The following is a 52,331-nucleotide window of genomic DNA, read 5'->3' as shown; positions in this document are numbered from 1 at the left end:
TGAAGAGCGAGCTTGTCAGAAATGCGGTGATGATGAGCGAGATCGTGAATGCGACCGGCAGGAAAGCCTCCCAGTCAATCGGCTTCGGGATATGCATGAGAGATGAAAGCTATTTAGAGAAGGGACATGAGCTCTGGAGGAAGTTCACCGTGGAGATACACGAGGAGATCGAAAGGAGGAGGCATGAGGTCAAGGAAGGGGAATGCATAAGGTACCTGATCATGGAGGAGGGCTCATCAACCGGCCCCATCGCCTCGGTGTTTTCCCGCTACCTCTTCGCCGACAGGCCCTTTGTGGCGATAAACATAAAGAAGGACGGGAGGGTGAAGGTCTCCGCCCGCTCCAACCAGAAGCTTGCAGAGAGGGTCGATCTGGCGGAGGTTATGAGGATAGCCGCGGAGAAGGTCGGTGGAAGGGGTGGAGGGCACGTTGTGGCAGCTGGAGCGAACATAAGCGCGGACGTGGTCGATGAATTCGTGAAGGAGGTGGACAGACTTTGCTGTACACAGTTAGGCTGGAGATAGACGGAAAGGACTCGGAGATCATAGCAAGAGCCCTGAAGCCGGACGACCTCGACTGGGCGAGATCGAGAATCGAAAACGGAAAGCTGGTAGTTGAGGTGAGGACTCACAAAATAGGGGCGCTGATGAACGCAGTCGAGGACTTCTTCATGAACATCAAGTCCGCCTCATCTGCTTTAGACGCTCTGGAGCGAGGGTGAGTATCCTCTCAACTATCCTTGCTGAGCTGCAGAGCTCGCACTCCTCCTTGGTCTCAATTCTCACGACCTCCGCTTCAATTCCGCGCCTCCTAAGCTCACCCCTCAGCCACTCCTCGTCAAAGTGCTGGTCGTGGCCGAGAGCGATGACATCAGGCCTTATCCTCTCGATCGGTCTGAACATGTCCTCGTCATCGCCGAGAATCGCCTCGTCCACAGGCTTCAGCGCCCTCACAACCCTGAGCCTCTGCTCCTCCGGGATAACGGGTTTGGGCTTGTGCCTGACGTTTCTCTCCCTCGCCACTATCACGATCAGGTAGTCACCAAGCTTCTTCGCCTCCTCGAGATACCTGATGTGTCCCGGGTGGATTATGTCGAACGTGCCGGTGGCCACCACTTTTTTCATCACGGCTGGTGGAATGGGATGGATTATAACTGTTGTGGGGTTAAAAAATAGAGAATCAGTGCCCGGTCTCCATGGGCGTGCTGATTATCTGCTCGAACTCCTCCTTGCTCAGGTAGTGGGGCTCATACTCTTCCCCATACTTCTCGAGGTTGGATACGAACGCCCTCAGGTGGTTCCTCGAGCCCTTCATCAGATTCTCGTAGAGGAGCTTTACGTCCTCGTTGTCCGTCTGGGACAGCCTCTCCTTCAGGTCCACGATGTCTATCTCCTCAATGAGCGCTCCCACCTTCAGCGCATCCACCTCGGACTTCTCGCCGGTCCTCACAAGCTCGTCGTATAGCTTCTGAAATTCAGGGTTCGTGAACTCCCCGTATCCGTCCTTCGCGGGATCCTCGAGCCCGTACTTGTCAATGAGCGCCTTAACCGCGTCCATGTGCGTCTGCTCACTCCGGGCAATGTTCTCGAATATCCTCAGGCCCCACTTGTCGTACAGGGCCTGATACACGTCCCTCGCGAGCTTCTCCTCCTCCCTCATGTAGAGGATTCCGCTCCTCTCCTCCACGCTCAGCTGCTGCACCGGAAGCTGGTTAACCTGATCCACCAGCTGGGTGCTGACGTCACCACCTTTGTCCACATATCCCCCACTTGTCCCCGGCTGGGGAGTGAGAGTGGCAGGCTGCTCTTCCTGAGCGCATCCGGCAAATGCCGCGACCACGAGAAGCATGGCCGCAAGCAAGACTTTCCTCATACCATCACCCCCGTAACGTAAACGATCCCGCCGACCACATGAGCGCCACCGCAACGCTGATCTTTGCAAGATTTCTCTTAACACTTACGGTGTGTTTCAGCAGGTAGTACATTGCCCTATAGTTAAGGAAAAGATGTACCAGACCGACTGCCACCATGGAGAAGCCGAAGTACGTGTGCACCTCCTCGAGAGTTTCCTTGTCCATTCCCATCCACGTCCACCCGGTTTCTTTAGCAATCCTTCCTGACGGGGCGAAGTACAGCCCGATTCCGGTAACCAGTATCACCACGAATCCTATCACAAGCAGCACGTCCACTGCGGCCCGGAGGGATCTTCTCGACATTTTTCATCACCATCCTACACGTGTAATATTTCACTTACACGTGTATAAAAACGTTGCGTTGTGTTGACAAGAGAAGAACTGCCGCAAGTAGATAGACAAGCACACCAAACCAGGCCTCCAAGCACCTCAGAAATCTCCAGAAACAGAAGGCCTGCCAGACCTCTTTAGAGCTGAAAGAAGAAGAGACCCAATCTCCCAAAATCGGGAGTGGGTCCGCCCGGATTCGAACCGGGGACCTTCGCCTCGTCAAGGCGACGTCATAACCACTAGACCACGGACCCCTTAATCTCGCAGAATGCTTAGATTAATAAAAATTTTGGTAATCACATCTTAACCCTTCTAACCGCAAGGTACTCTGGCCTGCCATCCCGGAAGACGGGGTAGAGGACTGTTTTGTTGACCGCACTGCTCAGCCTGACATCGCATGCCAGCTCCATCATCGAAACGGCCTCTCTCAGCTTTACCAAGTACTTTGAGTGCCTGAGCTCGGAAACGCTCCTCACGTACTCGTAGACCCTGAAATCGCTGCCAAATTTGAAGCCTGTCTTCACCATGAACCTCCTCTCCCTTAGATCTTTGTATACCGCGTACCTCCTCTCGAAGTTTAGTACGTTCTGCCTTCCGAAGCTCAGGACTTTCTCCTCATCCACGCTGGAGGAGAGAAAGCCCTCTTCCATCAGGTAAAGCGCCTCGAAGATCGACAGAACTACTCGATTCCCCTTCTGAACCCCGTAAAAGTACTTTCTGTGCAGCTCGAGGTAGTCTGTCACAAAGAACCCGTTTGCAAACCTCGCCTCAAACTCCCTGAGCTCTTCGCTGTGGTTCCCCGTGCCGTCAAATCTTTCAAGCAGGAAGTACGTTACCTCTGCCTCGCTGTCGACAACGGCCAGCTTTTTTCCCGCGCGCCGAAGGAGGTCTGAGGTCTCGAAAACATCGTCCTCGCTTACAGGCAGGTACTCGCCCATATCCCCGAAGTCTGCCCTGACACCCCTGTCTCTCAAGTCAGCATAGACGAAGTACCTCACCGGGTCGCAGAGGGAGAAGAGGTCGTTGAAGTCAACGGCCTTCTTGCCGTCATAAACCTCGAGCGTGCCCTTGTGGACGAGGTATGCTGCCTCTTCCGGGAGGAGGACGACCCTGTCCCCTTCTCTCCTTCCGAACCTCCTTGTGATCAGCCTCTGTGAGAAGTCCACTGTTACCCTGTCTCCACTGAGCTGACCCTTCATCGCTCCCATGTCATCTGGAAAGAATTTAAATGTGCCGAGGATAAACTTTAAATTCAATACCTTGGTGTGTCCAATAGAGCCGCCGTAGCTTAGCTGGTAGAGCGCCGGACTGTTAATCCGGTGGTCGCAGGTTCGAATCCTGCCGGCGGCGCTCTCCGGACTTTCTCGGAAATGGGGATTCTAAAATTTGAAAGAGCCTATCAAGCAAAGTTTTTATAACAACAAATGTAAACCTTTTTATGGTCAAAACCGAGAGGGTTGAATTCGACGGGAGAATCTCTCCACTCTCCCCGCTTGAGGAGAAAATTATGAGCTTTCTTTGGGAGAAGGGGCCGTCTCACGTGTCCCTCATATCCGAGGACATAAATGCCTCGCTTTCGAGTGTCGCCGCAACTCTCGACAGGCTCGTCAAAAACGGACTGGTCGAAAGAAAGCAGGAAAGGGTGGACGGGCGCAGAAAGTTCGTCTACTACCCCAAGATGACGAGAGAGGAGGTCACGAGGAGGTTCGTCGAAAACGTTCTCGACAGGCTCGTTGAGAACTTCGGTGAGCTGGTGATAGAGTACTTCCACAAGAAGGGGGCAAAGAAGTGAACGCTTTTGAGTGCGCACTCGCATGCATCCGGGATTCTCCCCTATTTTTTCCATCTCTTCTCGTCTTCTCGGGCACACTCGTGTCTCTGGGTGGGTACCTCCTCGTCAGGAACAGTCTGGAGAAGCTCAGATTCTACTGGTTCGCGAACGTGCTCGCCCTGATCAACGCACCGATACTCGCACTCTCCATGTCCTGCAGCATGGGTCTCTTCATCAGAGCCTACCTCGCGTACGCGACAGTCGCGCTCCTAACGCTCGTAACCTTCCCCTATGCTTTCAAGAGGTACCTCAAGAGGAACTACGGGTTCGAGAGAGATGAGGAACTCGAAAGGCTCGCGGGGCTCGAGAGAGTGTACGTGCTCAATACATCCATACCCAAGGCGTTCACCCTCGGCAGAGAGGTTTTTGTCTCTGCAGGAATGCTGGACCTGCTCGAAGAAGATGAGCTGTTTGCCGTCCTGACACACGAGAAGTTTCACGTTCTCGAGAACAGAACCCCGCTCGTCAGCAGGCTGAAGTACCTCACATTCCTTCCACTCTCGCAGGACAGGATTGAGCTCATGGCCGACAGGTACGCGGAGCGCATCGCTGGAAAGAATGCCCTTGAGAGGGCAAAGAAAAAGATAGAGGAGTTCTACGGTTAGTGCTCCAGCTCGATGTCCTCCTCATTTATCACCTCATCCGGGTCGGCATACCAGCTGGCGTTCCTTCTTCTCAGGATCAGATACACCACAACCAGCCCGGCACCCATCACGACCACTGGGTAGTACCAGAGGCCAGCAAAGACCCCCTCCTTCGGAGGGTTCGCGAGTATCTCCTTCCCATACATCGACTGCAGCTCGGCCACGATCTGCTCCTTGCTCATGCCCTGCTCGATCATTCCCCTTATTTCCTCCCTCATCACCTCCGACGTCGCGCAGTCGCAGTTCTCCAGCACCTTTCCGCAACCACAGGAGCAAAGCACGTCCTTCTCCACATCGCTAACCTGCAGAGCGGATGTGATTCCTGCCTCTAAAAGCAGGAGGGCGATGAGGATGAGAAAGAGCCTCATGCCCTCACACCACCCTCTGCTTTAAAAACAAAGTCGCTGACGAGCCTCCTCGGAATGAGGGCGAACAGCCCTCCCGCGGTCAGAATCCAGCACCCGAGCCATATCAGGTTGACGGTTGGCTCAATCTTGACCTCGAACAGTGCCGAGTTCTCGCTTGCACCGTTGAATATCAGATAAAGATCCTCCGGAAACTCCGTGTAAATATCCACCCTCCTGATCTCCTCACCGCTGCCGGTCTTGTACTTCTCGATCGCTGGCCTGAGCACTCCCAAGAACTCGCCACCCTTCCAAATCTCCACGTTGGCATACCACACCACCTTCAGGTCGCTCTCCTCGAACTGCAGGCCCCTGTAGACGAGCGTGTAATCCCCAAACGTCTTCTGCTCCCCGACGCTCATGTGAACATTCTCAAACGTCTGGGTGTAGACACCGCCTGCAACCCCGATGAAGACAATCAGCAGGCCGAGATGTGCCGTGTAGCCGCCGTACCTCCTCCTTCTCCTCAGTATCACCTTGATGCTGCTCAGGTTACCGTACTCCTCCCTGAACCTTGATGTGTCCCACACATACTGCTGGATGTGGGTCGTGAGCGAGAAGAGGAAGATTGAAAGGGAGACCGCCATCTCTACTCTGAGCTGGAGAGCAAGCGACGTGATCAGTCCGATAGCGAATGCGGCGGCTGGGAATCTGAGCCTCCTGACCAGATCCTCACCTCTCGCCCTCCTCCACGGAAACGCTATGCAGAACCCGAGAAGCACCACGAGCAGCAGGTCGAGGGGAGTGATGACCTGATTGTAGAACGGCGGGCCTATCGTAACCTTGTACCCTGCAACTCCCTCGCTTATCAGAGGAAATATCGTTCCCCAGAAGACCGTGAGGGCTGAAGTGACGAGTATCAGGTTGTTGAACAGGAACGTCGCCTCCTTGGAGGCCACCGACTCGATGACATCCTCGCTTTTTATGTAGCCCCTCCTCTCGTAGATGATCCAGAGCGTCAGGGCTGGAACGCCAACCAGCATCGCCATAAACGGGAGCGTCAGATTGCTCTGTCCAAAGGCGTGAACGCTGCTTATTACGCCGCTCCTCGTTATGAACGTGCCGAGGATGACGAACTCGAACGTTATGAACGCCAGCAGTATGTTCCACAGCTTCATACCCCTCCTCGCCTCCTGAATCATCACGCTGTGCATGAGTGCCGAGAGAGTGAGCCACGGAAGGAGTGAGGAGTTCTCAACAGGATCCCACGCCCAGTAACCGCCCCATCCGAGAACCCTGTACGCCCATATCGCCCCCCAGAATATCCCCTGAGTCAGCCAGATCCACGTGAAGACTATCCACTTCCTCGCCCTGAAGACCCACCTGTCGTCGGCGAGCAGAACGCCCGATATCGCGAGGGCGAAGACGATGGCCGATCCGGCATACCCCAAGAAGAGGGTCGGAGGGTGAACGACCATCTCCGGGGTTTGGAGCAGGGGATTCAGCCCTATTCCGTCTGCAGGCACGAACCCGAGCTCCTCAAACGGGTTGGACACGGTGGAGAGCAGGAAGAGAAAGAAGGTCATAACGGACATCGCAGCCAGCAATGTGTACGCGGAGAGGAGGTCTTTCCTCTCGAGTTTAAGGTACGCGTAAATGTATCCCGCCAGTATCAGTGTCCAGAGGAGCAGGGAGCCGTCCGAACCTGCCCAGAAGGCCGTGAGCTTGTAGAAGTCCGGGAGGTTTCTGCTGGAGTAGGAGGCGACGTACTCCACCCAGAAGCTGTCGGTAAGGAAGTAGTAGGTCAGAATTGCGGACGCGAGGGTGACGAACAGGATCGTGGCGTAAATTGCCCTTTCACCGAACCTCAGCATCGCGGCATCCCGGTTCCTGACTCCCGAGTAGAGTCCCCACAGCGAGGCAAGAGATGCCGCGAGCGCGAGAAGAATTGACACATACCCAGCGTTCACGGGAGCTCACCTCACTTAAAGTCCCAACTCTCTCCGTCTCTCCCCTTTCCCCCTCGTCCGCTTCTGCCGAAGCCGTAGGCGACTGCGGCAGTAGCAGCGATTCCAAGGAGATACAGGGGGAGCATGCTGACCTGCCTGCTGTCCTCCTCCACTGACTCAACCTGTCTGACAACAGCAGAACTCCCGTACAGACGTGCGTACTCCTCGACGATCTCCTCCGGTGTCTTACTCTCAGCCATCATCCTGCTGATTTTTGCCCTCTCCTTGACAGCATCTTCACACTGGCAGTCTGCGAGGACTTCGCCACAGCCACAGGGGCAGTAGACCTTCTCCTCAACCTCTTTCGTGCTGAACTGCGCGTTTGCTGCACTAACAAGCGCGAAAACGATCAACACAAGCACCAGCAAACTCCTCATCCCATCACCTCCATGCAATTAGCAAGAAACACACTCAAGACCTCCTGACAAAAGCCACAGTCACCAGAACCACCGCAGAGAGAATCAGCACAAAGCCCGGTGCTTCTTTCCCGTCCACACGCTCCGGATTCCCGGGTAGGGAGCCAGAACTCAGTTCAGCACCGTTGCTGTACCCATCACCATCGCTGTCCATCTCAAGGAGTTTTTCCGTGAGCCCACCCTCAGCTGCAAAATCCCTTCCAAAGGGGTTCAACCCCCCATATCCGGAACTCTGAACGTGGCAGAGCGTGCACCTCTTGATTTCGTCCGGATATTCTTTAAACTCCTTCATGTACTCAGGTCTCGCAAGAGAAGGCTGGATGAGCAGTGAGATGGCAAGCATCGCGAAGACCGTGGCTTTCAGCAAGCTCTGCACCATATTTACAACAAATGTAAAATATGTTTATAAACCTTTTCAACGCTGTTAAATCATGGAGAATGCGAACAGCATGCTCAAAGGACAATCCTTATAAACACTTTGGGTTAGCCGTTAATCAGCGGGCCGGTAGCTCAGTCTGGGAGAGCGCCGCCTTGGCATGGCGGAGGCCTGGGGTTCAAATCCCCACCGGTCCATTTGATTTGAGCCGCTAAAGGGTGCTGGACGTAAGACAGGAACTCCAGAAACTTCCGCTCGACAAAATCTGACAGGTTGAGGATGTATTCTAATAAATATCTTGTTGAAACTCTGAATTTCGCATCAAAAACTTGACATATTTTAAGGAGACAACAGTATCATTTTAGTGGGTCAATCCTGACAATACCCTCAACTTCATCGAACAGTCTGTCGGTTGAAAGTATTCTCTCCTTTTCATGAATTACATGAGCCAGATGTATCGAATCGAAGATATTCAGCTTTGAGTATCTTTTAAGCAGGTTAGATGAAATCTCAAGAACCTCTTTGCTTAAGGGAAGAATTTTCACGCCAAGCTCCTCAATCCTCTCAGGAACCTTCACCGCCTCATCTCTTCCGAATTCTCTGATGAGCACAATCTGACACTCCACGATTGTAATTGCCGAGGTAACAAACTCCTCATTTATTGATTCCAGTTTCCTTTTCACGATATCTTTGAGCCAGTCCTTTTCCTTTATCTGAGACAGGATGACATCAGTGTCCAGATACATCCCTGACTCTCCTTTCAAGCCTCTCCTTGATCATCTCGTATGCGTAATCCTCAGCCTCAGCATGGACTCCCTTTTCAAGGAGAACCACGAGTCTTGCGCCGTATCTGAGAGCTTCAGATCTTGAAGAAAACACCTTCTTTCTTACGAGCTCATCAAGTTCCTTAACCAGACCTTCCGGAAGTGAGACTGGAATTACCAGCCTTCTTTTTTCAGCTGCCATATCTGTTACTGCTATACAATAGTATATTTAATTGTCGACCAAAACACCCTAACCCCTTGCAAGTAACACTTGAATTACACACCCATTAAAAACACCAATTAGGAGAACTTTTCTCCCACGCAACTGAACTTTTACCATTTAAGCAAATCTCCAAAAATAATCGCTTGAGCCTCTCAACTCAAACTTCAAACCATCATCCCAGCAATAACAACCGCAAAGACCGTTCCTATCAAATCTGCGATGGTCGTTATAGTCGGAATTGAGACGTTGTCCGGGTCGAGGCCGAACCTGTGGAAGATGTGGACGAACACCGCGGAGACGAGCATGACGAAGGACATTATCAGGATGTACATCGGGACAAAATAGGGATAAAAGACAACCTTTCTCGAGAGGACGAGCTCGGATATAAGGTACCCGCCGCTATAGATCACGCCAGACACAACAAACCCCGTGGTTATTAATGCGAGGATCTCCTTCACCACTGACTCGTCGAAGAAGCCCTCGAAGTACCCCAAGTGCAACCGCGTAGAGGTTTTTGCTGCCACAACCCCGCCGTAATTCCCGAGACTCCCGAGGAGTGCTGGATAGATGACGCTGACTATCGCGGACTCGTGAATGACCTCGCTGTAGCTCTGCAGAACTCCACCGGAAATTGAGCTTATGGCGGACAGGACGAGCAGGATTCCGGAGACCTCGAAGAACGTCCTCCTCTCTATCCTGTAGTGCATCGACATTGACAGTATGATTAAGAGAGAGAGCAGAAAGAGGGCGTAGAATGACATCTCGTGGTACTCGTACATTAGGATGAAGAAAATCAGTATCGGGATTGTCAGGAGGTCTGCCATCGACGTTATCAGGGGAGATGCTATTGAGTCCGGGTCGAGCCCCCTCCTGAACGGGACGATCGTTATTATCGCCGTCGAGTACCCGAGCAGCAGGCTCACGAAGACGGTCGAGGCGAAGAGGATTAGGAGGGCGAAGAACGCCATGTGTATGTGCCCGGTTTTCAGAGTTCCGACGATCCAGAGCAGGAATATGGGGAGAACCGAGAGGACGACGCTCAGGTATATGTTCTCTCCAACCCTCCTTTCCCTCAGGCTGGCCTGAATCTCACCGAGGTACAGTGCGGTGGTGAATCTGGAGGCGAGGGAGCCGAATATGTTTCCTCTAAGCCCCATGAGGCCGGGAAGGACGACGAGAAGGACGGGATAGGAGATCATGAGCTTGTCGAAGTACTTTCCAAGAAAAGTTCCGGAGACGAAGTTGAATCCGAGGCTAATCAGGAGGGCTGGGAGGGTAATCTTCCAAGCGTTCTTCAGTGCGCTCCTGAACGTACCCTCCCCGGCCTGATCCACACATATCCCCTCGGGAGGGGACTCTGGGGGAGGGAATAAATATAGTTTTCCAAAAACAGAAAAGGGTCAGTAGGGCGTTGCCCAGCTCTCCTCGTCCTTGTAGACGGCCTCGTTGATCACCATTCTGCCCTTCACAACAGGCTCAGGCTTCCTGACCGCCTCGATCCTGTAGAGCGTGGATGTGTAGAAGTTGTAGTCTATCTTCGCCCCGAACTTCTTGACCACCGGGAGCTTCTCTTGGAACCTGAAGAAGTTCTTCTCGTCCTCTGGATAGACGTTGAACTTCCTCCTCAGATCGGTTATCACGAAGCCCATGTCGAGGATCATCTTCTGGATCTCGTACCACTTCTTCCTTGAGGCTTCGAGGGTTGTTATGCCGAAGTAACCAGCGCAGCCCTCTCCCTTTAAAGCGGAGACGCCCCTGCTGAGGAAGAGCCTGAGTCCCGGCAGCGTCTCAACAGGGTCGGTTACGAAGAGGTCGAACTTCCCCTTAAACTTTTCCGGGAGCTCATCCTGAACGTCGCACACCTCAGCCGTCACTGGAAGGGAATACTCGTCTGCGACCCTGTTGATGAAGTCAATGAGTCTCTCGTCGGCATCAATCACGCTTATCCTCTTGGGCATCTCAGTGAGGGCCGACGCTATGCTCAGAAGATCGTCGTCACCAACCACAAACATCTCGGCGTTGAGCAGGTCTCCCCTCTCGTATATGAACTCAACCCTCTTGATCACTCCCTCCGGGCTTATGAACCCCTGATCGAAGACCTCAGACGTCTCGGGCCTGTCCTTGGCGATCTCCTTGTACTTCTGAAGGATCTCCTCGAAGTCCTTGGCTATCGAATAGCCCGTGCCGTCGCAGCTCTTGCACCTCACGTCTATGTTGACTGCACCGAGTTCGGAGATGTACTTCCTGCCCTCCTCCGTGAGGGAGACCTTTCCGTCCTCCACCTTGATGAGGCCTTCCCTTTCAAGCTCCTCAATCAGCTCGAAGAACTCGGGAAGGCTCGCATCCTGACTGTCTATGAGCCTGTAAACCGAAACCGGCCCGGAAGAAAGGGTCTGAAATATCTGGTTCCTGATTCTCCGCATCATGCTTCTAACCCCTGTCAAGGACGTAATGCCTGTACGACTCGGGCTTGAACTTCTCCAAAAACAGCTCAAAGGCTTTGTCGGTCTTCCTCGTATCTCCGCAGGTGAAGATGTCGAGGTTCACCAGCCCGTACTCTGGCCATGTGTGCAGGGAGATGTGGCTCTCGGCTATCAGAACAACCCCCGTCACGCCGTAAGGCTCAAACTGCTTGTAGTGAGAACTCACCTTCGTAAGCTCTGCCTCTCTGACCACGCTCTCTACAATCTCCCTCACATCCTTCTCATAGGAAATCAACTCCTTTGGAACTCCATACAGTTCCGCTATGATATGCTTTCCTACAATCATCTTCATCACCTGATCTGTTTTCTGGCATTTTTTCCACCTCTCAGGATTGAAATCGCAATATTAAATCAGCTTAATACCTGTTTTGGGACTGAATTTCTGGTAATACCTTGTGATTTTTAAAGTTTTCGCAGAACGTATTGAAATCGTCACTTTATTTCTGAAATGAAACGGAAATTATCGTTTTCTTTGAGTTTATTCCGGAAATCTCAGGCCATTTTCGAACAATTCCGCAAATTCTGTGTAGTTTTGCAGCAGACTTTATCAAATTTAATATTCCTGTAATGGTATAATTATGGAGACCCCGGCAGAAAAAATTTTAAATCCTCTTTTAAACTCAAGCTTCATACTCTGCAGGCTGCGCCCGTAGGAGGCGTTTGCCGTAGCACTACGGGGTGATGAAATGCTGGTAGAGAAGAGTGTACTGGAAGAGAAGATTGCAGAGGCGATTAACGGAGCCAAGCCGAGGAAGTTCAGGGAGAGCGTTGAGATAGCGGTCAACCTAAGGAATCTGGACATGAAGAAGCCGGAGAACAGAATTGATCAGGTCGTGCTTCTGCCGAAAGGTCTCGGAAAGCCAAGGAAGATCGGTGTGTTTGCGAGAGGAGAGACGGCTCTGAAGGCCAAGGAGGCAAATGCCGACGTGGTCATCTCTCCTGAGGAGATAGACGACCTCGCCAAGAACAAGAGGGAGGCGAGGAAGCTCGCCAACAGGATGGACTTCTTCATAGCCGAGGCACCTCTGATGCCGGAGATCGGTAAGAAGCTCGGTCCCGTTCTCGGACCGAGGGGCAAGATGCCCCAGCCGATTCCTCCCGGTGCCGATCCAACGCCGTTCATTCAGAGGCTCAGGAACTCTGTCAGAATAAGGACGAGGGACAAGCTCACGTTCCACGCGCCCATTGGTACGAGAGACATGGAGCCCTCAGACCTCGCGGACAACGCCATGGAGATTCTGAAGGTTGTTGAGAACAAGTACGATAACGCCCAGCAGGTTGTTAAGTCGGTGTATGTTAAAACCACCATGGGTCCTGCAGTGAGGGTGATCTGAAATGTCAGCGGTCAGGGGTAAGGTTCCACAGTGGAAGGTCGAAACCGTTGAGGAGATCAAGAGGATTTTCAGGGAGTATCCCGTGGTGGGCATCGTCGGATTCAGGGGCGTACCCTCCTCCCAGTTCCAGAGCATCAGGAGGGACATGAGGGGAGAGGTCCTCATCAGGGTCGTGAAGAACTCACTCCTAAGGCTCGCGCTCGAGTCGCTCGGCGGCGACTACAAGAGGCTCGAGGACTACATTGACGATCAGGTTGCGATTGTCGCGACCAAGCTCAACCCGTTCAAGCTCTACAAGAAGCTTGAGGAGACGAAGGTTCCGTCTCCGCTCAAGCCCAATCAGGTTTCACCTGTTGATGTTGTTGTTGAGGCGGGCCCGACGAACTTCCCGCCCGGCCCGATACTCGGTGAGATTCAGGCTGGTGGAATTCCGGCCGCAATTGAGAAGGGCAAGATCGTTGTAAAGAGCACCGTGACGGTGGTAAAGGCCGGAGAGGTTGTGAAGCCAGAGGTCGCGAGAGCACTTAACCTCCTCGAGATCAAGCCCATAAAGATAGGGCTCGAGACAAAGGCCGTCTTCGAGAACGGAATCATATTCACACCCTCGGATCTGGCAATTGACGAGGTCAAGGTCTTCGAGGACTTCGTTGAGGCTGCTAAGAAGGCACTCAACCTGGCGGTCAACGCCGCGTACGTTACTGAGGAGACGGCAGAGATACTCATCCAGAAGGCGTTCATGGACGCGAAGAACCTTGCAATCAACGCCGTCATTTACGAGCCAGAGGCCATGCCGGACATTCTCGCCAAGGCCCACTCGGAGATGCTCTCCCTTGCATCACTGCTCAGCGACGATGCCCTCGACGACGAGCTGAGGGAGTTGCTCAGCTCGAGGCCAGCCGCTCAGACTGCTGCGGCTGAGGAGAAGGTGGAAGAGAAGGCTGAAGAGGAGAAAGAGGAAGAGGAGGAAGAAGAGAAGGAGGAGTCCGCTCTCGAAGGATTGGGAGCGTTGTTTGGTTAGATTAACGGGGTGATGGAAAATGGAGTATGTGTATGCTGCGTTGTTGTTGCACTCAGCGGGAAAGGAGATAACCGAGGAGAACGTCAAGGCTGTGCTTGAGGCTGCTGGAATCGAGGTAAACGAGGCGAGGGTCAAGGCCCTCGTGGCTGCGCTTGAGGGCGTGGACATCGACGAGGCAATAAGCAAGGCCGCCTTCGCTCCAGCTGTTGCGGCTCCTGCTGCAGCTGCCGCTCCTGCAGAGGCTGGAGCTGCAGAGGAGAAGGCAGAGGAAGCCAAGGAAGAGGAAGAGGAGCAGAAGGAAGAAGAGGCACTCGAGGGACTTGGTGCCCTCTTCGGCTGAACTCCTTTTTTATTTTTATGAAAAAACAGCTTGCAATTCTCCTCGAGCAGCTTGAGGTTTTCAAGAGTCCAAAACTGTCGCTCGAGCAGTACCCCACACCCTCTGGGCTTGCGGGAGAGCTTGCCGTCACCGCATCCCTGCTCGACAAGGATGTGAAGGTTTTCGCAGACTTGGGCTGCGGAACGGGGATTCTGGCAATAGCCTTCAACCTCGCAGGCTTCAGAACGTTTGGGGTGGACGTGGATTTAGAGGCTCTCAAGATTGCCGTGAGAAATGCGGAGAGGGTTGGGACAAATGTTGATTTCGTGCTCGCCGACATCAGGCACTTCTCACTAAAGAGGAGGGTGGGTGTGGTGATGAACCCGCCCTTCGGCATAAAGAGGAGGCATGCGGATCGCCCCTTCCTCGAGAAGGCTCTGGAGGTTGGAGAGGTCGTATACTCCATACACTCCGCCGGCTCTCAGGAGTTCGTCGAGGGGATGGCCAGAAGCGAGGGGTTCAGGGTTACCCACCTCTGGAGGTATCAGATCCCGCTCAGGAGAACATACAAGTTCCATGAAAAACCATATAAATACATACCCGTAGAGGTATTTAGAATGGAGAGGATGTGAAGATGTTTGTGTTTCCGGGTGATTTTCTGGGTTATGCTGAGGAGTACGTTCCGGGGGAAGGCGTTTATGAGGAAGAAGGAAAGCTGTACGCCGCCACTGCGGGAGAGGTTGTTGTAGAGGACAAGGTCATAAAGGTGAGGACAGTAAAGGAGATTCCGGAAGTGGGGAAGAACGACATAGTTGTTGGGAGAGTTGTTGACACGAGGAATAGCTTTGCGATGGTTGAGATAGTGAGGAAGAAGGGCAGCGAGAGAGCACTGAGGCACTACGACAGGGCACTGCTGCACGTCTCGAACATAAGCGAGGGCTACATGAAGAACCTCGAGAATGGTGTAAGGTACTGGGACATAATAAGGGCGAGGGTCATTGACAACAACCTCAGGCTGTCAATCAAGGAGGAGGACATGGGAGTCATAAGGGCGATCTGCAGGGTCTGCGGCACCCCTTTGGTTAGGGAAAAGGATAAGCTTAAATGCCCGGAGTGTGGGAATGTGGAGAGGAGGAAGATATCCAGCTACTACGGAAGCGGAGAGTGGTGAGAGATGGAGGTTAAGGTTATAGAGCTGACGGACGATTACGCAAAGCTCCTGATAAAGGGTGAGGACCACACGTACCTGAACCTGCTCCAGTACGAGCTCGTAAACGATGAGAGCGTCCTTCTTGCCAAGTACAACGTCCTGCACCCGCTCAAGGACGAGGCGGAGTTCATGATAAGGACGTCCGGAAAGAGCCCGATAGATGCCCTGAGGGAAGCGAACGAGAGGATAATCTCGAAGGTCGAGGAGGTTCTCTCACAGCTTTAACCTCAATTTTAATGCGTAAAGCTCCTCGAAAAACAGCTTCTTTTTGCCCACGATCTCCCACTCGTACTTTGACCTGCTGAGGTAGTCTCTGAGAGAGTCGAAGGTTGTTGAGGACGAGATGATTATTATTCTGCCATTCTCTGATAGATTGTCCGCGATCTCCTCGAGAAACCTTACGGTGACCTCCACACCGTCCTTACCACCATCAATTGCCTTTTCGAGCCAGTCTCCCCTCCTCTCCCAGTCCTCGAGCCTCAGATAGGGTGGGTTGAAGAGGATCAGGTCGAACCTCTTCTTTATTCCCCTCGCAAGGTCAGTTATGACACATTCAATCCCGAAACTCCTTGCACACCTCGCAGCGTGGGGGTTTATGTCCGTTGCAAGAAGAAAGCTGCACCTCTCCTGCAGGAAGTAAGAGACGAAGCCACTTCCTGTCCCAACCTCCAAAACCGAGTCGCTTTTCCTGACCTCTTTCAGAGCACACTCTAAAAGAAGCTCGGAGTCCTCTGCTGGCTCATAGACATTCTGACAGTCTCGCGTAAACCTCCGGAGGAATGTTTTCCGGTCTCTCATCTTCATAGCCCTCCACATCGCAGTCAACTCCAAGGCTCCTGAGCACCTTCCCGAACTTCTTCCTCCTGCTGCTGAACGCGGCCCTCAGCAGGAGGTCGAGCTTCTCCACATCCCTGACAGCAATCTCCGGCTCGGGGTAAAGCCTGACTATGGCCGACTCCACCTTGGGCCTCGGCCTGAAGGCGGATGGTCTAACAATCTCGAGAATCTCCGCCCTGCAGAACGCCTTTACCATGACGCTCAGCCTTCCGTAGCTCTTGCTCCCTTCCCTCGCAACCAGCCTCTCGGCGAACTCCTTCTGGTACATCACGACCGCAAGGTCGAATTTGTGCTCAAGCAGCCTGAATGTGAGCTCTGATGAGATGTTGTAGGGGATGTTCGAGACGAACTTGTTGAACTCCGGCCACTCAACCCTGAGCGCATCACCCTCAATTAGGACGAACCTGTTCTCCGAGATTTCATGCGAAAACTTCTTTTTCAGCAGATCCACGAATCTCCTGTCCTTCTCTATGCCGTAAACAACTCCTGAGCTCTTGAGCAGGTAGGAGGTCAGGTTGCCGGTTCCGCACCCCACCTCGAGTACGGCATCACTCTTGCTGAGCTCTGCATATCTAACAATCCTCGACAGAACCCTCCTGTCAACAAGGATGTGCTGCCCTTCTCTCCTGTAAAATTTCATAAAAAGAGCTAAGAGGTGAACAGCCTGTACTTGACGCTCGGATCCTTCAGCTCCTCTATGATCCTGTTCACTATCGCCTTCTCAGGATGAGCCAGCCCCTTGACCCTCTCGGAGATGTCCTGAAAGCTCTTGAACGGGCCCTTTTTCCTCTCCTCAAGTATCGCCCACATGAGCTTCTTGCCTATGCCGGGCAGCAGCTCGAGCTGGTGGAGCCTCGTGGTTATCGGCCCGGCGTTGTTGAAGAAGTCAACAAACCTCTGCTCCTGCTCCTTGACGATGTGCTCCAGAACGTACGGAAGCTCGGACTTCGCCGTTGGCGTGAGCTCGTCGTACCTGAGCCTCCTCTTGATCTTGTTCACGACATCCCTCTCTCCCTTGCCGATGTAGACCTTCTCCATTATGAGCGGGTTCTTCCCCTTTTTTATGCTCACCTCGAGAAGAGTGAAGTAGCTCTCACCCACAACCTGCGCGAGGGGTTCCCTTCTGTGGATTGGGGCCTTACTGTCTGGATGCCCGTAGGGCATGAAGTCCAGCACGTAAGCATAATCCTCCAATCTCTTCTTGTCACTCATAGCGATCAACCTTCTATTTAAAAATGGAAGTATATAATTTTTTCCTTAATTTTTATACTTTTTGACAATATCCAGAATCTCCTGTATCTGCTCGGGTGTGAGGGTGACCCTCTCCTTGGCGTAGACCACCCTAACTTCGTCGGGGATGTCCGGCAGAATGTCTGCGATCTTTATCGCAATCTCTCTCGTAACGTGCGGGAGCTTTTCAAGCTCGTCAACAAGTTCTCTCGCCTTCTCCGCGTCGAGCTTTGCCACCGCGCTCAGGTAGTTCATCGTCTTCCTTGCCTCGAAGCTGAGCTCTCCGATCTCCTTCCTCTTCTCCACCAGCTTCTCGAGGACCTCCTTCGCCTCTGCGACGGTTATGTACTGGAACTCGATGACCTCCTTGAACGTCATTTCAAGCCCCCTGAGGCTTCAGGTGCTCGGGTCTCGCGAAGATTATCTTCTTCTTTCCTCCGTCGGTGATTTCCACGAGGTAAGCCCTTCCCCTAACTCCAACTACCCTTCCAGTCCTTCCCTGAAACCTCGGGTGGGGCATGCCCTTCTGCGATGCGGGCTCGATGTCTATGTGGACTATCTGGCCTATCTCGAACGTCTGCAGCACCTTTCTGATCTTGAGGCCCCTTTCCCTTACCCTTTTCCTGAGCTTTCTGCCTGATTTGAACCTGAACCCGTGTGATTTCCAGCCCATCTTGATTACCTCCGCTGTTCAGCAAATGACACCGGATTGTATTTAAGGTTTCCGTCATTCTCAAGGCCTCCCAGCACCTCGAGCACATCCAGCTTTTCCACCACGCACCTCACTCCGAGAATCTCGCTCAGGCTCGGCCTCGTTCTCCCCTCATCCCCGCTCACGAGCTCCTTTATGTAGAGTCCGCTCTCAGCGTGTATTTCCACAACCGCATACCTTCCTTTTCTCGCGATGAGCCTTGCTGATATCACCCTCCTCTTCCTCACCCTGTCAGCTCTCCTGTGCTCGACCCTCCTCGGGGTTCGCTGGTGGATCACTGTGTTCTCCAGAGCCCTGAGCGCGCGAATCAGATCCTTATCACTCACTTCTCCGTCCATCCTCACTATGGCCCTGTAGACCTTGCTGTACCCGGCGCTCTTGATCCTCTCGACATCCCTGTGGCTCGCGTAGAACATCAGGCGAACCTCCACCTTCCCTCTCGCGTGCTCGTTTATCCTCTTCTCAAGCTCCGACAGATCGACCTTCCTCCTTCTCGGGTTTGAGATCTCGAGAACGAAGGGCCTTCCGCTCCCGAGCATCCTCGCATCCACATCCTCTCTCCCGGATCCGTGGAGGTAGGCGTTCTCCCCACCAAACAGCTCGAGGGCTGGCTGGATTATCAGATCCTCAACGCTCAGGTACTTTCTCCCCTCGTAGGAGCAAAGCTCACACCCCTTACCCATGCAGTTCTGGCAGATCCACCTTGTCTGGGAGAGGTACCTGACCCTCTTCTTGTACCTCCCGTAGATGTAAACCGGGGAAATTGATACAGTAAAGCTCAGATCCTCCAGATTAACCACGACCCTCACGTCACCGTTCAACTCCCTCTTCCTGCCGTTCAGCCTTGAAAACGCCCTTATGAACTCTCTCCTGAAGTGATCCTTAAGCGAGTCCTCCACACCCATCTCGTCTCTCAGCCACTCCTCAATGGCTTTGGAGCTTCCGTAAAGCGATACTCCGATGTCGAACGTCTCGAACTCGTAATCCTTCAGCTCGCCCAGAATTTTTCTGACAAGGGGCACAATCTTGTCAAAGGCATTGCAGCACACAACGCACTTGCCGATTGTTCCGAATCCGAGCCTCTCCCTGCAGTGCTCGCAGACCTCGATCATCTCTCCGCCCTCCTGTCCAGCAGATAGTTCAGGATCGTGACACACTGGTCAGCCTGATACGGGACTTTTCCGAGGGACACGATTTCGGAGCACCTCTCCAGAATGATCTCTTCATCCTCGGGACTGACGCCTGTGTGATCTCCGGCAACGAAGACCGGATTGATGAGCTCAACTCCATCCACGTCCACTCCATCCTCCCTCAGGTAGTAGATTCTACCTCTCTCAGAGAGCTCCTCGAGCAGATCGGCGAGCTCCATTCTGGACACGTAGACTCCGGGTGACACCCTTGTCCATCCACACTTGACCTCAGCCTTCAGAGCCTTGTTTATCATCCCGGCTATGTTCCTCTCGTCGGGTGCGAGGTACCTCACCTCTCCTCCCTCAAACCGCAGAATCTTTACCGGTTCTGGAGGGCCCTTCAGGACTGCATAAGCGGTGGAATCCCTCCTGACGCCGTGGGAGATGAACAGCGACTGGGAGATGAACCTGCACACGAGATCCATCCTTCCCGCGGAGCCCGCGAGATCGTTCAGGTTGAAGGGTGTTGTGACAGCTTTGCTGGCAATTATGACGAAGGTTCTGCTCATCAGAGCTTTTCCTCAACCTCGGCCTTTAACCTTTTTCTCGGAAGCTCGTCCTCGCAAACGGGAATGACCGTGACGTAGTCCTTGTAAAGACCCCTCATCCACGTTCCTATGTAGTGGATGTCATCGAAGCACACGGGTTTCTTGCAGATCGTGCACCTTCTCCACGTCCTTCCCTCGTCCTCCTCGCTGAGCTCCTTACCACACGTCTTGCATTTCAGCATCTCAATCACCCCTCCCGGCGAGAGCCCTCACGAGATCGCTTGCGGTGAATATCCCGACCACTTTCCCCTCCTCAACCACCACGAGCCTCCTGACCTTCATGTCCGCCATTATCCTCGACGCCTCGCTCACGCTGAAGTCCGGAGAGACGGTGATGAGCGGGGTTGAGGCGTAGTTTGAAACGGCATTCTCAAGGCCATCATCCAGAACTGCCTTGGAGAAGAAGTCCCTCTCGGTGAATATGCCGTAGGGCTCTCCGTCTCTGGTGACTATCACGCTCCCAATCCTCTTCTCACCCATTATCCTTGCCACATCAATGACCTTCGTTTTTCCATCAACCATCACGACATCTCTCTGCATGAAATCTCCAATTCTCATGAGGAAAAATCTGGAATGGAAAAACTTAACTCTTTTTACTCACCTCCCGTGAACGTGAAAATCGTGCCGGTTGCATTCGACTCCATGGGCGCGAGGAGCATGGCCACCTACGTTGAGACCGGGGACGTCAGGATATTCATAGACCCGAGCGTGGCCTTAGGGCCGAGGAGGTACGGACTTCCACCGCACAGGCTCGAGCTGAGGAGAAAGGAGGAGCTATGGGAGAGGATAAAGGAGTACCTGCAGAAATCGGATGTCGTGATTATCACGCACTACCACTACGACCACCACAACCCGGCAGAGGTTGAGCTGCTCGAGGGAAAGAGGGTGTTCGTCAAACATCCAGAGGAGAGGATAAACCGCAGCCAGATGGGGAGGGCGAGGAAGTTCCTCAAGCCCCTCAGGGAGATTGCGGATGTTGAGTATGCCGACGGAAAGAGCGTGGAGATCGGAGACACTCTCATCGAGTTCTCTCCAGCGGTACCCCACGGAACAGACCCGAGGCTCGGGTACGTGGTCATGGTCATGATCGACGATGGGAGGGAGAGGCTCATCCACACCAGCGACGTTGAGGGAGCGTCCTTAGAAGAGCAGATCGGATGGCTGAGGGAGAGTGATGCGGAGATAGTTTTCATGGACGGCCCGATGACGTACATGCTCGGATACAGGTTCTCCGAAACGAGCCTCGAGAAGAGCGTGGAGAACGTCTCATCCCTCATGGGTGGAGAGCTGAAGACGATCGTCCTCGACCACCACCTCACGAGAGATCTGGCATGGAGAGAGAGGGTGTCCGAAATCATAGAGAAAGGAGAGGAGCTTGGAGTTTCTGTGGAGTCGGCAGCCACCTTTGCCGGTCTGGATGAGGAGCTCCTCGAGGCGAGGAGGAAGGAGCTCTACAGCATGTCCCGGGAATAAGCTTTATATGCCGCCCAGCAAGTAGGATCGGTTGTCATCCATGGCCCGGATAGGGTAGTGGTCATCCTCTGGGACTGTGGATCCCAGGAGCCGGGTTCGAATCCCGGTCCGGGCCCTCAAAAATTAGTTTCGGGGCAGGGACTAATTTTAATAGCTTCATTTTGTCTTTTCGAGATCGCGATAATGATTTCAATAAGAGACTGGATAAAGACGGGAGGATCTGGCTATGGAGTTCTGAGAGATTTTGATGTACATGCTGCCTTGGAAAAGGTTAAAAGAGCTATTGAAGAGTTTGCTGAAGGGATGAGCTTTTGAAAGCCTTAGAAGTAAGGTATTTATTTTTTCGAGGAGATGTAAGATCATGAGTGTTGTTGAACTACTCAGAGAGATTAAGGAGAAGCTTGAAATCATGGATAAGAGACTGAGCAAGCTTGAGGAGGAATTACTGGGTGATGAGCTGACCGATGAGGAGATTAAGGAAGTTGAGGAGATCATTGAGGCATGCAAGACTGGAAAGATGAAGGTTTACACCCTTGAGGAGGCAAAGAAGGAGTTAGGTCTTGAATGAGTTTTAAAGTTGAGCTTTCTGAAAGAGCTGTTAAGGATTTGAAGAAATTCAGTAGGAAAGACCTCGAGAGGGTTTTTAAAACAATTGAGAAGCTGAACGACCCATTTTCGCTGGATATAAAGAAGATTAAGGACAACATTTACCGAGTAAGAGCGGGGAGGAAGATCAGACTTATTGTTGAGATTGATTTTAAGGAGATGACGGTTCTGGTTGCAAGGATTGACTGGCGAGATAGGGTTTACGATAGGTTGTAGATAAGGGAAGCGATAAGGGAGTATGTTGAGAAAACAATAACCCTACTTCTATTGTCTTTTATATCTTTTATAAATTGTTTTTATGCCCATAATTATGAGGGAGATAGAAAAGATAAACAAGATCATGATTCCTGCAAGTACTTGGATATAATACGAGAAAAACAAGAAAAAGTTGTCTAAAGGCTTTAATTTTGGAATGATCAAATAGAGTCCTATAACTCCCGTGGCCAAATGGGCGAATATTATAGATGTGAAAAAAATATTGATAGCTTTGTTTATGTATTCGGAGATCCGAGAACTGTAAGCTGGAATAACTGAATTGAGTGAGACCCACAGAATCCCATAAAACCCGCCAAAAAATATTGAACCGGCAACCAATTGAGTATATTGTGGATCTTGTGGATCTAAATTAGTGTTGTAAAGAAAGGCACCTGCAACCATAAATGCGGAAAAGATGGCGATTACCGGCTCGTGGTCTTTTAGAAACTTGAGGGATTTGGAATTTTTCTTTTTTTTGGTTTGGATCTACATCACTTGTGGCTTCTGATTCCCCAGAAGATCTATTATTAGATTTCTGAGGTTTTTCTAAGCTTGCTTGAAATTCCTTAAAGAAAGAAAATATTAATAAAAACCCACAGAGACCAAAAAACCCTATGACTGCAGTTATGCCAAATTTAAAAGCTAAATCTGGATTTGCTTTTTGGTACATTTCCCATAAAAAGTCTGCAGCTAATCCTCCAAGAAATCCCAAGAGAGTGACACCTACACTTAACCAAATAGCTCTATACATTTCTTGGTTTGTGGTTTCTTTCATCAACTCTCCTCCATCAACTCCCCAATAAACTCCTCCGGATCCTTCGGAGGCGTCTTAGAATGATACTCCTCAAACTCTCTTTCCATTTGTTCAAGTAGCTGAACGATCTTTTGGCCAAGAGGTGTAAGCTCGTAAAGTTTAGGGCTTGTAGCTCCACTAAACGAGATTCTAATTAAGCCTAAATCAAATAATTCATTTAATCTCCGCCATACAATTGTTTTATCGAGTTTAGTGATCGCAATGATGTCTTTTTGTCTCGCTGGTTGTTTGCTGATTGCTTTTAGGATCTTCAGAGCTCCTGAATGAGATAAGACTTGAATGATTCTCTCCAGTTTTTCAGTCACAATAATACAATTTTATTGGCTCTTCATTAAACTATTCAACATTTCTGTATAAGCTCTACAAAGTAGCAACCTTTAAATAGTTTTAGGGTTACAATATTGTAGAAAAGTTGAAGTAGTATATATGGGTGAGAAAGTCTGGGCAGACGTCCCGAAAAGGTGGGTGCCGTTGATTGACAAGGCCAAGAACATAGAGGGCTGGGACTCTCGATCTGCATACATCAGGGAACTCATCAAGAAAGACCTCGCCAGTAAGGGACTCCTCGGCGTGAAGAACGGAGAGGGTGAGGCTGTTCTAAAGGAGGATTAAAGAGTGAGAAATCACAGCAGTTTAATAAACTCTTCAACGCTAAGCCCAGCCTGCTTCAAAATTATCCGAAGCGTGCCCTTTTTCAGCGAGCGGTGCAGTGGAACAGTGACCTTAATTGTTCCCTCCTCTGTCCTTTTCTCCATTCGGACGTGGCTTCCCTTTTGCCTTACAACCTTGAAACCGGCCTTATGTAGAGCTTTAATCACATCTTCTCCAGAAACTACTGGTAATTTCAATAAGAGCACCTCAAAGAATAACCTCAACGACTTCAGCCCTCTTACCCTCGATTTCGGTTTCGATCTGAGCATCATCTATGTCGAGATAGACCTCTATGGCCTCTTTGATGTTCTCGATGGCCTCCTCTTTGGTTTCACCCTGAGAGACGCATCCGGGAAGAGCGGGAACATAAACAACATATCCGCCCTCTTCAGCCTCTTCGAGGACGACCTTGAACTTCATAGTTCAGACTTGGGTCTGGAAGTTGATAAAGATTACTTAGATTTTGGTTACAATGACCTTACTCCCCGTGAGGAAAACTTCTATCCTGACCTCCTCATCATGCTCAAAATTCAAAGCATTCATGATTCTTTTCTTGAGATACGGTCTGCCCGCACCACCCCTGTCTATGTAAGTTTTTCCGACTGTTACAAAGCTGGACATAACCTTCCAAATTCTTGCAAAAAGGTAAAGGTAGGTGGGTTAGATGTCGGTCATTGACCTCTCCGGCATTGAGCGGGCAAGGAGACAGTACGTGGACATGATTCTGAGAGCTGAGTTCATCAGGGCTGACAAGATCCCAAAAACATGCAGAAGGTCAAAATGCCCACGTGATCTGAGGACATGATCCTCAAATCTTCCCAAAGTACTCCTCCAGCTTCCTGTCCTTCTTAACTATCCTGAGCAGGGTCTCCTTTATCTCCTCAGGATCTGAGCTCTTCAGCCCGAAGTAGATGGCGAAGTTCTTGGTCGTCCTGAGAATGGTCGCCCTGCCCTTCTTCTCCTCGGAAATGAACCCCATCTCCTTCAACTTCTTCACATGCTCGTAGCACCTGTTCCCCCTGATCCTTGCGAGGTCTGAGAGCTTTATGGGCTGCTTTACCGCTATGATCGCGAGAGTTCTGAGCACGCCCCTCTCCATGTCCTTCTCCGTGAACGCCCTCACGACCTCGCTGTACTCGGGCTTGACCCTCATCAGGTACTTCTTTCCAAGCTTCACAATCTCAATCGAGGTTTCCCTCGAGGCATACTCTCTGGAGAGCTCCTCGATTGTTTCCTCAACATCCTTCACGCCCGCCCCAATTATCTTTGCGATTTTAGTCGCGGATATTGGCTCCGAGGATACGAACAGTATAGCTTCAACCTTCTCCTTCATCGTTCAACCTCCTGATCTCTATGTCGCTCTCGAATATCCTCTCCTGGTGAATCTCGAACACCCTCCTGAACGCGAGGTGCAGGACTGAGATGTACTTGGAAACGAGGTCAAAGCCTGCAATCTCTCCAAGCCTCACCATGTCCCTGTTCTTCATCATGCTGACGAGAACCTCCCTCACCCTCTCAATCGTCTCCTCCAGATTCTCGTCGTGAGGTACTTCCATCGGATCGACCAGCGGCTCCCTCTCAGCCCTTCTCCTGCGCCTCCTTCTCTTCCTCACCCTCTCAGCGCTCTCAAGCTCCCTGATCAGGTCTTCAAGCGTGGTGTACCTCCTGACTCTCTTCCTGCCAGCCTCGATCAGGGCGCTTATGAGCTCGTCCTCGAGGACGTCGTCGTCCTGAATGAAGTCCTGGGAGAGAAAGTCCTCGAACTCGTCCTCGTAGTACGGCTCGTAGTCGTATGCGTCAAACCCGTACTCGTAGTCCATTTCCGGCTCCTCTTCCTCCGCCTCAGTCATTCCAACGGCCTCGCTCGTTATTATGTCCGACTTCATCCTCACGAGTATCGCGGCGTAGAGCAGAACTCTGCCTGAAATCCTCAGGTCGAGCTTCCTCGCGTTCTCAAGCTCTTCAAGAAACTTGTCCGCCACCTCGACTACGTCTATGTTCAGCGGATCGATCTCGCCCTTCTTGGCAAGGTTGTAGAGCATCTCTACTGGATCATCGATGCTCTCCTTATCCCAGTCACCTGCGATGAATTATCCCTCCCCATCGTGACGCCAACAATCGCATCTGCCTGCTCGAGCATGGGCTTTCTGAGCGAGACGACTATGAACTGTGCCCTCGACGACATCTCCTTGATCATCCTCGCGAGTCTCGCAACGTTGACACCATCAAGGAACATGTCCACCTCATCGAAGGCATAGAATGGAGCTGGCTTGTAGCGCTGAATCGCAAAGATGAAGGCTAAGGCAACAAGACTCTTCTCCCCACCGCTCATCTGCTCCAGCCTCTGCACCGGCTTTCCGTATGGCTTCACCTTCATGTGCAGTCCGGAGTTGAACGGATCGTCGTGGTTGTCGAGGTAAAGCTCACCCTCTCCATTTGCGAGCTTGGCGATGACCTCCTTGAAGTTCTCGTTTATCGCGTTGAACACCTCGAAGAACTTCTCCTTCTTCATCCTGTCGTACCTCTCTATCCTCTCAAGTATCTCCTCCCTCTCCTTCTCGAGCGTGACCTTCCTCGAATAGAGCTCCTCCCACCTCGCCTTCACTTCCTCGTAGTCCTGAATGGCCTTCATGTTGACCTCTCCGAACTTTGATAGCTCGCTCTCAACCCTCTCAAGCTCTGAAACGGCCTCGTCTCTGCTCATTGAAGGCTCCATCTCCGGCAGACCCTGAATTTCTGCCTCAATCTCGCCCATAGCCTCCTTCCTCGCCCTGATCTTCTCGTCGAACCCAACAAGGTCGTACTCAAGCCTGCTCTCCTCGTTCTCAAGATCCTTGAGCTTGGAGAACAGCGCATCCCTCTCCCTTCTGAGCTCCTTTATCGCCTCTCCAAGCGTTTCCTCCTCTTCCCTCAGCCTCTCCATCTCTTCTCTGAGCTCCATGGCCTTCTTCCTGCCATGCTCTATCTTCTCACCGTACTCTGAGACCTTTCCGTCTATCTCGCCAACCCTCCTCTCCTTGTCCTCAAGCTCTCTCTCCGCCTGCCCTATCTCGAGCTCCTTCTTCTCTATCTCGGACTCTATCTTTATCAGCCCCTCCCTCGCAACGCTGAACTGGCTCTTCAGCCTTTCAAGCTCCTCCGTGAGCTTTGGAAGCGCGCTTCCCTTCATCTTCCTGTTCAGCTCCTCAAGCCTTCCTTCAATCTTTGAAAGCTCGCTGTCCACCTCCTTTACAGCCTGCTCCACGTCCCCTATTTTCTGCCCCAGCTCCCTCCTCTCCCTCTCCCTGTCCTCTATCCTTTCCAGAATCTCCTTCTCTCTCGCAGCAATCCCTTCAAGCCTCGCCTGCAGGACTTTCACGTCGTTTTCGGCATTCCTCAGACTCTCCTCAAGTTCCTTCACTCTGGACTGCGCCTCCCTCCACGAGTCCTCGACCTTCCTCAGCTCTCCAACGAGAAAAGCCTTTTTCGAGTTGAGGACGGTTATCTCCTCCGATATCTTCTTCTCCCTCTCTAAAAGCTCCTTTGAGATGAGCAAGCCCTTCTTCCTGTCCACGCTTCCACCGGTGATCGCTCCGCTCTTCTCTATTAGCTCTCCATCGAGAGTCACGATCCTCCTGCCGTCCATTATCCTCTTCGCGTTCTCGACGTTGTCCACGACGAGCGTGTCCCTGAACACGAAGTTAAAGACGGGCCTGAACTTGGGCTCGCACTTCACCAGATTGACCGCGTAGTCTATAACCCCCTTCTCACTCAGAACCTTCCTGTCGAGGTTTATCTTCTCGAAGTTCTTCCTGATCTTGTTGAGCGGCAGAAACGTCGCCCTTCCGCCCCGTATCTGCTTGAGGTAGTTTATTGCCCTTATGGCGTCATCCTCATTCTCGACAACAATGAAGTTCAGAGCGTTTCCAGCGGCAATCTCGAGGGCGAGGGCGTACCTCTCCTCAACCTCGGCAAGCTGGGCAACAATCCCGAAGATCCCCGGCAGAGCCTTCTTCTCCTTCGCCTCGAGGATTAGCTCCACCGCTCTGCCGAAGGTTGCCTCGTATGCTGAGAGCTCGGCCTTCACCTTCGCAAGCTCGAGCTCCTTGCCCTTTATCTCCTCATCAATCGCGGAGATCTCGTTCCTAAGGTCGAAGATCTTCCTGTCAATTGCGTTCTTGTTCGTTATTTCCCTTGCAAGCTGGGATTCTATCCGCTCAATCTCCCTCCTCCTGAGCTCGATTTCATCCTTCACTCCCGAGTACTCGTTCCTGATTCTGTTCAGCTCGCCCTCAAGCTCCTCGATCTCAATTGACACCCTCCTGAGACCCTCGTAGATTCTGTCCCTCTCCCTCAGGAGTTCTGACTTCCCCTCTCTCAGTTCCTCAGCCTTCTCACTAAGGCTGACGATTTCATCCCTCAGCTCCTTCTCCTCTCCGCTCAGCTTCTCTATCTGCTCTCTCACACCCTCAATCTGAGCCTTAATCGAGTCAACAGACTCCTCGACACTCACCTTCTGCAGCAGAAGGTTCTCGAGCTCCTTTCTGAGCGACTCGAGCCTCTCGTTTATCTTGGTTATGTCGAGCAGCGCCTTCATCCTCTCCTCGTTCAGCCTCTCGATCTCCGCTTTCAGGATCTCCTCTTCCTTCCTGAGTCCCTCAATCTCGGCCTGAATGTCGGCAATCCTCTCCTGAATCTCCCTGTACCTCTCGTCAGCGGTTTCGGCAATCCTTCTGGACACGTCCTCGAGCTCCTTCCTTATGCTCTCCTTCTCAACCTTTATCTCGGAAATTCTGACCATTGCCGAATCCTTCTGCCTCTGCAGCCTCTCGACCTCCTTCCTGAGCCTCTCGAGCTTCAGTGAGAGCTCCTTCCTCCTTATCGCCTTCAGCTCGTTTTCCAGCCTCTCCTTTTTCTCCAGAAGCTCCCTGTACCTGAGAGCCTCCTCCCTGTCCCTCTCGAGCTCCTTCAGCCTCAGCTCGACCTCTGAGAGAATTGCGGATATCTTCTCTATGTTCTGCCTGACAGCCTCCAGCTCCTCTATCGCCCTCGCCTTCTTCTCCTCGAACTCCGAGATTCCGGCGATGTCGTCTATGATCTTCCTCCTCTGCATTGGCGTCATCTCAACGATCCTCGTCACGTCTCCCTGCATCACTATGTTGTAGGCGTCGCTGTAGATTCCGGCCTTCTCGAGAACCCTAACAACCTCCCCGTGGCTTGCTGGCTTTCCGTTGATGTAGTAGTTGCTGTAGTAGTTCTTCTCCGTAACCCTGACCTTCCTCGATATCCTCAGCTCCTCCCCATTATCGGGCTCGAAGACGATCTCAACCTCGGCAGTTCCGAGTCTCCTGCCGTTGCCGGAGTAGATCAGATCCGTGAGCTTTTCGGCCCTCAAAACCTTTGAGGAGCTGTGAAGGCCGAGGCAGAAAATGATAGAATCGATGATGTTGGACTTCCCGCTTCCGTTCGGCCCGCTTATAACCGTGAAGCCCCTTTCGAGGGGGATCTCTACCTTCTTACCAAAAGATTTGAAGTTCTTTATCGTTATTTTCTTTATGTGCATGACCTCAGTCGCAGACGATTATCTCGTCCTCGCTGTCCTTCCTTTCCTCGACCTTCTCTTCCCTCTCCGTAATCTCGGAGATCTCCCTTATGTCCCTTGACTTGGGCTCGCTCTTGGCGATCTCGGCCTTCAGGTAGAGAACCTCGTTCATGAGGCTTTCAACGGTCTTGTTAAGCTCGGCCACCTTTGCCTCAAGCGCCTTGAGCTTTCCAAGCTCCTCCGAAATCTCCCGGATTATCTCAGACTTCAGTTCCTCAATACTCATTCCCGCCACCTTTCTCAACTCCCTAATCTCCTTCTCCTTTTCCGCAAGCTTCTTTTCGAGCCTCTCTATAATCAGATCCCTGTCGCTCATCCACTAAAAAATAGATTTGGAAGTTTATATATTTTTTCACGGAACAAGCCTCTGCCTATCTCTCGGAAAGAGTACGGCCTCCCTGATATTCTGTAGTCCGAGAATTGCCATCATGAGCCTGTCCAGACCCATACCCCACCCAGCGTGAGGTGGCATGCCGTATCTGAACGCCTGAAGGTAGAAGCCGAAGCTCTCCGGGGCAAGTCCCTGCTCGCTGATCCTTCTCACGAGAAGGTCGTACTGGTGAATTCTCTGCGCCCCACTCGCGATCTCGAGCCATCCCTTCATGAGGTCGAACGTCTTGGAGATTTCGGGCTCCTCCTCGTACGGCATCGCGTAGAAAGGCTTGGACTCTGTCGGCCAGTCAACGATGAAGTAGTAACCGCTGTAGTCCTCGGCTATCAGCTTTAATGCTGCTGTGGACAGGTCATCTCCCCAGACTATCTCCTCCCCCTTCTTTCTGGCTATCTCGACAGCCTCATCGTACTTGAGCCTCTCAAACGGCGTTTCTGGAACCTCAAGCTTCAGGTTGAGCCACTCCAGATACCTCTCACACCTCTCATTGATCTTCTCGTAAACCTCCTTCACGAGCTCCTCCAGATACCTCATCACGCCCTCGTGGTCGGTGAAGCTGACCTCTATGTCAACGCTCACAGCCTCATTCAAATGTCTGATCGTGTTGTGCTCCTCTGCTCTGAATATTGGCCCTATCTCGAGCACCCTCTCGAACCCGGCGGCCATGAGTGTCTGCTTGTAGAGCTGGGGGCTCTGGTTCAGGAAAGCCTCTCTCTCGAAGTATGTAATTGGGAAGAGTTCAGTCCCACCTTCAGTTGCGGTGGACACGATTTTGGGCGTGTGCACCTCTATGAACCCGTGCCTGTCAAAGTACTCCCTTATGGCCTGAATCGCCACGTGCCTGATGCGGAATATCGCCTGAACCCTTGGCTTCCTCAGATCCATGAACCTGTTGTCCAGCCTCGTATCCAGCTCAGCCGGAACCTTCTCCGTGACCTCAAGCGGCAGGGGAGCGTCGGCCTCGTTGAGAACCTCGATTTCCCTCGGGATTATCTCGAAGCCGTTTGGAGCCTTCTCCTCCGGCTTCACCTCGCCAACAACCCTGATGACACTCTCCCTCCTTATCTTCCTGGCCCTCTTGAACAGCTCCCTGTCCACCACCTTTTTCGGCAGGGTTATCTGGGCGAAGCCCTCCCTGTCTCTGAGAACTATGAAAACGAGCCCTCCAAGGTCTCTGACCTCGTGAACCCAGCCGTAAAGCTCTACCTCCTTTCCAAAGTCCTCCTCACCAATATCCGCCGTAAACTTCCTCATTTCAACCTCTCCTCCACAGATTTTGCGTGCCACTCAAGACCCTCAGCCCTTGCGAGCCGAATTATCGCCTGAGAGATCCTCTCGAGCCCCTCCTTTCTGAGCTCCTGATAGGTTATGCTCTTCATGAACGTCTCAACACCCACTCCGGAATACATTCTGGCAAACCTTGCGGTGGGAAGGATGTGGTTGGTTCCGCTCGCGTAGTCTCCGGCGGCTACAGGAGAATATTCCCCAAGAAAAACGCTGCCCGCATGCCTCACCTTCTCGAAGACCTGCCAGTAATTCTCCGTCAGAATCACGAGGTGCTCTGGCGCAACTTCATTCGACACCTCAACGGCTTTCTTAATGCTCTCAACAACCATGCACTCCAGATTTGCCTCGGGGAACTCGGATCTGACGAGTCTCTCCACATCCTCCGCCAAAGCCCTGGAAGTTGTCACGACAAAAGCCCTCGCAAGCGGATCGTGTTCGAGCTGCGCCAAGCACTCGAGTGCAACCACCTGAGCGTCAGCACTCTCATCAGCTATTACGAGCACCTCTGACGGGCCGGCTGGCATATCTATTGCAACATCCTTCTGGACGAGCAGCTTGGCTGCCGTAACATAGATGTTCCCCGGCCCCACGATCTTGTCCACCTTCTTTACTGTCTCAGTTCCGTAAGCCATCGCAGCTATGGCCTGCGCACCCCCGACCCTGTAGACCTCATCAACGCCACACATATCCATTGCGACGAGCGTGAGGGGGTTCACCCTTCCCTCCTCATTGGGTGGGGTGCAGGCCACAACAGTGCCAACCCCTGCAAGTTTGGCAGGCACCGCGGCCATCAGGACTGTGGACGGATAGCTCGCCCTCCCGCCCGGAATGTACAGCCCTGCAATGTCGATGGGGACATACCTCTTACCCATTATCGCGTAGTCGAAGTCGATCCTCACGTCGTTGTCGGGCATTGTGATGTAGTGGAACCTCTCGATGTTCTCCTTGGCAACCTCGAGCGCGTCAATGAGCTCGTCGCTGACCGAGTCGTAGGCGTCCTCGAACTCCTCCCTCTCTATCCTTACACTCTCTATCCTGACCCCATCGAATCTCTCGGTGAACTCGATTAATGCCCTATCGCCCTCTTCCCTGACCCTCTCCACTATCGGCCTTACCTTCTCAATGTACTCCTCAATCATTCAAGCTCACCGGCCCTCTCAGTGAGGTAGTCTCTAATCGCCAGAATCGCTCTCCTTAAAACACTTCTGTTGTCGTAGCTCTCCACGACCCTCTCAAGCCTCTCCCTGTCCCAGTCCTTCATCTCCCTCGCGAACTCGATCATGTTTGGAATCGCCCTCGTTATGTTGTCCACGATCGTCACGTCTGCCATGAGCGCCGTTCTGGAGAGGGGGTTTAGGTCGATTGTCACAACCTTCTTCCCGTGCCTCTTGAGTATCTCGCACCTGTCACCATCCTCGAGCGGCACAAGAACCACATCGGCCCTGTAAATCCCCCTGCTGTCCACGATCCTCCTTGCGGACTCAAGCCCCTCCAGAACCGCATCGTTCCTGCTGTAGACCTCCACCCCATGCTTTTCGAGCTCCTCTGCTATCTTCCTCTTCCTCTCATCGCTCCAGTGGAAGATGTTCACCTCAACCGGGGCGTCAATGATCCTGGCGAGTTCGCAGATCTCCTCTGCAACAAGGCCAGCGGTGTTTCCGTTGACGGATAGGACGGGATGGTCTGCGAGAAGGAGCATGGCAACACCCGCCCTTTCAGCCTCAAGGGCAAAGTCCCTGCTCATCTCTCCGAGGATGTAGTCAAAGCACTCTCCCCTTCCGTGGGCTATCAACCCTTCAGGAACCACGAGCCCCTTCCTGAACGCCTCAGCGAGCTTCTCCCTCGTCATGAGAGAGTGATAGCGAGGGTGAGACCTCGGGATCTCCATGCCCCCAAATCCCTCCCGCGGATTTATAGCCTTTCCTGAGTGTACCTGTTGAGGATCTCACCGAGCTCCTTTCCCATGTAGAAGTTGTCCTTGGAGATTTTGTAGCCCTTCTCGGTCTCCTGAAGCACATCTATTTCAAAGAACCTCCACTTCTCCTTCTTGATCTTGAGGGCTATGACCGGCTTTGCCCCGAACAGGTTGGAGAACATCACGAGCTCCCTCACCTTCTCGGCGGGAATGTAGAGGGGCAGCTTTTCCCTAACCTTCGCCTCTATGGCGAGCGTGATCTTGCCATTGCTCGCGAGGATGTCGGGAGAGGGGTAGCCTGACGATCCGCTACCGGCGCTCCTTATTGCAGCAAAACCCTCATCCCACAGAGCGTGAATCAGCTCTCTTTCAAAGCGAATCCCCTTCCTCTTCACAAACCCAACTCTGTCGAGAAGTTAAAAACGTTACCTGAACGGGTGGGATCCCTCTCTCCCCTCCCTGATGAGGGGCTTGGAAAGGTGCCTCCTCGCACAGGGCGGAACCTCGTACATTCCCGGCTCGAGATCCCTCTCAACCTCCAACCTGACCTTCTCCTTAGCCCTGGTCTTGCATTTCCTGCACCTGAATCCCTTCCCCTTTCCCTCGCTCTCCATCCTTCTCCCACACACCGGACAGGCAGGGTTCACCTCGACGAAAATCCTCGCAACCTCGTCAATGCTGATCTTCTCGAGGTTTATCGTCTCATCCTTGTATGCACCGTAAACAGTTACCCTGTCCCCCTTCCTGAGCTTTCTGATCACGTTCCTGAACTGCTTTGTTGGCTCAAACGCAGCACACCTCACATCTCCAAACCTCGTCTCGATGGTGAAGAACACGTGCCCCCCCTCGATCTCAAACGGCTCCTCTATCACAGTGCCGCCCAGCACGTATGAGCGGCCTTCGAAGAGCTGAAAGACCTCGTCCTCCCTTATCAGGTGCATGTCCGTAGCCTGATTCGTCATGAAGATCTGGTATCTGTCAATCTCCTCGCACCTCACAACCTCGAACGCCCTAAACACGGCCTCAAGGGAATCGCCCCTTATCCCGAACAGCACCGGATCGGGGGAGTTGGGCACGCAAACCACCACATCGTTCCCCCAGTCAACAGTGTCGAACGTCTGGGGGTAGGTGAGCAGGTCAGCGAGGAAGAAGGAGTCCCTGTCGTAAACACGCTTCGTTCCGAACCTCTCCGGCTTCCTGTAGGCGAGTAGCTCGAGGGTGTACTCGCTGCACTCCGCTCCAACCGAGGCGAGGGCTCCGATGAGCCCCCTGCCCCTCTTGTACTTGAGGTGGGGGATCAGGTACTTGCCCACTATGAACAGCGCCTCGTCAACGCTGACGATGTCCCTTATCACCCTCTCCGAGAACTTGTAGAGGACGTTCATGAGCTCGTCGTTCTCGGCGTTGACAAACACGACTCCCGGGTCTGTGTTCTCGTCGTCAAGCTCCGCCATCTCCAGAACCGTCTCGTTGGCTACGTCCACAACTTCCCCCACATCCTCGCACTCTATCAGGAAGGAGACCGCCCCGTTGCCCCTCGTCTTGAACGGGACGTTGGGGTTGAGCCTTATCAGCCTTGGTAGGCCGATAACCCTGCATCCCGACTCCTCAAGCCTTTCCATGAGAACTTTTGCCAGATACGTTGTGCACATCCCCTTCCTCGAGTCGGTGTCGTCCATGCCAACCCATACCCTCATCTGGCTCTGCGATTCTGGAAGCGTGTTTAAAAAACTACCCGGGTTGTGGTTGCAAGGCCTTCAGCCTCTAAAAAAGCCGGAAAATAGAATGGGATGCCTTCAGGTCTCACTCCTGACTCCGCTGTCCCCCTTGGTGCTCTCGAGCTCGTTGAGCCTCCTCGAAAGTCTTTCAATCAGGTCGAGCAGCTCCTCCTTGAGTATCTTGAGGTCGTGGAGCCTGTCCTCTATCTGCTTCAGCTTCTCGTCTGCCAGCTTCAGGGTGAGCCTGATCTGCTCGGGCTCGCTCACCTCATACATGTCGAGGATCTGCTTTATCTCCTCGAGGGTGAAGCCGAGCCTCTTCCCCCTGAGTATTATCTTCAGCCTCGCCCTGTCCTTCTTGGTGAATATCCTGTGGTTCCCGGGTGTCCTCTGCGGGCTCAGAAGTCCGATTTCCTCGTAGTACCTGATCGTCCTCGTGCTTATGTCGAGTTCTTCCGCGAGCTCGGAGATGGTGTAGTAGTCTTTATTTTTTGGTGGCATACGAACCAATACAAATAGCATTCTATTTATAGACTTTACTGTTTTTTGCCCGATAAATAGTGACAATAGCGCCCATGCAAAAGTGTTATAAACTGAGAACCAACCTGAGAGCATTAAGGTGCTCCGGTGGTGTAGCCCGGCCAATCATACGGGACTCTCGATCCCGTGACCCGGGTTCAAATCCCGGCCGGAGCATAATTTCATTTCTTCCGTGGTTTCCAAATTCTGACAACCTCATGATGTGTTCCTCAAAATCTCTCTTGCCTCCTTGAGAACCCTCCTCGCCTCTCTTTCGCTAAGACCTATCTTTTTAAGCCCCCTAACCCCGGAGGCAACGACGTCCCTGCAGAAGACCACGCGGGCGTTCACGAGCCTGTCGAGGGTCTCCTTCTCTATCCTCAGCAGGGTCACGGGGTAGAGGTTCTTCCTCTCGAGCATCCTCTCTATCCCCTCACCCTCTGGATACTTCCACCCGGTCAGCCTCACCCCCCTGCACTCCCCGTACCTCTTTGCCTCATCCGAGAACTTGGTGTTCGTGATCAACCAGACCGCGTCAAACCTCCCGACATCCAGAAACCTCGCGTAGGTGTACATGACCTCCTTGAGGCCCGTGTAGGCCGGAAAGCTGTGGAACTTGCACTCTATCAGGTAGCTCTTCCCATCCTTTTCCGCTATGACGTCTATCTCGTGTTCAACGCACTCCCCCTCGACGATTACGTTTGTCCTCGTCCTGAAGCCGTACTCCTCCAGCAACCTCGCGACGAACTTCTCAAACTCGAAGCCCGCTGGCCCGAGGCGGAACATTGACCTCTTCAGATCATACCTCGCCCCGCTCCCGGTCTCGTAGCGGTAGAGCAGGTCGAGGACTATTGAGAGGATCTCGTCAGTCGTTATTCCGCTGTAGATTCTCCTCTCAAGCTCTCTGATGATCCTCTCAGTCACATCCCTGCTGGCCCCTGCCTTCAGGAGCGTTCTCCTTACCTTCTCCGGGCTGAACTTCTCAACCCTTCCGTCCCTCTTCCTTACGTATATCTCCCTCATGGCTACTTTACGAGCCTGACCCACTTCCTCGTCATCACAACCGTTCTGGAGGTTCTGCTGACGATCTTCTCCGGGAACAGGCCGAGCAGGAAGTTCTCTATGAACGGCCTCTCGCTCGCACCTATGAGAACCGCGTCGTACTTCTCCGCCTCTTCCGCAATCCTCTCGGCCGGGTTCTGGGACACCACGAACTCAGAGGTGACGTTCATCCCTTCAAGGACCTCCATCGCCTCCTCAAACGCCCTCTCAGCCTTGACCTTCTCCTCCTCAAGCTTTCCGACGTAGAGGAGCTTGATCTCGTGGTCTCCCCTCACGATGTCTCTCGCTATCCTGCAGGCGAGCCTCGCGTGCGGGCCGCCTGACGTCGGTATGAGGATCCTCCTGAACTCGTTGAGCTCCTTCCCCGGCTGGAACCTCACAACAAGCACGTCACACCTCGCCTTGACGATCACAGGGTCTATGGTGCTTCCCAGCACAACATCCCTTCTGAACGTCCTGCCCCTCCAGCCCATGATCAGCAGGTCGGGCTGAACCTCCTCAACAACGTTCAGTATGGCCTCGTGCACATAGTGACCGACCTTGACGATTCCCCCGGCAGGAACGCTCATCTCGGAGACTATCTCCGACACAAACTCCTTGGCCGAGTCTATCTCCTTCAGCTTTGCGGTTATTGGCGTCTGGAGGGGCATTCTGACGGTGTTCATGACGATTATGTCTCCGTCCCTGCTCCTTGCAATCCTTTCAGCGAACCTCACGAGCTTCCTCGCTATCGCCGGATTCGCAACGGGAACGAGGATTCTGTACCTCTTCTCCACAGGCGGAATCTCCTTGTAGACCGTCTTTATCTCCTCCTCCGTCCTCTTTGCCAGCTCCTTCTCGGAGTAGGCGTAGTACATTAGCGATCCCATGAATATCCACGCCACAACCGCGAAGAACACCATCATCCCGTTCTCTATGTGGGTGACGAGGTAGTATGTAATAACGACCTGAAAGAGCACGGCGATTGCCGGCAAGACGGGAACAAGGGGCACCTTGAATGATCTCTTGAGGTCGGGCCTCCTAAGCCTGAGAACGACGAGCGCGATGTTCACGGTCATGAAGAGGAGGATGAACATCAGGCTCGACGCCCCAGCCACTGCCTCAATTGGCGCGAGAGACGAGAAGGCTATGATTATGTAGCTGAAGAATATCGCGTAGTGGGGAGTCTTGGTCTTCTCATTCACCTCAGAGAGCTTCCTGTTCAGGTACCCGGTTCTGCTGAGCGCGAAGACAACCCTCGAAGACGAGTAGATCGTGGCGTTCATGGCGCTTATCGTTGAGATCAGACCTCCGGCAATGATCATTATCCCGCCGAACGGCATAAAGGAGTCTGCAACCCTTATGAGGCTGAACTCCCCGAGCTTGCCGAGGTACTGCCAGCTGGGAACGTCAACCCTCACAGCTCCGAGCAGCGAAAATGCAACGAGGATGTATATCGCCACAGCCGTCCAGAGAGACACCACTATCGCGAGGGGGATGTTCCTCTCGGGGTTCTTCACCTCCTCACCGCTCTGCACGATTATCTCGAATCCCTCGAATGCTATGAACGTCAGACCCATTGCAGTGAGCACGCCCGCAACGCCGGTGGGCATGAAGGGTGTGAAGGCCTGAGTCCAGTCGGGATATGTGAATGTCTTGTAGATCCCGAATGACGCGAATACGAGGAGGATGGCTATCTTCAGCAGGGTGACTATCCCCCCAAGCCTCCCGCTCTCCTTGACTCCAACATAGTTCACGTAGGCCAGAAACGTGACTATCAGGAACGCCGAAACTTTCGCCACGAGTGCCTGGGAGACGTCAAGGCCTACGAACCTCACGAGGAATTCGGACAGAAAGGCTCCGAAGGTTACCGCATACAAAGCGCACGCTATTGTGTGTGCCGCCCAGTCAATCCAGCCGGTTATGAAGCCAGCGTAGTTTCCCATGGCCTCCCTGATCCACAGGTAGCCCCCTCCTGCCTGCGGGATTGCAGAGCCGAGCTCCGCGTAGGCCATCCCTGTAAGCGTCGCGATTATTCCGTTCAGAAAGAAGGCAAGCAGAATAGCAGGGCCGGCAATTCCTGAAGCTATGCCGGTGAGGGCGAAGATTCCCGCACCAATCATCCCCGCGATGCCTATCATGGTTATGTCGAAAAGGGAGAGGTCCCTGCTGAGAGTTACCCTTACTCTCGACTCTTCCATCACTTCTCTCCTGTCCACGCTGGTTAAAAACATTTTTAGGATTTTTACGTAATCTCCCACCAAACCCGAAAAACGTAACGAAAAATATTTACAGTTTCATCATCATAAAATGAGTGTGGTGGAAGTATGGGCGTGTATGTTATTCTGTCAAAGCTGACAGACGATGGAGCGAAAACGCTCAAGAAGAACCCTGAAAGGGTTAAGGAGGTAAATCAGGAGCTTGAAAGGATGGGCGTGAAGGTTGTGAAGCAGTACGTTGTCTTCGGGGAGTACGACTTCGTCAACATAGTTGAGGCCGAGAGCAACATGGCGGTCATGAAGGCGATGGTCGAGCTGGCGAGCAGGGGGACAATAAGAACGATAACGATGCCGGCTGTGGAGGTTGAGGAGTTCCTGAGCTCCCTGAAGTCATGATCCTCTTTTTTTGCCACCCAGCATAAACTTAATTAACCGGAGGGGCTACTTTCCTCACTCCACGAAAAAAATTTAAACCGCAAACCGCTGGAGAAGTGAAGAGGGCTCGTAGCTCAGCCAGGCAGAGCGACGGGCTTTTAACCCGTCGGTCGCGGGTTCAAATCCCGTCGAGCCCGTACTATCCATTTAAGGAGGATGGATATGAAAATCAGGCTGCAGGATCACATACTGGTTCCGAAGCACGAGCTTTTGAGCGAGGAGGAGGCTAAGGAAGTTCTTGAGACTCTCGGCATCAGAAAGGAGGATCTGCCAAAGATAAGGGCAGACGACCCGATAGCCAAGGAGATCGGAGCGAAGCCGGGAGACATCGTGAGGATCATCAGAGAGGATGAGCTTGTGGGAAGGAGCGTAGCATACAGGCTTGTGATATGAATTTTGTATCCGGGATTCGGAACTCCGGAGGAAAATTTTGCAGTTAGTGGGTGGTGTGTATGATAGATAGTAGGGTTCTTGCGAGGGCGTATTTCACGCATGAGAGGCTTGTCAAGCATCAGATAGACTCGTACAACAGGTTCATCGATGAGGGGCTCCAGAGGGTGATAGACGAGCAGAAGGTCATCGAGCTGGACATAGAGAACACGTACGTAAAGCTCGGGCAGATCAGGGTTGGGAGGCCGGTTATAAAGGAGGCTGACGGGACTGAGACGATCCTCTACCCCTCCATAGCGAGGCTCAGGAACTTGACCTACGCGGCTCCCCTGTACCTGCAGTGCTGGGTGGTTGACAACGGAAAGGAGCTTGAGGAGGAGTGGGTAAGGATTGGAATGCTGCCGGTGATGGTTAAGTCCAAGATCTGCAACCTCAACGAGGTCGATCCGGTTTCCGTTGGCGAGGATCCGCTCGATCCGGGTGGCTACTTCATAATAAACGGAACTGAGAGAGCACTGATGACCCTCGAGGATCTGGCGCCCAACAAGATTCTCCTCGAGAGGGAGGAGAGGTATGGTGAGCAGATAGAGATGGCCAAGTGCTTCAGCCAGAGGAGCGGCTACAGGGCTCTCATCGTGGTTGAGAGGAACAAGAACAACATCCTCGAGGTGACCTTCCCGCAGATACCCAAGCCCGTGCAGTTCGTCGTTATGATGAGGGCGCTCGGGGTTGAGAGCGATCAGGAGATCGTCGAGATGGTCAGCAGCGACCCCGAGATCATGAAGTTCATGCTCGAGAATGTAGAGGTTGCTGAGGTGGAAACGCAGGAGGAGGCCATAGACTACATAGGCAAGAGGGTTGCTCCGGGGCAGAGCAAGGAGTACAGGCTGCAGAGGGCAGAGCAGGTGATCGACCAGTACTTCCTCCCGCACATAGGCATAGACAAGGAGTCGAGGAGGGCCAAGGCCTTCTTCCTCGCGAGGATGGCCGAGGCTGTGCTGGAGTTCTACCTCGGCTACAGGGGTGAGGATGACAAGGACCACTACGCAAACAAGAGGCTGAAGCTCGCGGGCGACCTGATGGAAGAAATATTCAGGGTCGCGTTCCTCAGGCTGATCAAGGACGTGAAGTACCAGCTTGAGAGGGCCAAGGTCAGGGGAAGGTCAATGAAGATGTCCACTGCTGTTAGAAGTGACGTGCTCACCGACAGGATTATGCACCCGATGGCAACAGGAAACTGGGTTGGAGGTAGGACGGGAGTTTCCCAGCTCATAGACAGGCACAACTACATCTCGATCCTGTCCCAGCTCAGGAGGGTTATTTCTCCGCTGTCAAGATCCCAGCCCCACTTCGAGGCGAGAGATCTGCACCCAACCCAGTTTGGAAGGATATGCCCGAGCGAGACTCCTGAAGGGCCGAACTGTGGTCTGGTCAAGAACTTTGCAGAGTATGCTGAGGTCAGCGTTGGAACGGATGAGGCCGAGATCAGGAGGATTCTGCTCGGTCTGGGCATCGAGCCCATAAAGGGGTGATTTGAGAATGAGAAAGTGCAGGGTTTACGTTAACGGTGCTCTTGTCGGGTTTGTTGATGATGGCGAGAAGCTCGCGAACCAGATAAGGGAGATGAGGAGGAAGGGGAAGGTAAGCACTCAGGTTAACGTCGTCTACTACCCAGACTCCAATGAGGTGAGGATAAACACCGACGCTGGCAGGGCGAGGAGGCCGCTGATAGTGGTCAAGGACGGAAAGCCGCTCGTCACGGAGGAGGACATAGAGAAGCTCAGGAACGGAGAGATAACGTTCGACGACCTCGTGAGGCAGGGGAAGATCGAGTATCTTGATGCAGAAGAGGAGGAGAACGCGTACATCGCCATAGACGAGAAGTCCCTCACCCCAGAGCACACCCACCTCGAGGTCGATCCAGCTCTGATCGTGGGCATATGCACCGGAAGCCTTCCATATCCGGAGCACAACGCGAGCCCGAGGAACACGATGGGCGCGGCGATGATCAAACAGAGCCTCGGTCTGCCATACTCCAACCTCAGGTTCAGGGCAGACACGAGGGGCCATCTGCTCCACTACCCCCAGAAGCCGATAGTCGTTACTGACACGCAGAGGGAGATCAAGTTCGATGAGAGGCCTGCAGGCCAGAACTTCGTGGTGGCGGTCATAAGCTACGAGGGGTACAACATTGAGGATGCGCTCATCTTCAACAAGGCCAGCATAGAGAGGGGGTTGGGGAGATCACACTTCTTCAGGACATACGAGAGCGAGGAGATGAGGTACCCCGGAGGTCAGGAGGACAGGTTCGAGATCCCGCCGTCTGATGTTAACGGCTACAGGGGCGCTGAGGCGTACATGCACCTCGACGAGGACGGGCTCGTCTTCCCAGAGACTGAGGTCGGGCCGGACGATGTGCTCATAGGAAAGACCTCTCCGCCGAGGTTCCTCGAGGAGCCGACAGAGTTCGGCATCTCCCCACAGAAGAGGAGGGAGACGTCGGTCACGATGAGGAGCAACGAGAAGGGCATCGTCGATGCCGTGTTTCTGACGATCTCGGAGAATGGCTCGAAGCTGGCGAAGGTGAGGGTGAGGGATCAGAGGATTCCCGAGCTTGGAGACAAGTTCGCTTCAAGGCACGGGCAGAAGGGAGTTATAGGCCTTATAGTGCCGGAGGAGGACATGCCCTTCAGCGAGTCGGGCATAGTTCCGGACATGATCATCAACCCGCACGCGATTCCATCGAGAATGACCGTCGGGCACGTGCTCGAGATGATCGGAGGCAAGGTGGGGAGCCTCGAGGCGAGAAGGGTGGACGGCACTCCATTCCACGGTGAGAGGGAGGAGGACCTCAGAAAGGCCCTCATAAAGTACGGGTTCAGCTACACGGGCAAGGAGGTAATGTACGACGGGATTACGGGCAAGAAGATAGTTGCGGATATCTTCGTCGGCGTGATCTACTACCAGAAGCTCTACCACATGGTATCAAGCAAGATACACGCGAGGAGCAGGGGGCCGGTGCAGATACTCACCAGACAGCCCACCGAGGGAAGGGCGAGGAAGGGAGGGCTCAGGTTCGGAGAGATGGAGAGGGACGTGCTTATCGGTCATGGTGCTGCCCTGCTGCTCAAGGACAGGCTGCTCGACGAGTCAGACAAGGTAGAGGTGTGGGTGTGCAACAAGTGCGGGCATGTGGCAACATACGACTACAGGAGGAGGATGCCCTACTGCAACATCTGCGATGACGACAGCGACATACACAAGGTGGAGATGAGCTACGCGTTCAAGCTTCTGCTCGATGAGATGAAGTCCATGTTCGTTGTGCCGAGGCTGATACTCGGAGATAAGGCGTGAGGTGAAATCATGATACCGAAGAGAATTGCCGGAATCAGGTTTGAGGTTCTCAGTCCAAAGGAAATCAGGAAGATGAGTGTTGTCAAGATCATCACTCCCGAGACGTACGATGACGACGGCTTTCCAATTGAGTTCGGGCTGATGGATCCGAGACTGGGAGTAATAGATCCGGGACTGAAGTGCAGAACGTGCGGGGGTAAGGCTGGGGAGTGCCCAGGGCACTTCGGCCACATAGAGCTTGCTGCTCCTGTAATCCATGTGGGCTACGCGAAGCTGATAGCGAGGCTCCTCAACGCAACCTGCAGGGAGTGCGGCAGGATTCTGCTCAAGGACGACAGGAGGGACAAGTTCATACAGGCGATAGAGGAGAAGAGGAAGCTCGGTCAGGAGTATGACGATGTTGTGAAAGAGGTATTCAGGCTGACCAAGGCCACCAAGAAGTGCCCCCACTGCGGGGCTGAGCAGATTGAGGTGAAGTTCGAGAAGCCCACGTTCTACTACGAAAACGACCACAGGCTCACGCCGAGAGACGTCAGGGAGAGGCTGGAGAGGATACCGGACGAGGATCTGCCTGCGTTCGGGATGGATCCGAAGGCTGTTAGGCCCGAGTGGATGGTGCTCACAGTCCTTCCAGTACCTCCCGTCACTGTTAGGCCATCAATCATCCTCGAGACCGGTCAGAGGAGTGAGGACGACCTCACACACAAGCTCGTCGACATAATCAGGATCAACCAGAGGTTCATGGAGAACAAGGAGGCTGGAGCACCGCAGCTCATTCTTGAAGACCTCTGGGAGCTTCTCCAGTACCACGTCACAACCTACCTCGACAACGAGGTCTCAGGGATACCTCCTGCGAGGCACAGGAGCGGGAGGCCGCTCAAAACGCTCGCCCAGAGGCTCAAGGGTAAGGAGGGAAGGTTCAGGGGCAGCCTGTCAGGTAAGAGGGTCAACTTCTCCGCGAGGACTGTCATAAGCCCTGATCCAAACCTCAGCATAAACGAGGTTGGGGTTCCGCAGGAGATAGCCGAGGAGCTTACCGTTCCGATCTATGTGACTGAGAAGAACATTGACGAGGCGAGGGAGTTCATTCTCAGGGACGAGCATCCGAGGGCGAACTACGTCATAAGGGAGGACGGAAGGAGGATCAGGGTCATAGAGACCAACAAGGAGGAGCTTGCAGAGAAGCTCGCTCCGGGCTGGATCGTGGAGAGGCAGCTGATGGATGGGGACATAGTGCTGTTCAACAGGCAGCCCTCGCTTCACAGGATGAGCATCATGGCCCACTACGTGAGGGTTCTGCCCTACAAGACGTTCAGGCTCAACCCTGCAGTCTGCCCGCCCTATAACGCTGACTTCGACGGAGACGAGATGAACCTCCACGTCCCCCAGAGCCTCGAGGCTCAGGCTGAGGCGAAGATACTCATGGCAGTTCAGGAGCACATACTCTCGCCAAGATTTGGAGGCCCGATTATTGGAGGCATACACGACCACATCTCCGGCCTATACCTGCTCACGAGGGGGGAGAAGCTGTTCAGCAAGAGCGAGGTTATGGAGATAATAAGGCCGCTCGAGATAACGAAGCTTCCCGAGCCCAAGTACGACGGCAGGTGGACTGGGAAGCAGATATTCAGCATGATTCTGCCCGACATCACCATAGAGTTCAAGGCCGAGATCTGCCAGGGGTGCGAGACGTGCAAGGGGATTGAGTGCGAGAACGATGCCTACGTTTACATAAAGGACGGAGAGCTTGTTGCGGGAACCATAGACGAGAAGGCGGTTGGAGCCTTCAAGGGCATAGTCATCGACGAGATCATCAGGAAGTACGGAACGGAGGAGGCGAGGAGGTTCATAGACAACATGACCAAGCTGGCCATAAGGGCCATAATGTACACGGGCTTCACAGTCGGAATTGATGACGTGGACATTCCGAAGGAGGCGAGGGAGCAGATAGATCAGGTGATAAGGGAGGCTGAAGACAGGGTGTGGAAGCTCATAGAGGCCTACAAACAGGGCAACCTCGAGCCGATGCCGGGAAGGAGCATTGAGGAGACGCTCGAGATGAAGATCATGCAGGAGCTCGGAAGGGCGAGAGACATGGCCGGTAAGATAGCAGGAAAGTACCTCGGTATGGACAACGCTGCGGTAATCATGGCCGTGAGCGGTGCGAGGGGTTCGATGCTCAACCTCACCCAGATGGCCGCGTGCATCGGCCAGCAGTCCGTGAGAGGTGAAAGGATAAAGAGGGGATACACCTACACCAACAGAACCCTGCCTCACTTCAAGCCCGGAGACCTCGGGCCAGAGGCGAGGGGCTTTGTCAGGAGCAGCTACAAGGAGGGGCTCAACCCCATAGAGTTCTTCTTCCACGCCGTCGGAGGTAGGGAGGGTCTCGTCGACACTGCCGTCAGGACGTCCCAGTCCGGTTACCTCCAGAGGAGACTCATAAACGCCCTGCAGGATCTGAAGGTGGACTACGATGGCACTGTTAAGGAGCAGACCAGCGGCCTGCTTGTTCAGTTCAGATACGGTCAGGACGGAGTTGACCCGATGAAGAGCTTCAGGGGTAAAGCGGTGGACGTTAGGAGGATTATCCGCGAGGTTGTTGGAGAGTGATGGTTATGGGTGCTGATTACTTCAAGCTGCTTGAGGGGTATCCGTTCCCCGAGAACCTGAAGAAGGAGATAGTAGAGGAGCTTGAGAAGATAGATGCTGATGAGGAGACGGCAAGGAAGGTCATCGAGAGGTGCTATGAGGTTTACCTCAGGAACCTCGTCGAGCCCGGAGAGGCTGCGGGAATCGTTGCCGCGCAGTCCATAGGCGAGCCGGGTACGCAGATGACGATGAGAACTTTCCACTACGCAGGTGTTGCCGAGATCAACGTCACCCTTGGTCTGCCAAGGCTGATTGAGATTCTGGATGTGAGAAAGAACCCGTCAACGCCCATGATGACCATAAAGCTCCTGCCCGAGTATGCCAAGGACAGGGAGAAGGCGAGGGAGGTTGCGAACAGGATTGAGGCAACGTACGTCACCGACGTCGCTGAGATCGTCACCGACCTCAGGTACATGAGGATCGTCGTGAGACCGGACGAGAAGGCTCTGGAGAGAAAAGGGCTGGACAGGGAGAAGCTCAGGAAGAAGATCGAGAAGAGCCTCAAGATGGAGGTTCAGGAGGAGAATGGAGAATTTATAATCCAGATAGAGGAGCCGTCCTACAAGCTGCTCATGGACACGTTCGAGAAGCTCAAGAGGCTCGTGGTCTCCGGAATCAAGGAGATAAGGAGGGTCATAATAAGGAAGGAGGGCGACGAGTACGTGCTCTACACCGAGGGATCGAACCTCAAGAGGGTGATGAAGGAGAAGGGCGTTGACTTCACGAGAACGATCACAAATAATATATACGAGATATATGAGGTGCTGGGGATTGAGGCCGCGAGGAACGCGGTAATCAACGAGGCCATATCAACCCTTGAGGAGCAGGGTCTCGAGGTGGACAGGAGGCACATAATGCTCGTCGCGGACGTGATGACGGCCGATGGGGAGCTGAAGCAGATCGGAAGGCACGGAATTGCCGGAGAGAAGCAGAGCATACTCGCCAGAGCGGCATTCGAGATGACGGTGAACAACCTGCTCGATGCCGCGGTTAGGGGAGAGGTGGACAGGTTGAACGGAATAACCGAGAACATAATAGTGGGCCAGCCCATAAAGCTGGGAACGGGAGATGTGGAGTTGAGAGTAAAGCTGTTCACGGGGGGAGATGAATGAAGGTGGATTTGAGTAAGGCATTGAGAAGGGCTCTCAAGACAGGAGAGGTTTATGTGGGGAGTAAGAGGACAATAAAGGCAGTGAGGGACGGAAAGGCAAAGCTTGTTATAGTCGCAAAGAACTGTCCGGAGGAGGTTCTGGAGAAGCTGAAGCAGTACGACGTCAGGGTCATCACATACGACGGCACGAACATGGAGCTCGGAGCCATTTGCGGTAAGCCTTTCAGCGTAGCAGCACTCGCGATAGTTAACGAGGGAGAGTCAGAGATACTCAATGCAGGCTGAACCACTCAACCAAATTTAATATTTTTGAGGGGATATTTATGGGAGTTAAGCTGTCAACTGAAAGCATAAGATATATCGCTCTTTTTGAAAGCCTTACCGGGGCGAACGTCAAGGACTGTTTGATATACGATGACAAGGTCGTTTTCCTCGTCAGAAAGGGTGACATGGGTCTCGCAATCGGAAAGGGCGGAATAAACGTGGAGAAGGCGAGGGAGATTATCGGCAAAAAGGTGGAGGTTCTCGAGCACAGCGACGACCCGCAGGAATTTATCCAGAACCTCTTCCGCCCCGTAAAGGTCAAGGTGAACATCGTGGAGAAGGAGGGCAAGAAAATAGCTTACGTTCAGGCTCCTCTCCAGTACAAGGGGCTCGTTATCGGGAAGGGCGGAAAAAATATAAACAAAGTCAAGGAGCTTGTGAGAAGACATCACGATATCGAGAATGTAATAGTCAAATGAGGTGGTGTGAATGGGCAGAGGGTTATTTGCGGCGAGAAAGCTCATCGAAAACAGGAAGAAGTTCAGGTGGAGCGATAAGAGGTACGTAAGGAGGATCCTCGAGCTGAACGTGAAGGCTGACCCGCTCGAAGGTGCGCCAATGGCGAGAGGGATAGTGCTGGAGAAGATAGGTATCGAGGCGAGGCAGCCCAACTCGGCCATCAGAAAGGCCGTGAGGGTGCAGCTCATAAAGAACGGAAAGCAGGTCACGGCCTTCACGCCGGGAGATGGGGCGATAAACTTCATTGACGAGCACGACGAGGTCATTATCGAGAGGATTGGAGGAAGAATGGGAAGGAGTATGGGTGACATCCCCGGTGTGAGGTTCAAGGTAATAAAGGTGAACAACACGAGCCTCAAGGAGCTCTGGAAGGGCAAGAAGGAGAAGAGGCTGAGGTGATCTCATGAAGTATGGCCTTACGAAGGAGGAGCTGCTCGTATTCGGGAAGTACGACGCGAGCGAGGTGGAGGTCAGCGATCCGGCGCTTAGGAACTACATAAACCTGAACCCGAGAGTCGTTCCGCACACCCATGGAAGGCATGCGAACACTCCATTTGCCAAGCAGAACGTGTTCATCGTGGAGAGGCTCATAAACAAGGTGATGAGGAAGGAGCACAACACGGGCAAGAAGATGCTCGCATACAGCATAGTCAAGGAGGCGTTCGAGATAATCGAGAAGAAGACGAAGAAGAACCCGATTCAGGTTCTTGTCGACGCGATCATAAACGCGGGCCCGAGAGAGGAGGTCGTCAGGCTCAAGTACGGTGGTATTGCCGTTCCCAAGTCTGTTGACACGTCAAGCTCGAGGAGGGTTGACATAGCGCTCAGAAACATCGCTGAAGGTGCGAGAAGGGCGGCCTTCAAGTCCAAGAGGAGCATAGCTGCATGCCTCGCGGACGAGATTATTGCCGCCGCAAACAACGAGAGCAGGAGCTATGCTGTTGCCAAGAAGGAGGAGGTTGAGAGGGTCGCCAAGTCGGCAAGGTGATGAGAGATGACGAGAGCCAAGAAGATGGTTGACAAGATCAAGGAGCTGATGTACAAGCCGGAGAAGATCAGGAACATGGGTATCGTTGCTCACATCGACCACGGAAAGACCACGCTTTCAGATAACCTTCTGGCCGGTGCGGGAATGATCAGCGAGGAGCTTGCTGGAAGACAGCTTTACCTCGACTTCGACTCGCAGGAGCAGGAGAGGGGTATCACGATCAACTCGGCGAGCGTCTCGATGGTTCATGAATACGGTGGAGAGGACTACCTGATCAACCTCATCGACACTCCCGGTCACGTTGACTTTGGAGGAGAGGTCACTAGGGCGATGAGGGCGGTTGACGGCGTCATCGTGGTCGTGGATGCCGTTGAGGGGATAATGCCCCAGACCGAGACTGTTCTGAGGCAGGCCCTGAGGGAGAACGTCAAGCCCGTGCTGTTCGTGAACAAGGTGGACAGGCTCATCAGGGAGCTGGAGGTCTCTCCGGAGGAGATGCAGAAGAGGTTCGTGAAGGTCATTGCCGATGTTAACAAGTTCATAAAGTCCGTGAAGCCTGAGAAGTACGACGAGTGGAAGCTTGATGTTACGAATGGAAGCGTTGCCTTCGGCTCAGCCCTCTACAACTGGGCGGTGAGCGTTCCATCGATGAAGGAGACCGGCATTGGCTTCAAGGAGGTTTACGAGTACCTCAAGGCAGACGACTCCAAGACCCTCGCAAAGAAGAGCCCGCTCTACAAGGTTGTCCTCGACATGGTCATCAGGCACCTGCCATCCCCGATAGAGGCCCAGAAGAAGAGGATTCCGACCATCTGGAAGGGAGACATCAACTCCCCGGTTGGTCAGGCGATGCTCAACTGCGACCCCAAGGGGCCTGTCGCTTTGATGATCACCAAGATAGTCACTGATCCGCACGCGGGTGAGATCGCGGTAGGAAGGCTGTTCAGCGGAACGCTCAAGCCCGGAACCGAGCTGTACATACTCGACAAGAAGGCCAAGAACAGGGCGCAGACGGTCGGCCTGTTCATGGGGCCGAGAAGGGTTGAGGTTGACGAGATTCCGGCCGGTAACATCGTAGCGCTCGTTGGGCTGAAGGACGCATCTGCCGGTTCAACATGCTCCACCGTCGAGGACATGGAGCCGTTCGAGAGCATCAAGCACTTCAGCGAGCCGGTCGTTACAATGGCAATTGAGGCCAAGAACCCGAGAGACCTGCCGAAGCTCATCGAGGTGCTCAGAAAGCTCGCCAAGGAGGATCCGACCCTTCAGGTCACGCTCAATGAGGAGACGGGCGAGCACCTGATAAGCGGAATGGGTGAGCTCCACCTTGAAGTTAAGGTGGAGAGGATTAGGAGGGACTTCGGACTCGAGGTCAAGACCTCACCGCCCATAGTGGTGTTCAGGGAGACTGTAACCGGCACCTCTCCTGTCGTGGAGGGCAAGTCACCCAACAAGCACAACAGGTTCTACATTGTCGTTGAGCCATGCCCCGAGGAGGTCATAAGGCTGTTCAAGGAAGGCGAGGTCGATATGAAGATGGACAAGAAGGAGAGGAGAAGGAAGCTCGAGGAGGCTGGGCTCTCGGGAGAGGAGGCCGCGGGCATTCAGGAGTACTTCGAGGGCAACATATTCGTGGACGTGACGAAGGGTATCCAGTACCTGAACGAGACCATGGAGCTCATCCTCGAGGGGTTCAGGGAGGCCATGCAGGCCGGGCCCATTGCGAGGGAGCCCGTGTACGGCTTGAAGGTGAAGCTCGTGGACTGTAAGCTCCACGAGGATGCTGTCCACAGAGGTCCTGCACAGGTCATTCCTGCCGTGAGGTCTGCGATATTCGCCGCGATGCTGCAGGCGAATCCTGCGTTCCTCGAGCCATACCAGAAGGTCTACATAACCGTCCCGCAGGAGATGATGGGCGCCGTGACGAGGGAGATTCAGGGCAGGAGAGGTCAGGTGCTGGAGATAAACTCTGAGGGAGACATGATCACGGTGGTTGCCAAGGCTCCGGTCAAGGAGATGTTCGGCTTTGCAGGAGCAATAAGAAGTGCAACCTCAGGAAAGGCTATCTGGAGCGTAGAGTTCGCAGGCTTCGAGCTCGTCCCGCAGAATCTGTTCGAGCAGTTTGTGATGGAGGTAAGACAGAGAAAGGGCTTGAAGCTCGAGTTTCCGAAGCCCGAGGACTTCCTCGGGTGAAAATTTTATAAACCCTCTAATTTCTTAAGTCTGAGAAGGAGGTGAAAGAATATGGCAAAGGAGAAGGAGCATATTAACATTGCAATGATCGGACACGTCGACCACGGGAAGTCGACCCTGATTGGAAGGCTGCTGTACGACGCTGGAGAGATCCCGGAGCACATAATCGAGAAGTACAGGAAGGAAGCTCAGGAGAAGGGTAAGGCGACCTTCGAGTTCGCGTGGGTCATGGACAGGCTCAAGGAGGAGAGGGAGAGAGGTATCACGATCGATGTGGCTCACAGGAAGTTCAACACCCAGAAGTACGAGGTCACGATCGTTGACTGCCCCGGGCACAGGGACTTCATCAAGAACATGATCACCGGTGCTTCGCAGGCTGACGCTGCCATCCTCGTCGTAGACGTCGTTGACTGTGTGCAGGCCCAGACCAAGGAGCACGTGTTCCTCTCAAGAACCCTCGGTATCAACCAGCTCATCGTCGCCATCAACAAGATGGACAGGGTCAACTACGACCAGCAGGCCTACGAGAAGTGTAAGGAGGCAGTCGCCAAGCTCATCCAGCTCGTCGGCTACAAGCCGAGCGAGGTTCCGTTCATACCTGTCTCAGCTTACAACGGAGACAACGTGCTCAAGAAGAGCGACAAGACCCCGTGGTACAACGGCCCGACGATCTTCGAGGCTATCGACCAGCTCAAGCCGCCAGAGAAGCTCGTTGACAAGCCGCTCAGGATCCCGATTCAGGACGTGTACTCGATCAGCGGTGTCGGTACCGTTCCTGTCGGCAGAGTTGAGAGCGGTGTCCTGAAGGTCGGTGACAAGGTCATCTTCAACCCCGCCGGCGTTACCGGAGAGGTCAAGAGCATCGAGATGCACCACGAACCGATCCAGCAGGCCGAGCCGGGTGACAACATCGGTTTCAACGTGAGAGGTGTCAGCAAGAACGACATCAGGAGAGGAGACGTCGCTGGTCACCCGGACAACCCGCCCACAGTGGTCAGGGACTTCACCGCCCAGATCGTCGTGCTGCAGCACCCCACGGCAATCACCGTCGGCTACACCCCAGTCGTACACGCCCACACCGCGCAGGTTGCATGCCAGTTCGTTGAGCTCCAGAAGAAGATCGACCCGAGGACCGGACAGGTCAAGGAGGAGAACCCGCAGTTCCTGAAGACTGGAGATGCAGCAGTGGTGAAGCTCCAGCCAACCAGGCCGATGGTCATCGAGAAGGTCAAGGACATCCCGCCGCTCGGCAGGTTCGCAGTGAGAGACATGGGCATGACCGTCGCAGCCGGAATGGTTCTCGAAGTCACGCCAAGAGGTTAACCCTCCATTTTTCTTTTTAGGGTGAACTGTTATGGCAATAAAGGGTTACAAGGCGAGGATCAGGCTCTCCGGACTTAACCCGCAGGACCTCGACAGAATCTGCAACCAGATAAAGGAGATAGCGCTGAAAACGGGGGTTGAGATCAGCGGCCCGATTCCTCTGCCGACGAAGAGACTTGTCGTTCCAACGAGGAAGTCGCCGGACGGTGAGGGCAGCGAGACGTGGGACCACTGGGAGATGAGGATTCACAAGAGGCTCATAGACATAGCCGCGGATGAGAGGGCTCTCAGGCAGATAATGAGAATTCAGGTTCCTAAGGACGTCAACATCGAGATCGTCCTCGAAAGCTAATTTTTTATGCAATTCAAAATCACCTTTCTCGGAACTTCTGGCACAGTTCCGACTGTTGAGAGGAATCCATCCTCAATTTTCGTTTCTTTTGGTGGAGAGAAGATCCTTCTGGACTGCGGAGAGGGCACGCAGAGGCAGATGATGGTGGCCAAGACAGGTTTTGGTGTTAGCTCGGTTTTCATAACCCACATGCACACTGACCACTTCATAGGTCTCTTCGGGCTCATAGAGAGCATGTCGCTCAACGGGAGGGAGAAGCCCCTGTACATTTACTGCCCGGAGCCCCGATTTCTGAGGGGGCTCTTCTCCGAGTTTGGATACGACAGCCTCGACTTCAGCATAAGCGTGACGAGGCTCGATGATGGGGATGTCGTGAGGTTCCAGAACTTCAGCGTGGTTGCGTTTGAGACAGATCACATAGTGAGGAGCGTCGGATACATAGTCGTCGAAGACGACTTCTACCGCTTCTCTCCGGAGAAGGCGAGGGAGATAGGGATTCCCCCCGGGCCGGCATACAAGAAGCTCGCGAGCGGGCAGAGCGTGGAGTGGA

At 53.4% G+C, this 52,331-nt stretch carries 69 protein-coding genes and 6 tRNA genes (2 of these 75 cut by a window edge); 35 read left to right on the top strand and 40 right to left on the bottom strand.

Features of this window, described 5'->3' with window-relative positions:
- Both GAH_RS05465 and GAH_RS05460 read left to right on the top strand, forming a co-directional pair.
- On the top strand, positions 1 to 524 hold the 3' portion of the coding sequence (locus GAH_RS05465; protein ID WP_048095189.1) for a single-stranded-DNA-specific exonuclease RecJ. Its footprint begins 784 nt before the window's first position; the window shows 524 of its 1,308 coding nt (coding positions 785–1,308); its start codon lies beyond the left edge, outside the window; the stop codon is at positions 522 to 524.
- A complete protein-coding gene (locus GAH_RS05460) occupies positions 497 to 721 on the top strand; it encodes a KEOPS complex subunit Pcc1 (protein WP_048095187.1) in 225 nt (74 codons plus the stop codon). Before GAH_RS05465 ends, GAH_RS05460 begins: the two co-directional genes overlap by 28 nt.
- Here GAH_RS05460 and GAH_RS05455 read toward each other — a convergent pair.
- From GAH_RS05455 to endA, 5 genes are all read right to left on the bottom strand, one after another.
- On the bottom strand, positions 678 to 1,124 hold the full coding sequence (locus tag GAH_RS05455) for an adenylyltransferase/cytidyltransferase family protein (protein WP_048095184.1): 447 nt from the start codon (positions 1,122 to 1,124) through the stop codon (positions 678 to 680). The genes GAH_RS05460 and GAH_RS05455 overlap by 44 nt on opposite strands.
- Before the next feature lie 55 nt (positions 1,125 to 1,179).
- The gene (locus GAH_RS05450; protein WP_048095182.1) at positions 1,180 to 1,872 is read right to left on the bottom strand and encodes a DUF2202 domain-containing protein; all 693 of its coding nucleotides are present in this window, start codon (positions 1,870 to 1,872) and stop codon (positions 1,180 to 1,182) included.
- Between the two features lie 4 nt (positions 1,873 to 1,876).
- Positions 1,877 to 2,215, bottom strand: coding sequence for a DUF4405 domain-containing protein (locus tag GAH_RS05445; RefSeq protein ID WP_052747775.1), 339 nt, complete (start codon positions 2,213 to 2,215; stop codon positions 1,877 to 1,879).
- A 208-nt stretch (positions 2,216 to 2,423) separates the two neighbouring features.
- A tRNA-Val gene (locus GAH_RS05440) sits at positions 2,424 to 2,496 on the bottom strand.
- 42 nt (positions 2,497 to 2,538) lie between these two features.
- A complete protein-coding gene (gene endA / locus GAH_RS10345; protein ID WP_052747774.1) occupies positions 2,539 to 3,441 on the bottom strand; it encodes a tRNA-intron lyase in 903 nt (300 codons plus the stop codon).
- A gap of 78 nt (positions 3,442 to 3,519) precedes the next feature.
- Here endA and GAH_RS05430 point away from each other — a divergent pair.
- The 3 genes from GAH_RS05430 (at position 3,520) to GAH_RS05420 (ending at position 4,678) form a co-directional block, all read left to right on the top strand.
- Positions 3,520 to 3,592, top strand: a tRNA-Asn gene (locus GAH_RS05430).
- Positions 3,593 to 3,680: 88 nt separating this feature from the next.
- The gene (locus GAH_RS05425) at positions 3,681 to 4,034 is read left to right on the top strand and encodes a BlaI/MecI/CopY family transcriptional regulator (RefSeq protein WP_048095180.1); all 354 of its coding nucleotides are present in this window, start codon (positions 3,681 to 3,683) and stop codon (positions 4,032 to 4,034) included.
- Positions 4,031 to 4,678 (top strand): M48 family metalloprotease, encoded by a 648-nt coding sequence (locus tag GAH_RS05420; RefSeq protein ID WP_156967401.1) that lies wholly within the window; start codon positions 4,031 to 4,033, stop codon positions 4,676 to 4,678. Before GAH_RS05425 ends, GAH_RS05420 begins: the two co-directional genes overlap by 4 nt.
- Here GAH_RS05420 and GAH_RS10340 read toward each other — a convergent pair.
- From GAH_RS10340 to GAH_RS05400, 4 genes are read right to left on the bottom strand one after another with little or no spacing between them, the layout of a single operon-like run.
- Positions 4,675 to 5,085 (bottom strand): cytochrome c-type biogenesis protein, encoded by a 411-nt coding sequence (locus GAH_RS10340; RefSeq protein ID WP_052747773.1) that lies wholly within the window; start codon positions 5,083 to 5,085, stop codon positions 4,675 to 4,677. The genes GAH_RS05420 and GAH_RS10340 overlap by 4 nt on opposite strands.
- On the bottom strand, positions 5,082 to 7,031 hold the full coding sequence (locus tag GAH_RS05410) for a heme lyase CcmF/NrfE family subunit (RefSeq protein WP_048095176.1): 1,950 nt from the start codon (positions 7,029 to 7,031) through the stop codon (positions 5,082 to 5,084). Before GAH_RS05410 ends, GAH_RS10340 begins: the two co-directional genes overlap by 4 nt.
- An 11-nt stretch (positions 7,032 to 7,042) precedes the next feature.
- Positions 7,043 to 7,447, bottom strand: a complete 405-nt coding sequence (locus tag GAH_RS05405; RefSeq protein ID WP_048095174.1) for a cytochrome c-type biogenesis protein CcmH — start codon at positions 7,445 to 7,447, stop codon at positions 7,043 to 7,045.
- Between the two features lie 34 nt (positions 7,448 to 7,481).
- Complete coding sequence (locus tag GAH_RS05400) at positions 7,482 to 7,865, bottom strand: thrombospondin type 3 repeat-containing protein (RefSeq protein ID WP_048095172.1); 384 nt, start codon at positions 7,863 to 7,865, stop codon at positions 7,482 to 7,484.
- A 120-nt stretch (positions 7,866 to 7,985) separates the two neighbouring features.
- On the opposite strand from GAH_RS05400, the gene GAH_RS05395 reads away from it, so the two are divergent.
- Positions 7,986 to 8,059: transfer RNA gene (locus tag GAH_RS05395), tRNA-Ala, on the top strand.
- 159 nt (positions 8,060 to 8,218) lie between these two features.
- Here the strand turns inward: GAH_RS05395 and GAH_RS05390 are convergent.
- From GAH_RS05390 to speD, 5 genes are all read right to left on the bottom strand, one after another.
- Complete coding sequence (locus tag GAH_RS05390; protein WP_048095170.1) at positions 8,219 to 8,608, bottom strand: type II toxin-antitoxin system VapC family toxin; 390 nt, start codon at positions 8,606 to 8,608, stop codon at positions 8,219 to 8,221.
- Positions 8,592 to 8,828: a ribbon-helix-helix domain-containing protein gene (locus GAH_RS05385; RefSeq protein ID WP_048095169.1), complete on the bottom strand. Its 237-nt coding sequence runs from the start codon at positions 8,826 to 8,828 to the stop codon at positions 8,592 to 8,594. Before GAH_RS05385 ends, GAH_RS05390 begins: the two co-directional genes overlap by 17 nt.
- A gap of 185 nt (positions 8,829 to 9,013) precedes the next feature.
- Positions 9,014 to 10,183 (bottom strand): magnesium transporter, encoded by a 1,170-nt coding sequence (locus GAH_RS05380; protein ID WP_052747772.1) that lies wholly within the window; start codon positions 10,181 to 10,183, stop codon positions 9,014 to 9,016.
- A 66-nt stretch (positions 10,184 to 10,249) separates the two neighbouring features.
- A complete protein-coding gene (locus tag GAH_RS05375) occupies positions 10,250 to 11,275 on the bottom strand; it encodes a bis-aminopropyl spermidine synthase family protein (RefSeq protein ID WP_048095167.1) in 1,026 nt (341 codons plus the stop codon).
- Between the two features lie 4 nt (positions 11,276 to 11,279).
- Positions 11,280 to 11,618 (bottom strand): adenosylmethionine decarboxylase, encoded by a 339-nt coding sequence (gene speD / locus GAH_RS05370; RefSeq protein ID WP_048096769.1) that lies wholly within the window; start codon positions 11,616 to 11,618, stop codon positions 11,280 to 11,282.
- A 400-nt stretch (positions 11,619 to 12,018) separates the two neighbouring features.
- Between speD and GAH_RS05365 the strand changes: the two genes are divergently transcribed.
- The 6 genes from GAH_RS05365 to GAH_RS05340 are packed head-to-tail and all read left to right on the top strand — an operon-like array spanning position 12,019 to position 15,438.
- Positions 12,019 to 12,666 carry a 50S ribosomal protein L1 gene (locus tag GAH_RS05365; protein WP_048095165.1) on the top strand — a complete coding sequence of 216 codons (648 nt, stop codon included), beginning with the start codon at positions 12,019 to 12,021 and terminating at the stop codon, positions 12,664 to 12,666.
- A 1-nt stretch (position 12,667) separates the two neighbouring features.
- Positions 12,668 to 13,684: a 50S ribosomal protein L10 gene (locus GAH_RS05360; protein WP_048095163.1), complete on the top strand. Its 1,017-nt coding sequence runs from the start codon at positions 12,668 to 12,670 to the stop codon at positions 13,682 to 13,684.
- Positions 13,685 to 13,703: 19 nt separating this feature from the next.
- On the top strand, positions 13,704 to 14,024 hold the full coding sequence (gene rpl12p / locus GAH_RS05355) for a 50S ribosomal protein P1 (protein WP_048095161.1): 321 nt from the start codon (positions 13,704 to 13,706) through the stop codon (positions 14,022 to 14,024).
- Positions 14,025 to 14,041: 17 nt separating this feature from the next.
- A complete protein-coding gene (locus GAH_RS05350; protein ID WP_048095159.1) occupies positions 14,042 to 14,635 on the top strand; it encodes an METTL5 family protein in 594 nt (197 codons plus the stop codon).
- A 2-nt stretch (positions 14,636 to 14,637) separates the two neighbouring features.
- A complete protein-coding gene (locus tag GAH_RS05345; protein WP_048095158.1) occupies positions 14,638 to 15,174 on the top strand; it encodes an exosome complex RNA-binding protein Csl4 in 537 nt (178 codons plus the stop codon).
- Positions 15,175 to 15,177: 3 nt separating this feature from the next.
- Entirely contained in the window at positions 15,178 to 15,438 is a 261-nt protein-coding gene (locus GAH_RS05340) for an RpoL/Rpb11 RNA polymerase subunit family protein (RefSeq protein WP_048095156.1), read from the top strand.
- Here the strand turns inward: GAH_RS05340 and GAH_RS05335 are convergent.
- Genes GAH_RS05335 through GAH_RS05295 form a run of 9 tightly spaced genes read right to left on the bottom strand, consistent with a single transcriptional unit; the run spans position 15,427 to position 20,288 of the window.
- Complete coding sequence (locus GAH_RS05335; RefSeq protein WP_245603975.1) at positions 15,427 to 16,017, bottom strand: HemK2/MTQ2 family protein methyltransferase; 591 nt, start codon at positions 16,015 to 16,017, stop codon at positions 15,427 to 15,429. The two genes, GAH_RS05340 and GAH_RS05335, sit on opposite strands and share 12 nt — an antisense overlap.
- On the bottom strand, positions 15,953 to 16,690 hold the full coding sequence (gene rsmA / locus GAH_RS05330) for a 16S rRNA (adenine(1518)-N(6)/adenine(1519)-N(6))-dimethyltransferase RsmA (protein ID WP_048095151.1): 738 nt from the start codon (positions 16,688 to 16,690) through the stop codon (positions 15,953 to 15,955). Before rsmA ends, GAH_RS05335 begins: the two co-directional genes overlap by 65 nt.
- Before the next feature lie 8 nt (positions 16,691 to 16,698).
- Positions 16,699 to 17,262, bottom strand: coding sequence for a DUF655 domain-containing protein (locus tag GAH_RS05325; RefSeq protein WP_048095149.1), 564 nt, complete (start codon positions 17,260 to 17,262; stop codon positions 16,699 to 16,701).
- Between the two features lie 45 nt (positions 17,263 to 17,307).
- Complete coding sequence (locus tag GAH_RS05320) at positions 17,308 to 17,658, bottom strand: RNA polymerase Rpb4 family protein (protein WP_048095147.1); 351 nt, start codon at positions 17,656 to 17,658, stop codon at positions 17,308 to 17,310.
- 1 nt (position 17,659) lies between these two features.
- Positions 17,660 to 17,953, bottom strand: a complete 294-nt coding sequence (locus GAH_RS05315; RefSeq protein WP_048095145.1) for a 50S ribosomal protein L21e — start codon at positions 17,951 to 17,953, stop codon at positions 17,660 to 17,662.
- A 5-nt stretch (positions 17,954 to 17,958) separates the two neighbouring features.
- Positions 17,959 to 19,104 carry a tRNA pseudouridine(54/55) synthase Pus10 gene (locus GAH_RS05310; protein ID WP_048095143.1) on the bottom strand — a complete coding sequence of 382 codons (1,146 nt, stop codon included), beginning with the start codon at positions 19,102 to 19,104 and terminating at the stop codon, positions 17,959 to 17,961.
- Positions 19,101 to 19,691, bottom strand: coding sequence for a tRNA (pseudouridine(54)-N(1))-methyltransferase TrmY (trmY, locus tag GAH_RS05305; RefSeq protein ID WP_048095142.1), 591 nt, complete (start codon positions 19,689 to 19,691; stop codon positions 19,101 to 19,103). The genes GAH_RS05310 and trmY overlap by 4 nt, the downstream gene beginning before the upstream one ends.
- Complete coding sequence (locus tag GAH_RS05300; protein WP_245603974.1) at positions 19,691 to 19,912, bottom strand: hypothetical protein; 222 nt, start codon at positions 19,910 to 19,912, stop codon at positions 19,691 to 19,693. The genes trmY and GAH_RS05300 overlap by 1 nt, the downstream gene beginning before the upstream one ends.
- A gap of 1 nt (position 19,913) precedes the next feature.
- Positions 19,914 to 20,288, bottom strand: coding sequence for a CBS domain-containing protein (locus GAH_RS05295; RefSeq protein ID WP_048095141.1), 375 nt, complete (start codon positions 20,286 to 20,288; stop codon positions 19,914 to 19,916).
- A gap of 54 nt (positions 20,289 to 20,342) precedes the next feature.
- On the opposite strand from GAH_RS05295, the gene GAH_RS05290 reads away from it, so the two are divergent.
- The 5 genes from GAH_RS05290 (at position 20,343) to GAH_RS05275 (ending at position 22,025) form a co-directional block, all read left to right on the top strand.
- Positions 20,343 to 21,203 (top strand): MBL fold metallo-hydrolase, encoded by an 861-nt coding sequence (locus GAH_RS05290; RefSeq protein WP_048096767.1) that lies wholly within the window; start codon positions 20,343 to 20,345, stop codon positions 21,201 to 21,203.
- Positions 21,204 to 21,246: 43 nt separating this feature from the next.
- A tRNA-His gene (locus GAH_RS05285) sits at positions 21,247 to 21,318 on the top strand.
- A gap of 68 nt (positions 21,319 to 21,386) precedes the next feature.
- Entirely contained in the window at positions 21,387 to 21,518 is a 132-nt protein-coding gene (locus GAH_RS11030) for a hypothetical protein (protein WP_281173919.1), read from the top strand.
- Between the two features lie 46 nt (positions 21,519 to 21,564).
- Entirely contained in the window at positions 21,565 to 21,771 is a 207-nt protein-coding gene (locus GAH_RS05280) for a hypothetical protein (protein ID WP_048095139.1), read from the top strand.
- Complete coding sequence (locus GAH_RS05275) at positions 21,768 to 22,025, top strand: type II toxin-antitoxin system RelE family toxin (RefSeq protein ID WP_048095137.1); 258 nt, start codon at positions 21,768 to 21,770, stop codon at positions 22,023 to 22,025. The genes GAH_RS05280 and GAH_RS05275 overlap by 4 nt, the downstream gene beginning before the upstream one ends.
- A gap of 409 nt (positions 22,026 to 22,434) precedes the next feature.
- Here the strand turns inward: GAH_RS05275 and GAH_RS05265 are convergent, their stop codons facing one another.
- Both GAH_RS05265 and GAH_RS05260 read right to left on the bottom strand, forming a co-directional pair.
- Positions 22,435 to 22,839, bottom strand: a complete 405-nt coding sequence (locus GAH_RS05265) for a hypothetical protein (RefSeq protein ID WP_048095135.1) — start codon at positions 22,837 to 22,839, stop codon at positions 22,435 to 22,437.
- Positions 22,839 to 23,183 (bottom strand): winged helix-turn-helix domain-containing protein, encoded by a 345-nt coding sequence (locus GAH_RS05260; protein ID WP_048095133.1) that lies wholly within the window; start codon positions 23,181 to 23,183, stop codon positions 22,839 to 22,841. Before GAH_RS05260 ends, GAH_RS05265 begins: the two co-directional genes overlap by 1 nt.
- A 121-nt stretch (positions 23,184 to 23,304) precedes the next feature.
- On the opposite strand from GAH_RS05260, the gene GAH_RS05255 reads away from it, so the two are divergent.
- Positions 23,305 to 23,490: a hypothetical protein gene (locus GAH_RS05255; RefSeq protein ID WP_048095132.1), complete on the top strand. Its 186-nt coding sequence runs from the start codon at positions 23,305 to 23,307 to the stop codon at positions 23,488 to 23,490.
- 11 nt (positions 23,491 to 23,501) lie between these two features.
- Here the strand turns inward: GAH_RS05255 and GAH_RS05250 are convergent, their stop codons facing one another.
- The 3 genes from GAH_RS05250 to GAH_RS10695 are packed head-to-tail and all read right to left on the bottom strand — an operon-like array spanning position 23,502 to position 24,150.
- Complete coding sequence (locus GAH_RS05250; RefSeq protein ID WP_245603973.1) at positions 23,502 to 23,753, bottom strand: type II toxin-antitoxin system HicA family toxin; 252 nt, start codon at positions 23,751 to 23,753, stop codon at positions 23,502 to 23,504.
- On the bottom strand, positions 23,737 to 23,949 hold the full coding sequence (locus GAH_RS05245) for a type II toxin-antitoxin system HicB family antitoxin (RefSeq protein ID WP_048095129.1): 213 nt from the start codon (positions 23,947 to 23,949) through the stop codon (positions 23,737 to 23,739). The genes GAH_RS05250 and GAH_RS05245 overlap by 17 nt, the downstream gene beginning before the upstream one ends.
- Before the next feature lie 36 nt (positions 23,950 to 23,985).
- A complete protein-coding gene (locus GAH_RS10695) occupies positions 23,986 to 24,150 on the bottom strand; it encodes a hypothetical protein (RefSeq protein ID WP_156967399.1) in 165 nt (54 codons plus the stop codon).
- A 43-nt stretch (positions 24,151 to 24,193) separates the two neighbouring features.
- On the opposite strand from GAH_RS10695, the gene GAH_RS10690 reads away from it, so the two are divergent.
- Positions 24,194 to 24,334: a hypothetical protein gene (locus GAH_RS10690; RefSeq protein ID WP_156967398.1), complete on the top strand. Its 141-nt coding sequence runs from the start codon at positions 24,194 to 24,196 to the stop codon at positions 24,332 to 24,334.
- A gap of 3 nt (positions 24,335 to 24,337) precedes the next feature.
- Here GAH_RS10690 and scpB read toward each other — a convergent pair whose 3' ends face one another.
- From scpB to GAH_RS05195, 10 genes are all read right to left on the bottom strand, one after another.
- Complete coding sequence (scpB, locus tag GAH_RS05240) at positions 24,338 to 24,862, bottom strand: SMC-Scp complex subunit ScpB (protein WP_048095128.1); 525 nt, start codon at positions 24,860 to 24,862, stop codon at positions 24,338 to 24,340.
- Positions 24,846 to 25,571 (bottom strand): segregation/condensation protein A, encoded by a 726-nt coding sequence (locus GAH_RS05235; protein ID WP_048095127.1) that lies wholly within the window; start codon positions 25,569 to 25,571, stop codon positions 24,846 to 24,848. The genes scpB and GAH_RS05235 overlap by 17 nt, the downstream gene beginning before the upstream one ends.
- Before the next feature lie 2 nt (positions 25,572 to 25,573).
- Positions 25,574 to 29,071 carry a chromosome segregation protein SMC gene (gene smc, locus GAH_RS05230; protein WP_048095125.1) on the bottom strand — a complete coding sequence of 1,166 codons (3,498 nt, stop codon included), beginning with the start codon at positions 29,069 to 29,071 and terminating at the stop codon, positions 25,574 to 25,576.
- Between the two features lie 4 nt (positions 29,072 to 29,075).
- Complete coding sequence (locus tag GAH_RS05225) at positions 29,076 to 29,426, bottom strand: hypothetical protein (protein WP_048095124.1); 351 nt, start codon at positions 29,424 to 29,426, stop codon at positions 29,076 to 29,078.
- Positions 29,427 to 29,462: 36 nt separating this feature from the next.
- Positions 29,463 to 30,755: an aspartate--tRNA(Asn) ligase gene (aspS, locus tag GAH_RS05220; protein ID WP_048095122.1), complete on the bottom strand. Its 1,293-nt coding sequence runs from the start codon at positions 30,753 to 30,755 to the stop codon at positions 29,463 to 29,465.
- Complete coding sequence (gene hisD, locus GAH_RS05215) at positions 30,752 to 31,927, bottom strand: histidinol dehydrogenase (protein ID WP_048095120.1); 1,176 nt, start codon at positions 31,925 to 31,927, stop codon at positions 30,752 to 30,754. The genes aspS and hisD overlap by 4 nt, the downstream gene beginning before the upstream one ends.
- Entirely contained in the window at positions 31,924 to 32,676 is a 753-nt protein-coding gene (locus GAH_RS05210; protein WP_048095113.1) for a 4-phosphopantoate--beta-alanine ligase, read from the bottom strand. The genes hisD and GAH_RS05210 overlap by 4 nt, the downstream gene beginning before the upstream one ends.
- A 23-nt stretch (positions 32,677 to 32,699) precedes the next feature.
- Positions 32,700 to 33,098 carry a Holliday junction resolvase Hjc gene (hjc, locus tag GAH_RS05205; protein WP_048095111.1) on the bottom strand — a complete coding sequence of 133 codons (399 nt, stop codon included), beginning with the start codon at positions 33,096 to 33,098 and terminating at the stop codon, positions 32,700 to 32,702.
- 30 nt (positions 33,099 to 33,128) lie between these two features.
- The gene (locus GAH_RS05200; RefSeq protein WP_048095109.1) at positions 33,129 to 34,400 is read right to left on the bottom strand and encodes a tRNA(Ile)(2)-agmatinylcytidine synthase; all 1,272 of its coding nucleotides are present in this window, start codon (positions 34,398 to 34,400) and stop codon (positions 33,129 to 33,131) included.
- 99 nt (positions 34,401 to 34,499) lie between these two features.
- Positions 34,500 to 34,922, bottom strand: coding sequence for a MerR family transcriptional regulator (locus GAH_RS05195; RefSeq protein WP_048095108.1), 423 nt, complete (start codon positions 34,920 to 34,922; stop codon positions 34,500 to 34,502).
- 120 nt (positions 34,923 to 35,042) lie between these two features.
- On the opposite strand from GAH_RS05195, the gene GAH_RS05190 reads away from it, so the two are divergent.
- Positions 35,043 to 35,117: transfer RNA gene (locus GAH_RS05190), tRNA-Glu, on the top strand.
- A gap of 39 nt (positions 35,118 to 35,156) precedes the next feature.
- Here the strand turns inward: GAH_RS05190 and GAH_RS05185 are convergent.
- Positions 35,157 to 35,963, bottom strand: a complete 807-nt coding sequence (locus GAH_RS05185; RefSeq protein WP_048095106.1) for an ATP cone domain-containing protein — start codon at positions 35,961 to 35,963, stop codon at positions 35,157 to 35,159.
- 2 nt (positions 35,964 to 35,965) lie between these two features.
- Positions 35,966 to 38,182, bottom strand: a complete 2,217-nt coding sequence (locus tag GAH_RS05180; protein ID WP_052747770.1) for an amino acid permease — start codon at positions 38,180 to 38,182, stop codon at positions 35,966 to 35,968.
- Between the two features lie 126 nt (positions 38,183 to 38,308).
- On the opposite strand from GAH_RS05180, the gene GAH_RS05175 reads away from it, so the two are divergent.
- From GAH_RS05175 to GAH_RS05105, 15 genes are all read left to right on the top strand, one after another.
- A complete protein-coding gene (locus GAH_RS05175; RefSeq protein WP_048095102.1) occupies positions 38,309 to 38,596 on the top strand; it encodes a GYD domain-containing protein in 288 nt (95 codons plus the stop codon).
- 102 nt (positions 38,597 to 38,698) lie between these two features.
- Positions 38,699 to 38,772 (top strand) — tRNA-Lys (locus tag GAH_RS05170).
- Positions 38,773 to 38,797: 25 nt separating this feature from the next.
- Positions 38,798 to 39,028 carry a DNA-directed RNA polymerase subunit H gene (locus GAH_RS05165; protein ID WP_084632298.1) on the top strand — a complete coding sequence of 77 codons (231 nt, stop codon included), beginning with the start codon at positions 38,798 to 38,800 and terminating at the stop codon, positions 39,026 to 39,028.
- Between the two features lie 59 nt (positions 39,029 to 39,087).
- On the top strand, positions 39,088 to 40,557 hold the full coding sequence (locus GAH_RS05160) for a DNA-directed RNA polymerase subunit B'' (protein ID WP_048095101.1): 1,470 nt from the start codon (positions 39,088 to 39,090) through the stop codon (positions 40,555 to 40,557).
- Between the two features lie 7 nt (positions 40,558 to 40,564).
- Entirely contained in the window at positions 40,565 to 42,379 is a 1,815-nt protein-coding gene (gene rpoB, locus GAH_RS05155) for a DNA-directed RNA polymerase subunit B (protein ID WP_048095099.1), read from the top strand.
- Positions 42,380 to 42,388: 9 nt separating this feature from the next.
- Positions 42,389 to 44,992 carry a DNA-directed RNA polymerase subunit A' gene (locus tag GAH_RS05150; protein ID WP_048095097.1) on the top strand — a complete coding sequence of 868 codons (2,604 nt, stop codon included), beginning with the start codon at positions 42,389 to 42,391 and terminating at the stop codon, positions 44,990 to 44,992.
- Positions 44,992 to 46,143 (top strand): DNA-directed RNA polymerase subunit A'', encoded by a 1,152-nt coding sequence (gene rpoA2, locus GAH_RS05145; protein ID WP_156967397.1) that lies wholly within the window; start codon positions 44,992 to 44,994, stop codon positions 46,141 to 46,143. The genes GAH_RS05150 and rpoA2 overlap by 1 nt, the downstream gene beginning before the upstream one ends.
- Entirely contained in the window at positions 46,140 to 46,427 is a 288-nt protein-coding gene (locus GAH_RS05140) for a 50S ribosomal protein L30e (protein WP_048095096.1), read from the top strand. Before rpoA2 ends, GAH_RS05140 begins: the two co-directional genes overlap by 4 nt.
- 38 nt (positions 46,428 to 46,465) lie before the next feature.
- On the top strand, positions 46,466 to 46,885 hold the full coding sequence (locus GAH_RS05135; protein WP_048095094.1) for a NusA-like transcription termination signal-binding factor: 420 nt from the start codon (positions 46,466 to 46,468) through the stop codon (positions 46,883 to 46,885).
- A gap of 10 nt (positions 46,886 to 46,895) precedes the next feature.
- Positions 46,896 to 47,324, top strand: a complete 429-nt coding sequence (locus GAH_RS05130; protein ID WP_048095092.1) for a 30S ribosomal protein S12 — start codon at positions 46,896 to 46,898, stop codon at positions 47,322 to 47,324.
- A 4-nt stretch (positions 47,325 to 47,328) separates the two neighbouring features.
- Positions 47,329 to 47,913: a 30S ribosomal protein S7 gene (gene rpsG, locus GAH_RS05125; RefSeq protein WP_048095089.1), complete on the top strand. Its 585-nt coding sequence runs from the start codon at positions 47,329 to 47,331 to the stop codon at positions 47,911 to 47,913.
- A gap of 6 nt (positions 47,914 to 47,919) precedes the next feature.
- The gene (locus tag GAH_RS05120; protein WP_048095087.1) at positions 47,920 to 50,106 is read left to right on the top strand and encodes an elongation factor EF-2; all 2,187 of its coding nucleotides are present in this window, start codon (positions 47,920 to 47,922) and stop codon (positions 50,104 to 50,106) included.
- Positions 50,107 to 50,157: 51 nt separating this feature from the next.
- Complete coding sequence (gene tuf / locus GAH_RS05115) at positions 50,158 to 51,429, top strand: translation elongation factor EF-1 subunit alpha (protein WP_048095085.1); 1,272 nt, start codon at positions 50,158 to 50,160, stop codon at positions 51,427 to 51,429.
- Positions 51,430 to 51,460: 31 nt separating this feature from the next.
- Positions 51,461 to 51,781: a 30S ribosomal protein S10 gene (gene rpsJ, locus GAH_RS05110; RefSeq protein WP_048095083.1), complete on the top strand. Its 321-nt coding sequence runs from the start codon at positions 51,461 to 51,463 to the stop codon at positions 51,779 to 51,781.
- Between the two features lie 6 nt (positions 51,782 to 51,787).
- A protein-coding gene (locus GAH_RS05105) for a ribonuclease Z (protein WP_048095081.1) crosses the window boundary here: on the top strand, positions 51,788 to 52,331 show its 5' portion. The gene runs 371 nt beyond the window's last position; the window shows 544 of its 915 coding nt (coding positions 1–544); the start codon lies at positions 51,788 to 51,790; its stop codon lies beyond the right edge, outside the window.

It is taken from the genome of Geoglobus ahangari, from assembly GCF_001006045.1.
Lineage (GTDB): Archaea > Halobacteriota > Archaeoglobi > Archaeoglobales > Archaeoglobaceae > Geoglobus > Geoglobus ahangari.
The sequence above is the reverse complement of the archived record's forward strand: the minus strand, read 5'-3'. Positions and strand labels throughout refer to the sequence as shown.

Excerpts from the sequence above, each read along its gene's own strand:
- GAH_RS05455 (WP_048095184.1), bottom strand. The coding sequence starts at position 1,124 with ATGAAAAAAGTGGTGGCCACCGGCACGTTCGACATAATCCACCCGGGA.
- GAH_RS05450 (WP_048095182.1), bottom strand. The coding sequence starts at position 1,872 with ATGAGGAAAGTCTTGCTTGCGGCCATGCTTCTCGTGGTCGCGGCATTT.
- GAH_RS05445 (WP_052747775.1), bottom strand. The coding sequence starts at position 2,215 with ATGTCGAGAAGATCCCTCCGGGCCGCAGTGGACGTGCTGCTTGTGATA.
- endA (WP_052747774.1), bottom strand. The coding sequence starts at position 3,441 with ATGAAGGGTCAGCTCAGTGGAGACAGGGTAACAGTGGACTTCTCACAG.
- GAH_RS05425 (WP_048095180.1), top strand. The coding sequence starts at position 3,681 with ATGGTCAAAACCGAGAGGGTTGAATTCGACGGGAGAATCTCTCCACTC.
- GAH_RS10340 (WP_052747773.1), bottom strand. The coding sequence starts at position 5,085 with ATGAGGCTCTTTCTCATCCTCATCGCCCTCCTGCTTTTAGAGGCAGGA.
- GAH_RS05405 (WP_048095174.1), bottom strand. The coding sequence starts at position 7,447 with ATGAGGAGTTTGCTGGTGCTTGTGTTGATCGTTTTCGCGCTTGTTAGT.
- GAH_RS05400 (WP_048095172.1), bottom strand. The coding sequence starts at position 7,865 with ATGGTGCAGAGCTTGCTGAAAGCCACGGTCTTCGCGATGCTTGCCATC.
- GAH_RS05390 (WP_048095170.1), bottom strand. The coding sequence starts at position 8,608 with ATGTATCTGGACACTGATGTCATCCTGTCTCAGATAAAGGAAAAGGAC.
- GAH_RS05385 (WP_048095169.1), bottom strand. The coding sequence starts at position 8,828 with ATGGCAGCTGAAAAAAGAAGGCTGGTAATTCCAGTCTCACTTCCGGAA.
- GAH_RS05375 (WP_048095167.1), bottom strand. The coding sequence starts at position 11,275 with ATGATGCGGAGAATCAGGAACCAGATATTTCAGACCCTTTCTTCCGGG.
- speD (WP_048096769.1), bottom strand. The coding sequence starts at position 11,618 with ATGATTGTAGGAAAGCATATCATAGCGGAACTGTATGGAGTTCCAAAG.
- GAH_RS05365 (WP_048095165.1), top strand. The coding sequence starts at position 12,019 with ATGCTGGTAGAGAAGAGTGTACTGGAAGAGAAGATTGCAGAGGCGATT.
- GAH_RS05360 (WP_048095163.1), top strand. The coding sequence starts at position 12,668 with ATGTCAGCGGTCAGGGGTAAGGTTCCACAGTGGAAGGTCGAAACCGTT.
- rpl12p (WP_048095161.1), top strand. The coding sequence starts at position 13,704 with ATGGAGTATGTGTATGCTGCGTTGTTGTTGCACTCAGCGGGAAAGGAG.
- GAH_RS05350 (WP_048095159.1), top strand. The coding sequence starts at position 14,042 with ATGAAAAAACAGCTTGCAATTCTCCTCGAGCAGCTTGAGGTTTTCAAG.
- GAH_RS05345 (WP_048095158.1), top strand. The coding sequence starts at position 14,638 with ATGTTTGTGTTTCCGGGTGATTTTCTGGGTTATGCTGAGGAGTACGTT.
- GAH_RS05340 (WP_048095156.1), top strand. The coding sequence starts at position 15,178 with ATGGAGGTTAAGGTTATAGAGCTGACGGACGATTACGCAAAGCTCCTG.
- GAH_RS05335 (WP_245603975.1), bottom strand. The coding sequence starts at position 16,017 with ATGAAGATGAGAGACCGGAAAACATTCCTCCGGAGGTTTACGCGAGAC.
- rsmA (WP_048095151.1), bottom strand. The coding sequence starts at position 16,690 with ATGAAATTTTACAGGAGAGAAGGGCAGCACATCCTTGTTGACAGGAGG.
- GAH_RS05325 (WP_048095149.1), bottom strand. The coding sequence starts at position 17,262 with ATGAGTGACAAGAAGAGATTGGAGGATTATGCTTACGTGCTGGACTTC.
- GAH_RS05320 (WP_048095147.1), bottom strand. The coding sequence starts at position 17,658 with ATGACGTTCAAGGAGGTCATCGAGTTCCAGTACATAACCGTCGCAGAG.
- GAH_RS05315 (WP_048095145.1), bottom strand. The coding sequence starts at position 17,953 with ATGGGCTGGAAATCACACGGGTTCAGGTTCAAATCAGGCAGAAAGCTC.
- GAH_RS05310 (WP_048095143.1), bottom strand. The coding sequence starts at position 19,104 with ATGATCGAGGTCTGCGAGCACTGCAGGGAGAGGCTCGGATTCGGAACA.
- trmY (WP_048095142.1), bottom strand. The coding sequence starts at position 19,691 with ATGAGCAGAACCTTCGTCATAATTGCCAGCAAAGCTGTCACAACACCC.
- GAH_RS05300 (WP_245603974.1), bottom strand. The coding sequence starts at position 19,912 with ATGCTGAAATGCAAGACGTGTGGTAAGGAGCTCAGCGAGGAGGACGAG.
- GAH_RS05295 (WP_048095141.1), bottom strand. The coding sequence starts at position 20,288 with ATGAGAATTGGAGATTTCATGCAGAGAGATGTCGTGATGGTTGATGGA.
- GAH_RS11030 (WP_281173919.1), top strand. The coding sequence starts at position 21,387 with ATGATTTCAATAAGAGACTGGATAAAGACGGGAGGATCTGGCTATGGA.
- GAH_RS05280 (WP_048095139.1), top strand. The coding sequence starts at position 21,565 with ATGAGTGTTGTTGAACTACTCAGAGAGATTAAGGAGAAGCTTGAAATC.
- GAH_RS05275 (WP_048095137.1), top strand. The coding sequence starts at position 21,768 with ATGAGTTTTAAAGTTGAGCTTTCTGAAAGAGCTGTTAAGGATTTGAAG.
- GAH_RS05265 (WP_048095135.1), bottom strand. The coding sequence starts at position 22,839 with ATGAAAGAAACCACAAACCAAGAAATGTATAGAGCTATTTGGTTAAGT.
- GAH_RS05255 (WP_048095132.1), top strand. The coding sequence starts at position 23,305 with ATGGGTGAGAAAGTCTGGGCAGACGTCCCGAAAAGGTGGGTGCCGTTG.
- GAH_RS05245 (WP_048095129.1), bottom strand. The coding sequence starts at position 23,949 with ATGAAGTTCAAGGTCGTCCTCGAAGAGGCTGAAGAGGGCGGATATGTT.
- GAH_RS10695 (WP_156967399.1), bottom strand. The coding sequence starts at position 24,150 with ATGTCCAGCTTTGTAACAGTCGGAAAAACTTACATAGACAGGGGTGGT.
- GAH_RS10690 (WP_156967398.1), top strand. The coding sequence starts at position 24,194 with ATGTCGGTCATTGACCTCTCCGGCATTGAGCGGGCAAGGAGACAGTAC.
- scpB (WP_048095128.1), bottom strand. The coding sequence starts at position 24,862 with ATGAAGGAGAAGGTTGAAGCTATACTGTTCGTATCCTCGGAGCCAATA.
- GAH_RS05235 (WP_048095127.1), bottom strand. The coding sequence starts at position 25,571 with ATGCTCTACAACCTTGCCAAGAAGGGCGAGATCGATCCGCTGAACATA.
- smc (WP_048095125.1), bottom strand. The coding sequence starts at position 29,071 with ATGCACATAAAGAAAATAACGATAAAGAACTTCAAATCTTTTGGTAAG.
- GAH_RS05225 (WP_048095124.1), bottom strand. The coding sequence starts at position 29,426 with ATGAGCGACAGGGATCTGATTATAGAGAGGCTCGAAAAGAAGCTTGCG.
- aspS (WP_048095122.1), bottom strand. The coding sequence starts at position 30,755 with ATGAGGAAGTTTACGGCGGATATTGGTGAGGAGGACTTTGGAAAGGAG.
- hisD (WP_048095120.1), bottom strand. The coding sequence starts at position 31,927 with ATGATTGAGGAGTACATTGAGAAGGTAAGGCCGATAGTGGAGAGGGTC.
- GAH_RS05210 (WP_048095113.1), bottom strand. The coding sequence starts at position 32,676 with ATGGAGATCCCGAGGTCTCACCCTCGCTATCACTCTCTCATGACGAGG.
- GAH_RS05200 (WP_048095109.1), bottom strand. The coding sequence starts at position 34,400 with ATGAGGGTATGGGTTGGCATGGACGACACCGACTCGAGGAAGGGGATG.
- GAH_RS05195 (WP_048095108.1), bottom strand. The coding sequence starts at position 34,922 with ATGCCACCAAAAAATAAAGACTACTACACCATCTCCGAGCTCGCGGAA.
- GAH_RS05185 (WP_048095106.1), bottom strand. The coding sequence starts at position 35,963 with ATGAGGGAGATATACGTAAGGAAGAGGGACGGAAGGGTTGAGAAGTTC.
- GAH_RS05180 (WP_052747770.1), bottom strand. The coding sequence starts at position 38,182 with ATGGAAGAGTCGAGAGTAAGGGTAACTCTCAGCAGGGACCTCTCCCTT.
- GAH_RS05175 (WP_048095102.1), top strand. The coding sequence starts at position 38,309 with ATGGGCGTGTATGTTATTCTGTCAAAGCTGACAGACGATGGAGCGAAA.
- GAH_RS05165 (WP_084632298.1), top strand. The coding sequence starts at position 38,798 with ATGAAAATCAGGCTGCAGGATCACATACTGGTTCCGAAGCACGAGCTT.
- GAH_RS05160 (WP_048095101.1), top strand. The coding sequence starts at position 39,088 with ATGATAGATAGTAGGGTTCTTGCGAGGGCGTATTTCACGCATGAGAGG.
- rpoB (WP_048095099.1), top strand. The coding sequence starts at position 40,565 with ATGAGAAAGTGCAGGGTTTACGTTAACGGTGCTCTTGTCGGGTTTGTT.
- GAH_RS05150 (WP_048095097.1), top strand. The coding sequence starts at position 42,389 with ATGATACCGAAGAGAATTGCCGGAATCAGGTTTGAGGTTCTCAGTCCA.
- rpoA2 (WP_156967397.1), top strand. The coding sequence starts at position 44,992 with ATGGTTATGGGTGCTGATTACTTCAAGCTGCTTGAGGGGTATCCGTTC.
- GAH_RS05140 (WP_048095096.1), top strand. The coding sequence starts at position 46,140 with ATGAAGGTGGATTTGAGTAAGGCATTGAGAAGGGCTCTCAAGACAGGA.
- GAH_RS05135 (WP_048095094.1), top strand. The coding sequence starts at position 46,466 with ATGGGAGTTAAGCTGTCAACTGAAAGCATAAGATATATCGCTCTTTTT.
- GAH_RS05130 (WP_048095092.1), top strand. The coding sequence starts at position 46,896 with ATGGGCAGAGGGTTATTTGCGGCGAGAAAGCTCATCGAAAACAGGAAG.
- rpsG (WP_048095089.1), top strand. The coding sequence starts at position 47,329 with ATGAAGTATGGCCTTACGAAGGAGGAGCTGCTCGTATTCGGGAAGTAC.
- GAH_RS05120 (WP_048095087.1), top strand. The coding sequence starts at position 47,920 with ATGACGAGAGCCAAGAAGATGGTTGACAAGATCAAGGAGCTGATGTAC.
- tuf (WP_048095085.1), top strand. The coding sequence starts at position 50,158 with ATGGCAAAGGAGAAGGAGCATATTAACATTGCAATGATCGGACACGTC.
- rpsJ (WP_048095083.1), top strand. The coding sequence starts at position 51,461 with ATGGCAATAAAGGGTTACAAGGCGAGGATCAGGCTCTCCGGACTTAAC.